This is a genomic window from Anoxybacillus ayderensis (assembly GCF_000833605.1).
GTDB classification, from domain to species: domain Bacteria; phylum Bacillota; class Bacilli; order Bacillales; family Anoxybacillaceae; genus Anoxybacillus; species Anoxybacillus ayderensis.
Window position 1 is genome coordinate 1 of sequence record NZ_JXTG01000012.1, and the last position, 57,671, is coordinate 57,671.

The following is a 57,671-nucleotide window of genomic DNA, read 5'->3' on the forward strand; positions in this document are numbered from 1 at the left end:
GCAGTTGGGCTACCAATAAAAATTTAATATAGGCTTCTGTTGTCAGCTTTTTTGTGTAATAGTCCTGTTTCAATTCTTTGACTTGTTCGCTAAGTTTTTGAATATTTATGGGTGAAACCCATTTACCAAATGATGAAATTAGTGTATTCTTGTCCATAACAGTTATCCTTTACGATTGGATTTGGACAGGAACCACCTGTACTTCCATTGTAAAGGATTTTTTTGTTTCGAAATCAATAAAAAATTGAACATTCTTAGTATTTTGAATCATCAGATTTAATTACTGCAATGCTAGTGATGTGAACAATAAAAAATAGAACTGAACATATGTTATGCCCAGTTTCTTCCCCCTCGTTCAACACATATTTAACAATTTTTTCTTTGGCTCTGATATATTTTAAACTTCACTACGACAAGATGCGGATGTTTTGCGGATGACTTGCTTCATTTTCTCATTGTCAAGAGAAACATTTTCATACGAACAAAAAAATTAAAGAAATCATGGTGTATACTTATATATACTGAATGCTCAAATGAAACACCCATATTGGAGGAGAAGAAAATGGGAAAACGATATGAAAATTTAGATGGGGTATGCACAACAAAAACATTTGCTGATTTACGGCGTTGGTATGCGGAAAGAAGACAAAAAAAGAAAGACTGGTCATACACTTTGCCTCGTGAACATATTGATTCTTTTTTGCTACATACAAATAAAAACCAAACGTTGCTCACATGGATAGGACATGCGACATTTATTATTCAAATAAATGGCTTAACCATTGTTACAGATCCGGTTTGGGCAAAACGATTAGGAACGATTCGCAGACTAACTGATCCGTCCATTCCGATTCATGATGTACCTCCCGCTGATGTCATATTAATTTCTCATAGCCACTATGACCATTTACATTTCTCAAGCATAAAACAGCTAAAAGGAAATCCTCTCATCCTCGTTCCAAGCGGGTTACGTTCTTCCTTTCTAAAAAGAGGGTTTGAACGTGTCGTGGAATGCTGTTGGTGGGACACCGTTGTTGAACAAAATGTTTCGTTTACGTTCGTTCCTGCACAACACTGGTCAAAGCGGACACTATTTGATACGAATACATCCCATTGGGGCGGATGGGTCATTGAAGGAAAAGAAAAACCAACGTTTTATTTTGCTGGAGATAGTGGATATTTTCGCGGATTTCGCGCGATCGGGGAGCGTTTCCATATCGATTATGCGTTGCTGCCTATTGGGGCATATGAACCAGAATGGTTTATGGGGCCTCAACATGTGACACCAGAAGAAGCTGTACAAGCATTTGTCGATTGCCGTGCAAAAACATTTATTCCGATGCATTACGGTACATTTCCACTCGCTGACGATACACCAAAAGAAGCGCTAGATCGCCTATATGCCGAATGGGAACGGCGCAACTTTCCAAGCGAGCAGCTATGTGTACCAAAACTTGGGGAAATCGTATATTGCGAAACCGCCACTTAATATGGCGGTTTCGACAAATGTGTTTGACAAAACTAAAACAAGCTTTAAAAACTTTTATATACATACATCTTCGGTTAACCCATTTTGCAAGACGTACATCCGATAATATAACCCTCGTTTTGCGAGCAGCTGTTGATGCGTGCCGCGCTCAACAATTTCACCTTGATGCAAAACGAGAATTTGATCGGCATCTTGAATCGTTGATAAGCGATGGGCAATCGCAATCGTCGTTCGCCCTTTTCTCATCTTTTCGAGCGCTTGTTGAATGGCTTCCTCTGTTTCTGTATCGATATTTGCCGTTGCTTCATCAAGCACTAATATTTTCGGATTGATTGCAATCGTACGAGCAAATGCAATGAGTTGACGTTGGCCACTCGAAAACGTCGTCCCCCTCTCTGTCACGGGATGATCGTACCGTTTTGGCAATTTTTCAATAAACGAATGGGCTTGAACAAATGCCGCAGCTTGTTCTATATCTTCATCTGTCAAACGTTTATGATGAAGTCGAATGTTATCTCGCACCGTCCCATAAAACAAAAACGGATCTTGAAGGACAAGGCCGATATTTTTTCGCAATTCTCTTTTCGGATATGCTTTAATGGAATGTCCATCAATCAAAATGTCACCGCGTTCAAACTCGTAAAAGCGCATGAGCAGTTGAATGATCGAACTTTTTCCGCTTCCTGTATGACCGACGAGCGCAACTGTTTCTCCAGGTCGAGCGATAAACGAAATATTTTTTAACACGTCGCGTTTTCCATCGTAACTAAACGATACATTGCGAAATTCCACCGTTCCTTTTTCAATAACAAGTGGTCGCTCATATTGTTTCGGTTCTTCTTCTCGTTCATCTAACAATTGAAACACGCGCGACGAAGCAACGAGCGCTTGCTGAAACATCGATAAACGCATCATCATTTGGTTAATCGGTTCAAAAAAACGCTCTAAATAATTGACGAAGGCGTACAACACACCGATTTCAACCGGACTTTGAAAAGAAGAGATGCCAAAATAACTTAAAACGACAATAAGCGAAAACACATAAACGACGTCTGTCGCTGGACGAAGCAATAAACTATCAAGTTTAATATTTTTCATTGCCGCTATATAATGTTTTTCGTTAATGTCTCCAAATTGCTCTCTCATTCGCTTTTGTTGGCGGAACGCTTGGATAATCGCCATACCTTGAAGCGACTCATTTAACTTTGCATTTAGCTGGCTTAACCGCTCACGCAAATCGCTATAAAACACCGAGCTATACTTTCTATACGTACGAATAATGATATAAATAACCGGTAAAATCACTAAACAAAAAGTAGCTAAACGAACATCGAGCAAAAACATCGCAACGAATACACCGACTAAGAAAAAAGCACTTTGGATAAATGTGACGAGCACTTCAACAAACATTTCTTTAATCGCTTCCGTATCATTTGTCACTCGCGATACGATACTTCCCGCTGGCGTCCGATCAAAATAGCGCATTCCTAACGATTGTACTTTAGAAAAAACATCGATACGAAGTTGTTGAATAATTTTTAGTGCAATTTCTTGAAACTTTAACAATTGAAAATAAGATAGAACGACTTTCCCAATGTGGATCGCGACGTAAGCGGCTGCTAATCCGATCATTGCCTGAAGCGGAAATGTCATATGTGTTAAGTAGTCATCAATAAACACTTTTACAATAATCGGACCGAGCACTTCGCCCGCAGTCGTTAAGGCTAAAAGAAAAAAAGCAAAAAACAGTGACTTTCGATGCGGTATCGCATAGCTCATGAGCCGCATAAACACTTGCCGTTGATTCATATTCGATCTCATTGTACACCTCCACGTTCCACAAACTGTTCAAGCTGTTGGCGAACGTACATATCTCGATACCAACCGTCTTTGGAAACAAGCTCTTCGTGCGTACCTCGCTGAACAATGTTTCCATCTTCAAGCACTAAAATTAAATGCGCGTGTTGAATAGCACTTAACCGATGCGTCGCAATAATCGTCGTTTTGCCTGCCCGATTTTCTTTCAACGCCCGTAAAATGCGCTCTTCCGTTTGAGCATCAACAGCGGATAGTGAATCGTCTAAAATAAGCACTTCCGGATCAAGGAGCAATGCACGCGCAATCGATAGCCGTTGCTTTTGTCCTCCAGATAAAGACACACCTCTTTCACCAACAACTGTTTCGTACCCTTCTGGAAACTGTACAATATCATCGTGCACTTGAGCGAGTTTGGCAACATGCTCTATTTCTTCTTGACTCGCATCTGGTCGAGCAAAAGCAATATTGTCACGAATGGAGGCAGAAAAAAGAAAATGATCTTGTGGTACATAACCAATGGCTTCGCGCAATCGTTCTAACCGATATTGTGTAATGGAATGTCCGCCAAAATAAACGTCCCCATCCATTCCAACAAACTCGCGCAATAATACTTTTAAAAGCGTTGTCTTTCCGGCTCCTGTTTTCCCAACAATCCCTAACGTTTCTCCTTTTTTTAACGTAAACTGAATATGCTGTAATGTTGGCTTCGTTTCATTCGGATACGTAAAGGAACGAATGTCGTACGTGATGTCGCCTGTCGGTACTTCATCAATTAATCCTTCATTTTCTTGTATATCTGGTTTTTCACGCAATAACGAGGAAACACGGTCATACGAAGCGCGACCGCGTTCGACAATATTAAATAGCCATCCGAACGCTAACATTGGCCAAATGAGAAGTCCTAAGTACATCGTAAAAGAAACGAGTTGCCCAATTGTCAACTCTCCTTGAACGACAAAACGAGCACCAAAAACAATCGCTAAAAAAAACGACACGCCGACAATGAGCGAAATCGTTGGATCAAACAATGAATCAATGCGAGCAACCGCCATATTTTTTTGAACGACGTCATCCGCTTGTACTCGAAACGATTCGATTTCTTCTTTTTCTTGTCCGAACGTTTTTATTACTTTCATGCCCGCAATGCTTTCTTGCACTTTATCGTTTAAAGCAGAAAATGCCTCTTGCGCATGATGAAAACGTTGATGAAGCAACGACCCGTAATAGCTTGTTAAATAAGCCATAAGCGGCATTGGCAATAAACAAATGAGCGTCAGTTTCCAGCTAATCGTAAATGCCATCGTCGCAATGACAAAACCCCCGATGCATAGTGAATCGACAAGCGTTAAGACGCCAACACCCGCTGTTTGCTGAATCGCTTGTAAATCATTTGTCGCATGTGCCATTAAATCACCGATGCGGCGGTTTTGGTAAAATGACGGAGACATCGTTGTAAAGTGACCGTACAGCCGATCGCGCAAAAGCCGAGCAAGCTTCGCTGCTGATCCGAAAATCATCGTCCGCCAAACGTAACGACAACCGTACATACAAATCGCTACACCTGCGAGCAAGCTTAACCACGTAGCGAGCTTTTCTTTCGTCAGTTCCCCCGCTTTTACAGCATCAACAACGTGCCCAATCACTTTCGGTGGGACAAGCTCAAGCAACGATACAATCGCAAGCAATATAATTCCGATCATATACGCTTTTTTTTCTTGCTTAAAAAACCACATTAAGTCCAAAAATACTTTCACATTCCATCCCTACTTTCTCACATGCCCATTGTCGTTTCGTCCTATTTTATCAAATATTCCAAAAATAAGAAAGCTTTTTGCTATGTCAATATATAAATCCCATTGTTGTTGTCGCATACTTTTACATATGCAGGTCAATCTAAAAAAGACCAGAACAAAAAAGAAAGGTGGCTATCGCAATGGATTTACAAACAGGAAAGTTATATTGGCCAACGACATTTCTCGATGTTCCATCGTATCCCCCTCTTGAGAACGACATACAATGCGACGTGTTGATTGTCGGAGCGGGCGGTTCAGGAGCGTTATGCGCCTATTATTTAAGTGAAACAAATTTAGACGTTGTTGTGGTCGATAAACGAAAAGCAGGATACGGAAGTACGATGACAAATACAGCACTGATTCAATGTCTCGGTGATAAAATGTTTTTTGAACTCGTTAACAGCTTTGGCGAAACGTATGCCGCACGTCATTTAACGCTTTGTCAACAAGCCGTCGATGAACTTGAACGGGCAGCAAATTGCTTACATATCGATGTGGAATTTCAAAGAAGGGATAGTTTGTATTATGCAAGCGTGGCCGAAGATGTCCAAAAGCTTGAAAAAGAATATACAGCGTTAAAAAAACAAGGCTATCCTGTTGTCTGGTTGAATGAACAACAAATTCGTAGCCATTACCCATTTGCAAAACATGCTGCTTTATATACAACGGGGGATGGAGAATTAAACCCATATAAATTGACAATTGGTTTATTGGAATATGCAAAACAACGTGGCGTGCGTATTTTCGAAGAAACAGAAATCAACGGAAAAAAACTCGAACAACATATGGCAACATGTTATACGAAAAATGGGCATTCCATTCAAGCTCGGAAAGTCATTTTTGCCGCAGGCTACGAAACGTTAGAAGTGAAACAAGAAAAAAAAGCGTTACTCGTTAGTTCGTATGCGGTTATTACAAATCGAGTTGAAGATTTTTCAAGTTGGTATAAACGAACGCTCATTTGGGAGACAGCCCGTCCGTATGTATATATGCGAACAACGGCTGACGATCGCATTATTATCGGAGGGCTTGATGAGAATACAGCGTATGCGGATGATCGCGACGCTAAGCTTATGCATAAAAAAGAACGACTGATCGAGGAATTTCATCGACTTTTCCTCGATATTCGCGTCGTTCCTGAATTTTATTTAGCTGCCTTTTACGGTGGGACGCATGATGGTCTTCCGATGATTGGTGTGTACGATTCCTTTCCAAACTGTTATTTCGTCTATGCTTACGGAGATAACGGAACCGTGTATAGCACAGTCCTTGCTCAAATTTTACGCGACGTCATTACAGAAAAACAAAACGATGACTTTTATTTATATATGCAAACAAGACCGAAACTCCCACAAACATAAGTGGGAGTTTTATGTCGTAATCGCCCATACAAATGCTTTTTTTCTTTTTTTGTTTAACACTATTTCTTCTTCAATTGGCTGTAAAGATGGTAAAACTGGCTCGGTCGGCTGTTTTTCAACGACTTGCTCAACGATTTCTTCAACAGAAACAGTTGCTTGTATTGGCGAAAGCTCAGTTTGTTCGACATGTTGCCATACACGGAGTAGGTCTGATGCCACGCGCTCCCAACGATAAAGTGATGTTGCTAATTTACGCCCGTTTTCTCCCATTTTTTTCATTAGAGTACGATTGGACAACACATATGCCATTTTTTCCACAAAGTCTTGCGGATCTTCTGGTCTTTCGACAACAACACCATTTTCATTTGGAACGATGACCTCTGGATTGCCACCACGAGCAGTTGTAACAATCGGAAGCCCGGCTGCCATCGCTTCATAATGAACGCGAGCAAGCGGCTCTTGCCATTGCGACGTACAAACAAATAAATCAGCTGCGGCAAACCAATGTTGAATTTCATTTGGCGGCACAAATCCTGTCGCCACAACAGGAATAGGTAATCTTTTAGCTAACGAACGAACGTAAGCAATATAGTCCGTCGTCCCTTCTTCACTAAACCATTTGCTTCCGACGATGACGAGCGCTAAGTCGTTAAATCGCTTCGCAAGTTCCGGCAACGCTTGAATCAGTTTGTCAACCCCTTTATTTGGCGACAAACGCCCAGCAAATAAAATGACTGTTTTTTGATCGATCCCATGCGCCTGACGTAGTTTCTTACGAATCGGTGCCATATTCGGATGATTCCCTGGTAAAAATCGATCGGAATCGACACCTGAGTAAATCGTTCTCAATTTTCCCTCTGCTTCTGGATATAGGTCGCGAATGACTTGACCGATATAGTCGCTAATAGTGACAATCGCACATACTTGCTTCACGACTTCCTCTGCTTCTTCACGATTGATTTTCGTAGGTTGAAACATATCGTTATGCATGCTCAGCGTAATTTTTGTATGAGGAGCAACTTGACGAATTGGTAAAACGAGACGTGGGCGGTTAAAAATGTGGATAAGATCGAACGAATGAGCTTGCACGTATTGAACGACGTGTTCGAGATATATGTCAAATATCCCACCCGGAACGCGTACATAATGAATGCCGTCGATCGTTTCTTCATTTGGCAGTGTTTCATGTTGTACACCTAATACCGTAATACGATGTGCGCGGTGAAGATGGGGGAGGATGCCAGCAATATACGTTTGAATCGCACCACCGAGCACGGGAGGAACAGGTAGCTTTTCTGTACAAATCATTAAAATGTTCATCTGTTTCTGTTCTCCTTCCAATCGTTTTCAATTTCCGCAAGAACCGGCCATTTCGTTTCATCCGTTGCAACAATGATCTCAATGAGTTGCATCGTTTGTTCCGTTAAAAATAACTCTGGCTCATATACGACTTCTTTTAAGTTTTTGTAAAATTCATTCGGAAGTGACAAATCAATCATCAATATGTCATATAATGAAGCGTCAATTGGATTGGCTTCATGATACGCTCGAATCATCTCTCGCACCCATTGAGCGTCCCAACGGTATAAATCAGCCATCGTACCAGAAATCAGTTTTCGTAAATCTCGAATGGGCAAATCGTACGCGACACCATCTAAATCGATAATCCACATGCCATTCGCACCCATTTGTCCGTTCGACCACCCATAATCTTGATGCACTAATCCCCATTCACTATGTCCAAGTTCAACTAATTGGTCATACGGAGATTGTTGTAGTCTAGTGAAACTTTCGCGCGCCTGCGCCTGAAAGCGGTCGACAACTTCCAATAACATCGCGCTTGCAGGCATCTCTTTATACGCCTTCGCTAATTGGCGAAACCAGTCCATTTTGTTTATCGTTTTTTCGTACGTTTTCGGCCATTTATACAGCCGGGACGCGATTTCTGCTCCTTTTGGAGGAACGTATCCTTTACTTAAACGATGAAATTCACCAAGTGCATAACAAAGCTGTTTTGCCCCTTCTAAATCTTTCGTTACAGGAAATAACGGCTCGATCCATTCCGCAACAAACCATAGCTTCCCTCCAGCCTCCACATAATCCGTTCCTTCTTTCGTTTGAACAATCGGTGGGACATTTGCTTTTTGCACATCGACTAAATATCGCTGAGCGCCAAGGCTAAACAAACTGCGTGTTGGACGACGATGAAGCAATTTTAAACTTTTTGGCCCTTTGTTCGTTTCTAACTTCCAAATGGCTCCTCCTTTATCCGGTTTCGTCGTGACGACTTGCCTACTTTGAACAGATAAATCATAATGACGCAAAACATCTTCTGCCATTTGTTCAATATAATCCGGTACGAAAAACTCATGCATCGTTTCATCTACGATCCAAGGTTCAATGAACATATAACCCCTCCTATTTGGCGTCAATCTCTACTATCTCAGCATATGCACTATACAAAAATCGGTATAGACAAATCGATTACGCCCAACAAAAAACCGTCTCTTTTTCATTCAGAGACGGGTTCATGAAGCAACGATTCAATATGTTGTTCAAGCTCGAACGGCTTTGTCGTTGGGGCAAACCGCGCAATCACTTGACCTTTGCGATCAACTAAAAACTTTGTAAAGTTCCATTTCACCGCTTTCGTTCCTAACACACCTGGCGCTTGTTCCGTTAAGTAAATGAAGAGCGGATGAGCGTTTGGACCGTTTACGTCTACTTTCGCAAACATCGGAAACGTCACACCGTAATTGAGTTGACAAAACTGTGAGATGTCATCCTCTGATCCCGGTTCTTGATTTCCGAATTGATTGCACGGAAAACCGAGCACAACAAAGCCTCGTTCTTTATACTTGTCGTACAATTGTTGCAATTGTTCGTATTGTGGCGTCAACCCACATTTGCTTGCTGTATTGACAATTAATAATACTTTTCCTTTATACTGCGCTAACGATTGCTCTTCCCCTTGAATTGTACGTACATGAAAATCGTAAATGCTCATTTTTCATTCCTCCCTTAACGCTATTGTAACACATCGATCATTTTTTCTACACAAACGATGCTTCGATTCAGACAAAATAAAAAATGTTCGTTATAATAATGGTGAAAAAATACAAAAAAGAAGGTGCGTTTCATTGAAAATGCGCGTCAGTGCGGTTCAATATTATTTACATACGATTCCATCATTTGAACAGTTTGCAAAACAAGTCGAACATTATGTAAAAACAGCGCAAGAATTCGGTGCTGAGTTCGTGCTCTTCCCTGAGTTTATTACAACACAACTTATGTCCATTGGGGATGGAATAACGATTGAAGAGCTTCCAACGTTTACGGACGCCTATCGCTCATTATTTTCAACACTTGCGAAACAGACGAATATGCATATTATTGGCGGGACACATGTCATAAAAAAAGAGGATCGACTATATAATGTCGCTCATTTATTTTATCCCGATGGAACGATTGCTGAACAGGCGAAATTACATATTACGCCAACGGAAGTGAACGAATGGAATATGCATGGCGGCGATTCATTACATGTGTTTCAAACAACAAAAGGAACGATTGCGATTTTAACATGTTATGACATTGAATTTCCTGAAATTGTACGCATGGCACGTGCAAAAGGAGCGGACGTCATTTTTTGTCCATCGTGTACCGATGATCGCCACGGATTTCATCGCGTACGCTACACATGCCATGCTCGTGCGATCGAAAATCAAGTATACGTCGTCACGACAGGGACAGTCGGGTCGTTGCCAACCGTTGATTTTATGCGCGCAAACTTCGGACAAGCAGCGATCATTACACCGAACGATATTCCGTTCCCACCACGCGGTGTTTTAGCCGAAGGAGAAATAAACGACGATATGATCATTACAGCTGATCTTGATTTACAGCTTCTTTACGACGTTCGCGAGCGCGGATCGGTAACCACTTGGCGCGACCGTCGCACAGATTTATATGTAGATTGGACATAAGGAGGAAGACAATGTATAAAAAGCAACTTTACGTATTTCATGATGATCGTCCTATCCCTGCACTCATTCGCAACTATGAAGAAAAAGATATCGATGCGTTAATTCGGATTCAACAGGAAAGCTTTCCACCCCCTTTCCCATCTGAACTATGGTGGAATAAAGAGCAGCTCATGAATCATATGACACTTTTTCCAGAAGGAGCGTTATGTGTCGAAATTGACGGGGAAGTCGTCGGATCGATGACCGGTTTAATTGTGAACTACCATCCGAACGACGCCGATCATACGTGGGAGGAAATAACGGACAACGGATATATTCGCAATCATAATCGAAACGGCAATACGTTATACGTCGTTGACATTGGTGTGCGCCCAGCATATCGCAAACTCGGGTTAGGAAAATGGCTCATGCAGTCGATGTACGAAGTTGTCGTCCATCAAAAGCTTGAACGGCTATTAGGTGGGAGTCGAATGCCAGGGTATCATCGATATGCCAATGAAATGACTGCCGAACAATATGTAGATGCAGTTATAAACGGAAAACTCACAGACCCTGTTATTACTTTTTTACTTCGCTGCGGTCGCACGCCAGTGAAGGTCGTCGCTAATTATTTAGAAGATGCCCAGTCGTGCAACTACGCTTTGCTTATGGAATGGCGCAACCCGTTTTTATAAAAACTTATTAAATAAAGCGACAGGGTGCCTTAAGATACGATAACAAGCACCCTGTTCAATAGCATTGAGAATAAGTCTCTTTTTAATGAATATACGTTTTCTGTACAGGTTTCTCATCTGTCGCAAGCAGTCGTTCAAGAAAATCTGTCCGTTCGCGCAGTTGCGCCACTTCTTTTTCTATTTCTTCCATTTGCCGTTCCACTTTTGTGACGCGCGCTTCAAGATGCCACGTTTGTTTTTCGAGGGTAATCATGTAGTTCCACATACGCATAAATTGCTCATTAGAGAGTTCATGGGGTGCCTCTAACTTGACAACCACCCGTTTTCCGCAAACCTTTTCGATCGCTTGTTCAATGTAAGGCATATACAACGTTTCAATCCAACTTTTTTGCATTGGGTTTGTGCAATGAATAGTGACCGTATGTTCTTCCATCGTTGCTGTCGTTCCTTCAATCCATGTTTCAAAAGCAAGTGAGGACATCATGCGAGATAACACTTGTTTGACTTCTGACCACATCATTTTCCCCCCTTTCACACATGAAATTAAACAAAAATAAAAAAATTCCTGCTTATTTTTCCCGAAACGTCCACCATTGTTTTGTCATTTCATAAGAAATACGATCATACAATTCGTCCGTCGTCGTCGCTTTTACAGCTTCTCCATCGATTAAAACGAACGGACAATGTTTGCACATTTTGCATTTGCCGATGCAATCTTTTCGCTTCACTTTCACATGTTTGAACGTTTGTTTTAAAAATTGATACAACGTTTTCGTTGCAAATTTATTCTTTTTACAAAAATATACTTTTTTCATTCAGCAACACTCCAAGTATGATAACTATAATCATTTTCACTTCTATCATACTTGGAATATCACATTCCTTCAATTATTTTTGTTCAGCATACAAAAGCAACTGTTCAAGCGAACGAATGATATATGGAATCATCTGTAATAAATCGTCAACATGGCTTTCGTTAATCGTACGTTCGAAATCAATCGTCACTTGATGAGTATATCGTTCATGTTTTGGGTATGTATACGTTAACGTTTGGATAACTGTGCGCTGTTCCCCCCAAATGCGCTTTAGCGCCTGTTCTACGGCTTGGCAATCGACATGTGTAGCTGAAAAAGAAAACGAAACCGTCACGGTGCAACCTGTGTTCGTGACATCTTCGTGTAACAACTCGTTTGCAATATGTTGGAGCGTCATTTCAAGCGAAATAGTACACGTCAATTGATGAGCATGACGCAATTGAAAAGAGAGAGCGTACGCGCGCGTAAATTTCGCTAAGTCAACGATGTCTGAGCGATCAATGATCGCAATGAGTTCATCATTTGTATCTAAATCGTAAACGGCTCCTTCAACAACTGTTTTTAAATTATCAAAAATCGTTGGATCAAACATATCCTCATCCTTTCACACGGTTATATACTTTTGAACGAACGACACGCCTTTCGACTTCTTTCATATTCACTTCATAGCCTATACCGAGCTGTTTCGAAACGAAAATGCGTCCATGATGAACGGTAACTTCCGGATCAATGAAATCACGATCCCAATAATTTGCCGACGCAGCAGTATCGCTTGGCAAAGAAAAATGCGGAAGTGTTGCTAGAGCGATGCTATGCGCTCGTCCGACTCCACCTTCTAACATTCCGCCACACCATACAGGAATATGATGTTTTTGGCATAAATCATGAATGCGTTTCGCTTCCGTTAATCCACCTACTCGGCCAATTTTTATATTGATGATTCGGCAACTTTGCAATTCAATTGCTCTTTTGGCATCTTCGTATGAACATATGCTTTCATCTAAACAAATCGGTGTGTTTAGCTTTGCTTGTAATTTCGCATGATCAACGATGTCATCTACAGCAAGCGGCTGTTCAATCATCAGCAACTCATAGTCATCGAGCGCTTGTAAGCGATCGATGTCGTGTAACGAGTAAGCGGAGTTTGCATCGACCATAAGCGGAACATTAGGGAAATGTTGACGAACGACACGAACGACATCCACATCCCATCCTGGCTTAATTTTTATTTTTACACGCCGGTATCCTTCCGCAAGCGCTTGTTCCATTCGTTTTAGCAAATTCGTTATTGGCTGAATACCGATGCTTATTCCAACTTCCACTTCTTGTTTTTCACCGCCGAGCGCCGCGCTTAATGACATCCTACGTCGTTTGGCGAACAAATCCCATACCGCCCCTTCAAGCGCTGCTTTGGCCATGTAATTGCGGCGAATCATCGAAAATCGGGCGTGCAGTTCATCCGGATGATAAACGGGTTCTTGAAAAAGAAGCGGAATTAAAAAATGTTCGAGCATATGCCACGTCGTTTCCAACGTTTCCTCCGTATACCAAGGGGCAGAAAAAGCAACACCTTCCCCCCATCCTCGCTCGCCATTTTCATCGATCGCTTCCACTAATAAAACGGGTCGCGTTTTCATCGTTCCAAAGCTTGTTGTAAACGGTGATTTTAATTCCATTTCTAAATGTCGCAATATCACTGTATCAATGTGCACATCCATCCCTCCGAAACAATTATACAAAAAGGCGCTAGCTTTTGTCGCCAGACGCCTTATGTTTCACCCTAAATATGCTTCTCGTACTTGTTCGTTTCCAAGCAGTTCTTTTCCTGTACCTGACATTGTAATTTCTCCTGTTTGAATGACGTAGCCACGATGCGCGATTTGCAACGCTTGAAACGCGTTTTGTTCGACAAGCAAAATTGTCATTCCCTCATCGTTTAACTCTCGAATAATGTGGAAAATTTGCTCAACGATAATTGGAGCTAATCCCATCGACGGTTCATCTAACATGAGCAACTTCGGTTTCATCATTAAAGCACGACCGATCGCTAACATTTGTTGCTCTCCTCCACTCATCGTCCCCCCTTTTTGTTGTAGACGCTCTTTTAGCCGGGGGAAATAATGAAAGACTCGCTCCATTCGTTCAGCTATTTCTTTTTTATCGTTCACCGAAAAGGCACCCATTTCTAAATTTTCTTTTACCGTCAATCGTGGAAAAATTCTCCGTCCTTCAGGAACATGAGCGATGCCTGCCAGCGCGGTTACATGTGGTGGTGTGTTTGTCATGTTTTTTCCTTCGTATACAATGCTTCCGCTTTTCGCCTTCACTTGTCCGCTAATTGTTTTTAATGTCGTCGATTTTCCCGCACCGTTACTGCCGATTAACGTAACAATTTCCCCTTCACATACTTCTAAATCAATTCCTTTTAGCGCATGCACTCCACCATAAAACGTATGAACGCGATCTAAACGCAACAAACTCACTCGCCATCCCCTCCTACGATGCTGTTGTCGCTCCTTTTCCTAAGTAAGCTTCAATGACTTTTTCATTATTTCGAATGTCATCCGGCGTACCTTCAGCAATTTTTTCCCCATGATCTAACACAATAATATGTTCAGAAATTTCCATAACGAGCTTCATATCATGTTCAATTAAAATAATCGTTAGTTGCAATTGTTCACGCATATCATAAATAAGCTTAGTCAATTCCGCTGTCTCTTTCGGATTCATTCCAGCGGCAGGCTCATCTAATAGCAACACTTTTGGTTTCGTCGCTAGTGCGCGGGCAATTTCAAGTTTTCGCTGCGCCCCATAAGGTAAATTTTTTGCCTCTTCGTTATAAAGTGACTCCAAACCGACATATTGCAAAAGACGATACGCCTCTTGTTTCGCTTCTTTTTCCTCTTTGCGCATCAATGGAGTAGAAAGTATCATATGAAATAACCCGCTACGTAAATGCGTATGCATGCCAACCATGACGTTTTCTAATACGGTCATCGCTCTGAATAAACGGATATTTTGGAACGTACGCGAAATGCCTTTTTGTGCAACTTGATGGGGCTTTAATCCAACGAGCGACTCGCCATTTAATAAAATATCACCGCTCGTCGGTTGATACACCCCTGTGACCATGTTAAACAATGTTGTTTTCCCTGCACCGTTCGGTCCGATAACAGCTGTAATTGACCCTTTTTGTACATCCATATCAATATTGTTGTTTGCAATAAGCCCACCAAATTGCTTTGTTAATTGTTTAACCGTTAAAATAGACACCTTTTGCTCCCTCCTTTCCATCTGCTACGTTTGTTACACCACTTTTCAACTCTTTTTCATCAAAACGAGGATTTTTTGCCGGCAACAATCCTTGCGGACGATACAAGGCAAAGACAATTAAAATCAAGCCAAAAATAAACCGTTGCATTTTGGCTGGAGATAGCGCATCAGGAATGTGAACGACTCCGCTTAAACTAAGCTGGTTCAACCAGTTTGTTAATTCTGTAAGCACTTGAAGATTTAAAATCGTTACGAGCGCTGCACCGAGTATAACCCCCGGAACGCTACCCATGCCTCCTAAAATGACCATGACGAGAATTGTAATAGACTCGAGCAGTGTAAAGCTTGTTGGATCAACAAACGTCTGTTTTGCTGCAAATACAACCCCCATCATTCCTGAAAATGAAGCGCCAACGGCAAACGCCATCAACTTTGTACGGACGAGCGGAATGCCCATCGCTTGTGCGGCAATTTCATTTTCCCGCACCGCTTTCCATGCTCGACCAATTTTCGAATATTCTAAACGACGGACAATAAAAATCGTAAGCAACAAAATCACTAATACAACATAATAAAATTGACTCGGGTACATAAATTCAATCCCGAACAGTTTGGGCGGTTGAACAGAAGCGAGCCCCATCGCACCGTTTGTAATGTTAACTGGTTTATCCAAATTATTAAAAATAATACGAATAATTTCTCCAAATCCGAGCGTTACGATCGCTAAATAATCGCCTTTTACTCGTAAAACCGGAATGCCGAGTAACACGCCAAATATCGCAGCAACAATACAACCGATGATTAAAAATATCCAAAAACTTTCCCCAGATAACGGATAGTGTCCAAATGGCATAAAGTTGTTTGCTTGTGCTGTCGCGAAAATACCGTACGTATAGGCACCAATGGCAAAAAACGCTACGAACCCTAAGTCTAAAAGACCAGCAAGCCCTACGACAATGTTTAATCCAAGCGCCATCGCAATGTAAATTCCGACTAACGTGGCCACTTCCATATATGATTGATAAGCTTCTCCTTGGCTTGCGGCTAGAGGCAATAGCACACTTAATACGAGAATGCCGATGACCCACTTCACACGATTCGAAAATGACGTAAAATATAAAAACAAAAGCGAGGAAAGCAAAAGCAAAAAAGCAACAACTGATTTTTGTGCTAAATATAAACTGATAAACGTGGTAGCAATATACATACCAATCACGGTCGCCTGAAGACGTTTATTTTTCTCCAATACGTTCAACCATTTTTTCATCTCGACCACCTACACTTTCTCAACCGACACTTTTCCGAATAGTCCTTCTGGCTTGAAAATAAGAACAATAATTAAAATAGAAAAAGCAAACACGTCTTTGTACTCCGCTCCTAATATTCCATCAGAGACAATCGGTAAGTTGGCCGCTGCAAACATTTCAAGTAGACCGAGAACAATGCCACCGAACATCGCACCGCGAATGTTTCCAATCCCACCTAATACCGCTGCGGTAAAAGCTTTCAATCCTAAAATGAAACCGATGTATGGATCAATCGTTCCATATTGAATCGCAAAAAGAACACCTGTTGCCCCGCCTAATGCAGATCCAATAAAAAACGTTAAAGCGATAACTTTATTGACATTTACACTCATAAGCGCAGCCGTTTCACGATCTTGGGCGACAGCACGCATCGCCATCCCCCACTTCGTTTTATTCACAAAAAAGTCAAGCGTCACCATCATGACAACAGCTGTAACTAAAACGATAAAGAAAGAGGACTTAACTGAGGCGTCATGAAATCCTGACCAAATAGAGGAAGCTGAAATGTTTACTTGTCCAGTAAACAAACTTGGACCAGTTAAAATGTAGTTTCCTTTCTTTAATTCTGTAATAAAACGAACAAAATCTTGTAATAAAAACGAAATTCCAATTGCTGTAATGAGTGTAATTAGTTTTGGGGCATTTCGCAACGGACGATAAGCAATTCGCTCAATGCCCATGCCGAGCAATCCCGTTACAATCGATGTCGCTACAAGGACGAGAAGCAACGCCAACAGCATCGGCATAGAAGATAGCCAGCCAAAAGCAGAAAATGATAATAAAAGCGCTGTCCCAACAAATGCACCTGTCATAAAAATTTCTCCATGAGCGAAGTTAATAAGTTCTAAAATTCCGTAAACCATTGTATATCCGAGAGCGACAATGGCGTATACAGCGCCCAATGCCAATCCGTCGATGATGACTTGGGGTAATGTTTGTAGCACATGTTCGATCATATGTAGTTCCTCCATTTCCTTGTCTTTTTCTAAAAACATGTAGCTTGTCCCTTTGCTCGTGAAAAAATTTACAAGAAAAGGGTACGGCAAACTGTCATACCCTTTTCAAACGTATTCATCATTATTTACTTACTTCATCTTCTAATCGAGCTGGATATGTTGCTTCTTCGAATTTGTAAATGTAAATTTTCGCGTATTTGTTGTCCCCTTTTTCATCAAAGCTTACTTTTGTCACAACTCCTTCATAATCTTGAACGTTACGAACCGCTTCCGCTACTTGTTCACGGGAAGGAAGTTTGTTTCCGTTTGCTTTAATTGCTTCTTCAATCGCTTTTAATAAAACACCCATCGCATCGTATCCGTAAGCGGAATACGATTCAATATTTTTGCCGAATTTTTGTTTATACTTTTCAGCAAACTGCTTTCCGGCCTCCGTCGCCGTTGCAATACCTGCTGCGGATGTAATGAATGTATTTTTCACTGCATCGCCCGCAATTTCAACAAGCGTTGACGAGTCCATCCCATCTCCGCCCATAAATGGTACATTAATACCTTTATCACGCGCTTGCTTAATTAACATGCCACCTTCTGTATACATACCACCGAAATAAACGAGATCCGGTTTTTTCGCGAGCACTTGGTTTAATACGCCATTAAAGTCTTTCTCGCCAATTGTAATTCCTTCAAATCCAACAATTTCAGCACCTGCTTCTTCCGCTCCTTTTTTAAACGCTTCTGCTAAGCCTGTGCCGTATGCTGTTTTATCTTGAATGATAAAAATTTTCTTTGCTCCTAATTTTTCAACAGCGAATTTTGCACCTGCAGGACCTTGGAAATCGTCACGTGCACAAATGCGGTTCACCGTTTTTAAGCCTCGGTCAGTGACATCTGTTGCTGTATTTGCTGGAGAGACCATTGGGATGCTATATTTTTCGTAAATTTCTGAGGATGGAATGGCAACACCTGAGTTCAAATGTCCAACTACACCTAAAACTTGCTGATCGGCCCCAATTAATTGAGCATTTGCTACTCCTTTTTTCGGATCAGCTTGATCGTCATATGGAACGAGTTCTAATTTGAAACCTAACTTCTCGAATTTTTCTTTTTGCTCTTCTAACGCGAGTTGAGCCCCGAGTTTGATCGATTCTCCTAACGTTGCTGCTCCACCAGAAAGCGGACTTTGTGTGGCAATTTTAATGACTGTCCCCCCTCCAGATTCTCCACCGTTTTTTGCCGTTTCCGACGTTTTCTCTGCTGAACAGCCAGCTAACAAACCAATAGCTAAAGCAGCAGATGTGAAAATAGAAAGCGTCTTTTTCCCTTTCATGTCAATCCCCCTTTTTATTTTCTGAAAATTTAATATTTTCACAAGAATAATATAATATGAATTAACAGAATAGACAAGACGTATTTTTGAAATTTAAAAGAAAAGACATATTTCAACAAAAAACTGATCGTATTAACGATCAGCTTCCCCACATCCCATTGAACAATGAAATGGGACATATGAAAATATTCCCCCCCTAACAGTATATTTCTAAAACATTTCCATTTTCATACAAAAGAAGCGCTAGAAAGGCAGCATTTTCTGCCTTGCTAGACGCCCTTTGTTAATTCGCTTTTCGTTTTCGGCTAGCAATATCGATCCAAACGGCTAAAATTAAAATACTTCCTTTTACAATGTATTGCCAAAATGTTTCCATACCTAGCAGTGACATCCCGTTATCGAGCGACGTCATGACCATGGCTCCGATCATTGCACCGATAATTGTACCAGATCCACCCATTAACGACGTTCCACCGATGACGCAAGCAGCAATCGCATCTAGTTCGTACATTTGTCCCGCTGAAATAGTAGCTGATGATAAGCGTGCCGTTAACACGAGAGCCGCAATGGCAGAGAGCAATCCTGTAAAAACAAACAACATCATCGTATGACGTTGAATGTTAATACCAGATAAACGAGCGGCTTCCACGTTGCCTCCAATTGCATATACATGACGACCAAATGTCGTTTTTGTCGCAATGAATGAAAAGATCAACGCGAGTGCAATAACAAAAATAATAGGAAAAGGGATCCCTTTATAACTGTTCATCGTCAAAACGAATAACAAAATAAGTACGCTAATGACAAGTAGTTTAGCAATCTCAATCGGTAATGGTGAGACAGTAAAGCCGTATTGTTGCCGCGATTTTCGCTTACGGAACGTAGAAACAAATAAAGAAACAATAGCGATCACCGCAAGCACGATCCCAAAGGCGTTTGTAAAATATGCGCTTCCTAAAGCGATAAATTGAGCATCAAAAATTGGGATAGTTGTTGATTTTGTAATCCCCATTAACGCCCCACGAAAAATCATCATCCCACCTAACGTCACGATAAACGCTGGAATCGCTCGATAAGCAACTAGCCATCCTTGAACAAAGCCGACAAGCGCTCCCGCAAGCAACGTGCATACGATGACAACAGATGTCGGCATTCCCATCCAGTTGCTTAAAATGGCTGCAATGCCGCCAGTTAATCCGACGATCGAACCGACGGAAAGGTCAATATGCCCGGCAACGATGACGAGCACCATGCCAATTGCCAAAATAGCGGTAACCGACATTTGTGTAAATAAGTTGGATAAATTTCGTGCGCTTAAAAATGTCTCATTTAGCATCCCAAAGAAAATCCAAATCGCAATGAGTGCACCGATCATCGTATAAGCACGAATATCTACTTTTCCAAATATATTTTTCTTCTTTTGTTGCTGTTCGATGACTGCTTTTACTTCCATGACTCATTCCCCTCCTGTCGCTGCCATCATAATATTTTCTTGTGTTGCTTCATCGTGTGATAACTCTTTCACAATTCGTCCTTCACGCATAACATAAATACGATCGCTCATTCCTAAAATTTCTGGAAGCTCAGAAGAAATCATCATGATGGCAACGCCTTCTTCTGCTAATTTATTCATTAAATGATAAATCTCATATTTTGCACCAACATCAATACCGCGTGTTGGCTCGTCTAATATTAAAAGCTTTGGCTTCGCCATTAACCATTTCGCTAATACGACTTTTTGTTGATTTCCTCCAGATAACGTACCAACAGCTGTTTCTAAAGACGCTGTTTTCGTTTTTAGTTCATCGACATACTTTTGACTCCACTTTAATTCTTCATTTTGATTAATGACTTGCCAACGGCTAATGTTTTTTAAACTTGCTAGTGTCGTGTTTGTTTTAACATCCATTCCGAGTACAAGCCCTAACCTTTTTCGATCTTCTGTGACAAGTGCAATACCTGAACGAATAGCATCTTGTACCGAACGAATGTGCACTTGCTCTCCCTCCATCCATACTTCTCCTTCAGCTTTTCCTCCGTATGCACCGAACAAGCTCATCGCTAGTTCCGTTCGCCCGGCTCCCATCAAACCAGCAATTCCGACAATTTCCCCAGCACGAACAGTCATATGAATACCGTCATTGACTTTCATCGGTTTTTCTTTATGCCAAACGGAATAGTTTTTCACTTCTAATACGACATGCCTTGGCGTTTTTTTGACGTACGGATAACGCTCTGTCAACTCGCGTCCAACCATGAGCGCAACAACTTCATCTTCATTCGTTTCTGCGCGTGAAAGTGTCGCAATAGATTTTCCGTCGCGCAATACGGTGATCGAATCTGCTAATCGAAATACTTCTGGCATTTTATGAGAAATATAAATACACGCAACTCCTTGTGCCCGTAGCTGTTCTAAAATACCCATTAAAATTTCAACTTCGCTTTCGGTTAAAGCTGCCGTAGGTTCATCTAAAATTAAAATGTTTGCTTGTTTTGCGAGCGCCTTTGCGATTTCAACTAATTGCTGTTGACCTATGCCAAGTGAATGGATTTTTGTTTGTGGAGAAATTGTTAATCCGACTTTCTTTAACCATGTTTCTGCTTCATAATACAATTGATCCCATTGAATGATACCGAATTTACGTGGTTCGCGTCCTAAAAAAATGTTTTCGCCAACCGTCATTTCTTTTACGAGTGCGAGCTCCTGGTGGATGATCGCAATGCCTGCCTGTTCCGCATCAACAATATTTCGAAACGAGACCGGTTTACCATCAATACGAATTTCACCATCATACGTGCCAGCTGGATATAGTCCGCTTAACACTTTCATCAACGTCGATTTTCCAGCACCATTTTCGCCACAAAGCGCATGAATTTCTCCCTTTTTCACTTTGAAACTAACGCGGTCAAGCGCTTTCACACCGGGAAACTCTTTTGTAATATTCATCATTTCTAACGCATACATTCGTTTCACTCCCGTTGTATCATGTTGAAAATAAGGGTCTGGCAAAGCCAGCCCCTTGTTTTCATTGTTTTGGCCATTGATCTTTCGGTACGTTTTTGAATACGTCCTCTAATTTGTGATATCCATCTTTAATGACTGTATCTAATACGTTGTCTTTTGTTACCGCAATCGGATCAAGCAAAACAGATGGAACGTCAATTTTACCGTTTGACACAGTTTGATTCGTTTCGATTTTCTCACCTTTCGCTAAAGCAACAGCCATCTCCGCTGCTTTTGTTGCAATGGCTTTAATTGGTTTATATACTGTCATCGTTTGAGTGCCTTCAACGATACGTTGGAGTGCTGCCAAGTCAGCATCTTGTCCAGAAACAGGTACTTTTCCTGCCAATCCTTGCGCGGCTAGTGCTTGGATGACGCCACCTGCTGTTCCGTCATTCGCTGCAACAACGGCTTGAATGTTATTATTGTTTGCTGTTAATGCGTTTTCCATATTTTTTAACGCTTCTTCTGGTTTCCAATCTTTTGAGAACTGATCGTAAACAATTTTAATGTCGCCTTTTTCCTCAAGCGGCTTTAATACGTTCATCGCTCCTTGGCGGAATAAATGGGCGTTGTTATCTGTATCTGCTCCACCGATGTAAACGTAATTTCCTTTTGGTGCTCTCTCTACAATCGCCTGTGCTTGCATTTCACCGACGCGCACATTGTCAAATGAAACATAATAATCAACATCTGCGTTTTTTATTAATCGATCATACGCTATTACAGGAATTCCTTCTTTATGTGCTTTATCTACAATTGGAGCAGAGGCTTCGGCGTTGTGGGGTATCACAACAAGAACATCTACTCCTTCGGAAATGAGCTGTTCAGCTTGGCTCAATTGCACAGCATCATCCCCATTTGCCGCTAACGTTTTTACTTCTCCTCCAAGCTCTTTCACTTTTGCCTCAAACAATTCTTTATCCCTCTGCCAACGTTCTTCCTTCAGTGTGTCCATAGAAAGTCCTATGACAATTTTGTCATCGTCTTTTTTCGACGATTCGCTTCCCCCTTCGTTTCCTGAAGATACAACTCCACACGCTGTTAATGCGGAGGCTAGAACAAATGTTGCCGCCCCTTTCGCGACATGTTTCCACCATTTCACATGTATTCCCCCTTGTTTTTCATATCGTTTACATGTTAAGCGTACCACAAAGAAAAGAAAGCGTTTTCTTTGTTTTCTTCACTTATTTGCGATATATTCGCACAATTTAAGCGTTTTCATGAGTGCGAAAAAGAACAAATTAGCATTTTTTTGTGATAAGACAAAAAAATGCGAGCGCTTTATAGACGCTCGCACACTTCTTGTCGATATTCTGTCGGTGTCATATTTGTCACTTTTTTAAACACACGGCTAAAATAGTTCGGATCTTTATATCCAACGCGATAACATGCTTCTTTCACCGTTAATCCTTCATCACGCATCAACTGTTTCGCTTTTTCAATGCGCAAATGTGTTAAGTAGTCGATGAACGTTTGACCTGTTTCTTTTTTAAATAGTTTACTAAAGTAATACGGTGTTAAATGGACATATTTTGCTACTTCTTCAAGCGTGACATCATAGCAATAGTTTTCGTGCAAAAACATTTCGACTTGCTCAATGACATTGCCATTTGTCTTTATATGAATTTGTTCCACTTCGTCCGTTATCGGAACATCATCAATATGTATCGCTCGACTAAATGATGATACATAACGTACCGCGGTCCACGCCTCTTTATATGAACGCTTCAAACCATCCACTCCCGAGCGAATCGTACCAATCCCTATCTTTACACGCTGTTGCAATGCTTTCTCAAGCTGTTTTAACAACGATTGAGCGAAAGAAATGATCCGTTCATGTTGTTCAGCCTCAATAAAAATAGCCATTTGCCTTTGGCTAAGCGGGCTACATAAACAACGTCGCTGTTGTTTTATACATTGTTTCACTATTTCTTCCCACTTTTCACGCTCAGACGCATCACTTTTTTCTAATTCAATAACCATTGCATATCCCTTTTCAAATTCCATGCCGGTAAATGTATGTGCAGAACATTCATCCATTTTCCCCATTAACAACCATGTCCAAGCTGTCTCACTTAGCGCTTGCAGCTGAACGAGTTTTTCACGAGCTGTTAATTGCTGTTCACGCATCGCTTGTTCTTTCGTAATTTGATGTAACAATTTTTGCAACAGCTCGACGATTTGTTGCTTTTTAGCCGGTTTTAACACGTATTCGATAACACCTAAAGAAATCGCTTCTTTCGCATATGTAAAGTAATCATATGCTGTTAAAATGACAATTTTTGATTGCGCATCTATTTTACGTATTTCTGCAATTGCTTCTAGTCCTTGAATGCCCGGCATTTTAATATCCATAAAAATGATATGTGGACGATGTTGTTCCACTTGCTGAATCGCACTTCGACCATGTTCAGCATGAAAAATAGTAAACGTCTGTGGAAATGCGCGCTCAATCATCAATTGCAACCCTTCACGCTCTAGCGGCTCATCATCAGCAATAAGTAGCTTGTACATCGCTCTCCCTCCTCGGCAGTCGTAAAATAATGGCTGTGCCTTCGTTTGGTGCGCTTTTTATATCAAGTATTTTCTCTACCCCATAAAAAAGTTGCAGACGTCGTAGCACGTTTTCTAATCCAAGTCCAGTGGAATGACCTGTTTTTGTTAATGAATATGATGCGTTCATAATCGCTCGTTGTACGTCGTACGGCATCCCTACACCGTTATCTGCGATAGTTACTTGAATGCAATTTCTTTTTTCTTCAATGATTAATTGAATGTTCGCTCCTTCTTCCATTCCTTCGATACCATGAATAAAAGCGTTCTCAATCAGTGGCTGCAACGTTAAACAAGGGATCGGCTGGTCTAAACATGATTCATCTATTTCGAGTTGAAACGTCACACGATCGCGAAAACGGGCTTTTTGAATAGCAAAATACTCCTTTGCATGCTCTACTTCTTCACGTAACGTAACAGGCTGATCGAGCTTTCGTAAGTTGTATCGCAACAAGTTCGACGTGGATACGGTGAGTTCACTTGTCTTTTCTGCCCCTTCGATATAAGCAAGTTTTGAAATGACGTTTAGCGTATTAAATAAAAAGTGAGGATTAATTTGACTTTGGAGCGCTTTTAGCTCTAACTCTCGAACAAGTTTTTCTTTTTCTAATATTTCCATATTTTTAGAGATTAATATACGCAAATTTTCAATCATATGTTGAAATGTTTTACCGAGTAAACCGATTTCATCATATCCATCAAAGCGGGGGATTCGCGTGTCCAGTTGACCCGCTGAGATGTTTTTCGCCGCATGAACAAGATGATGAATCGGAATGACGATCGTTCGTGATAACCATATTGCAAATACGATGCTTAAAATCGTTGTTAAAATAAACAGCATCCCACCTAATTCATTCATTCGTGCTGTATGTTGTAACATTTGCTTATACACCGGTTGATATAAGCTTAGTTCAACATCAACAAGCGCTTGGCTATCTTCTCGAATAAATGAAGCAATTTTTTCAATTTCGTTATATTGGTCAGCATATCCTGTGAGGTGTTTGTTTACAAGTTGATTTATGATTGACTGTTCCCTTTGCAAAAACACACTTAGCATATTTTTATAGTTTTCGAGTATAAAAGCGTCATCTCCTTCTAGTTTTCTTTCAGTTAGCAAACTTTGTAGCATCTCCAATTTTTTTTTATGCTCAATTAACTCTTTATAGCTATTTTCATCTTGATGAATTAAATAACTGCTTAAAAAACGCACATTTTCTTGTGTTTCAAGCGAAATTTGTTTATATAAAAAAATGCGCTGCATCATGACATCGTAACTTTCTTGTACCTTTTTTCCACTTTGAAAAATAAAAAACGCGATACAATTCAATAAAAGAACGAGAAGTGGAATAAAAACAAACAATTTCGTTCGGATTTTCATTTGTTTCTCCCCTGCTGAACGTTTTGACGGTCGATGACTTCAATCGCTGTAAAATGTTCTTTATCAATTTGTTTGCCAGAAAGATGGTCAACCATTAATTTGACTGCTGAATATCCCATATCGTAAGGTTTTTGGACGACCGTAGCCACAATGTCCCCTTCTTTGATCGCTTCCATTGTTTCTTCCACATCGTCAAAACCGAAAATTTGAATGTTTTCACGATGTAAGTTTTTTACCGCCATTCGAATACCGATCGCATCGAGCGCACTCGTGCCGACCATAACAGAAATATTCGGATGTTTGCGCAACATTTGTTCCGCTTGAATCGAGGCTTGAATGCGAGAAATGTTCGATGATGTAACGGAAACAACTTGTAAGCGCGGATGCTCAGCAATAACAGATAAAAACCCTTGCAAACGTAGACGTTGGTTTTCTGATGTATCGGTTCCAATGATTACTCCAATCGCTCGCTCTCCTTCTACGCGAGAAACAACTGCCCTTCCAAGCAGCTGACCTGCTTCAAAATTATTTGTTCCAACATAAGCGATGCGTCGGCTTTTTGGGGCGTCAGCATCAATTGTAATCACAGGGATATTTCGCGAAATAGCTTTGTCGATCAGCGGTGTAAACGCTTCGTCTTTTAAATTTTGAACAATGATGCCATCCACCCGGGAAGCAATCGCTTTTTCTAGCAATTTTACTTGTTCATCAATGCTTGTTTGAAGTGGACCAGTATATTCAATATTGATATTATACTGTTTTGCCGCCTCTTTTGCTCCATTCTCAATTTTTCTCCAATATGGATTATCAAATACTTGGGATATTAAAACAATATGTGGATATTGCGACATGTGTTTCGGCTGATATTGCAAACGAGCAACAGTCCTTTCTAGTTGCTGTGTCACAATAATGAAGTAGAAAAATACGTACAGAAATAAAACAAACAAACCAATTAAAATAATTGTCCATTTTTTTTGCGCCATTGTCTTCACCTAATTTTACTATAATTCGTTTTGATAACGTTTACAATATTTTTTAAAGCGACAGATTTTCTGTCGCTTTACACGGTAAATCGATTGGTCGTTTCTTTCATCTTTTCTGCAATGTCATACAACCGTTGAGCCGTTGCGGCTACTTCTTGGGCTGATGCGGTTAATTCCTCTGATGAGGCAGTTACTTCTTCTGTCGCTGCTGAGTTTTCTTCAGCCACTGCACTAATTTGTTCAATACGAGCAATCACTTTATCTTTTTCTTTCACGATTTCATCCATCGCTTGTTCAGTCGAAACAAGTAAAGGTGCGATATGACTAATGGATGTTAAAATATCAGCAAACGAACGGACCGTTTTTTCGACGGCATTTGCTTGATCTTTAATAAAGTGTTCCACTTCTTCCGATGTATGAATGACGTCTTCCGTATTTTTACTAATGGATGTAATGAGATGAACAATGTCCTCTGTAAATGATTTAGACTGTTCAGCTAATTTGCGCACCTCATCAGCAACAACAGCAAACCCTTTTCCAGCCTCCCCAGCGCGTGCCGCTTCAATGGCAGCGTTTAAGGCTAACAAGTTTGTCTGATCTGAAATTGTTGAAATCATTTCCGTAATCCCACTAATTTTTTGTACAGATGTCGTTAATGTCCGAACATGGTTTGTCACCGTTTCAAACGCTCGTTTAATTTGTTCGATCGAAGCAATTAATACATCCATTTCTTTTTTACCAATATCTGCCCGTTCAGACGTGCGAACCGCCTCTTGTTTGACATTTTCAAGTTCTACATATACACGTTCGACTTTCTCTGTTAAATAAGAAAGCGAATGGGTCATGTCGGCTAAATCGTTCGCTTGCGCGGCCGCTCCTTGCGATACTTGTTCCATCGTTGCGGCCACTTCTTCAGTAGATGCAGACATTTGTTGTGAAGTAGCTGAGAGTGCGCTTGATTGTTGATCGATGGCATCCGCTTGCGTCTGAATGTGAATAGCTATATGTCGCAGCGCTTGTTTTGTCTCCGCGAGTGCGCGCGCCATTTCGCCAAATTCGTCTTTGGACTCGAGAAGTTTTTCAGGTACCTGTTTGCTAAAGTCGCCGCTAGCCATTTGTTCGAGATGTTGTTTGGCGATATGTAACGGTTTCATAATTCGAATAGAAATAAAGAAATGATATGCGATGACTCCAACAATAACAAACAATGCAGAAATAGCAATCACTTTTATAATAACGTTATTAATCTCTTGATTGACGATTTGTTTTGGCATACCGACAAAAAACATACCGATGACTTCATTACGGTCGTTTGTAATTGGTAAATAACTCGTTACATACGGTTCCCCAAGTACGTTCGCTTCACCGATGTAACGCTTTCCACCATGAATGACTTCCCGTACAACTTTCGGATCTGCTTTCGTTCCTATTTGTCTTTCGCCATCTTTCATAATTGTGGTGGTAACACGTTCATCGTTAAGAAAAATGGTACTGTCTGCCCCAACAACTTCTTTTACATAATCAACGACCTTCTCGTTGTTGTTAATTTCTACTTCTCCTTTGTAAAGTTTGCCGTCTTTCATTTGCCACTCCCCAGCAAACTTCGCATCAATCAATTGCAAAGCAAGCTGTGCATTTGTCGTTATCACTTTATTTGCGATTAATGATTGAAATTGAACATAAATCATACCGTTAATAAGCCCCACTAATAAAAAAACGGTCAGAATATATACAGCTACAATTTTTCCACGCGTCTTCATAATTGTCCCCTCCACTTTTGCGAATCAATGAGCAACACTATTTTATCAAATGTAACAAAATTTATAAATACAAATATTGCCTCATGAAAAAACAGACTTGCATTCCTTTTTGTCATTTGCCAAAATCAAAATATGTGTAAAACGAAAACATGTGAGGGAGTAAAGCTGTGAAATCTCGAAAATTATCGCGCCTATCTACCGTTCAGCTTATCGTCTTATTTTACTTTGTAGCTGTTTGCATATCGACATTTTTACTATGGCTTCCTATTTTTCATCAGCCTGGGGTAAAGATTAGCTTTGTTGATGCGTTATTTACCGCAGTCAGCGCCATTAGTGTAACAGGGCTCACCGTCGTATCCACAGCTCATACTTTTAATACGCCTGGTATATTTGTATTAGCTTTTATTCTTCAATTTGGCGGAATTGGCATTATGGCACTTGGAACATTTATTTGGCTGATGTTCGGGAAAAAAATTGGCTTTCGCGAACGACAACTGATTATGACAGATCAAAACCGTTCAACATTTGCTGGATTAGTAAAGCTAATGAAAGAAATTTTAACGCTCATTATTACTATTGAAATCATTGGTGCGTTGATTTTAGGTGCATATTTTCTCCGTTACTTTCCGTCATGGAAAGAAGCGTTTTTCCAAGGCTTCTTTGCATCGGTGAGCGCAACAACGAACGCTGGATTTGATATTACAGGACAGTCGCTTATTCCATTTGCTGACGATTATTTTGTCCAAACAATACATATGATTTTGCTCGTTTTAGGTGCAATTGGTTTTCCTGTACTTATTGAAGTGAAAGAATTTTTCTTCCATCGTCAAAAGCAACAATATCGTTTTTCGCTTTTCACAAAATTAACGACCGTCACATTTTTTCTTCTCGTTTTATTTGGGACATGGGCTATTTTATTCATCGAATGGAATCGTTTTTTTGCGAATAAAACATGGCATGAGTCGCTTTTTTATGCGTTGTTTCAATCGATTTCTTCTCGCAACGGTGGGCTAGCAACGATGGATGTCGCCGACTTTTCTGAACCTACACTACTTGTTTTAAGTGTCCTCATGTTTATCGGTGCCTCCCCAAGCAGTGTAGGGGGAGGGATTCGAACGACGACGTTTGCTATTGTGATGTTAACGATTTTCTTTTATGCGAAAGGAAAAAACTCGATTAAAGTGTTTCAACGAGAGATTCACCATGAAGATATATTAAAGTCGTTTATTGTGTTTGGAACAGCTCTTATTCTTTGCTTTTTAGCTGTTGTGTTTCTTTCTTTTTCAGAGCCTTTTACAATGATCGAAATCGTTTTTGAAGTATGCTCGGCCTTTGGAACGACCGGTTTATCTATGGGTATTACATCCCAACTAAGCACATTTGGAAAACTAGTGATTACGGCTTTAATGTTTATTGGACGAATTGGCATTTTATCGTTTTTGTTCCTTATTCGCGGCAACAATCAAAAAGAGACGTACCATTATCCAAAAGAGCGCATTATTATTGGTTAAAAGCGAAGGTATTTATGCTCCTTCGCTTTTTAACTCTTCTTTTTTACGAAACATCGTGTACATCATTAACAAAAGTGATAAAGATCCAAACAAAACGACCATATTCTCTAATCCAATTGTATCTAACAAAAATCCCGAAGCTAACAATACAATTTGGAACGTCACGCGATCAAACATATTTTTAAATGAAAAAAATCGACCGTGGTATCGCTTTGGAACATTTGTTTGAAAAATGGTCGCAATCATTGGAAAAAAACAACCGACGGATATGCCGAACAATCCAAATGAAGCGAGTGAAACCCATGTTATATGAGCAAAATGTAGAGATAGTTGCGCAGAAGCAATGAAACATGTTAATGCGTACATCCATTTTATATACGTTTTTTCATGAGCAGCATATTTAATGAAAAATGCCCCGAACAAAAATCCGATTCCTTCAATGGTGTATAGCCATCCTTTAATTGACGGGTCATGTTGCAATTCACTAATATTGATGACCATTAAATTAAACCCGCCAATAAATAGCTGCGGCACAATCGTTAAAACAACCGCCACATAAACGATAGGGAGTTCACGAATGATTGGAAATATGTCTGTAAATCGCTCTTTTTCTTTTGTATTGTGTTTTGTTTCACGCCTTTCTTCTTTTATATCAATAAAAAACGTAAGCGAAAATAGTAAAATATATGCAATCATCGCCCCAATATATAACGTTTGTAAACTCGTAATCATCAGTAGCGCACCACCGAAGGCAGTACCAGCAATACGTGATAATGCAGAAATGTTCATATGCATTCCATTGACGGTCATCAATTGCTTCTCATCCGTTACAGCAAGTGGAATAATGGCTTGCAGCGTTGGAAAATAAAAAGCTGCCGCCATTTGAATCGAGATCATAAAACAAATCATAAGAAAAATAGATTCATATTTTAAAGCGAACAACATAAAAAGGACGCTCCCTACACGACCGATTCCAGCGTATAGAAGAATATGTTTTTTGTTATATGTATCAATCCATTTCCCTGCTATTGGACTAACAATTACACCAGCAAGCAAACCAGAAAATAAAATAAGCGACTTTACAAAGTCAGAAGGAATATGTTTCTGCATAAATTCTAAATTCCCAATGATTCCAAGCCATAAGCCAATTCCCGCAATAAACTCCCCTATGAAAATAAGCATAATATTTTTATTTTTCCACATACGTATTCCCCTTCATTTATATCTTACTTCCAATACATGTCTTTCATTTTACAATAAAACGATTAAAAATGCATAAAAAATAAGACTGGCACATCGCCAGTCTTACTCCACTTCTCCTTCCCAACTCATCATGCCACCGACCATGTTTTTTACATGGAAGCCGCGTTCCGCTAGCCATTCGCACGCTAATGCACTTCGGCCACCGGAATGGCAAACGACGATGTACGTTTTATCCGGATCAAGTTCGTTTAAGCGAGCAAACAGCTGGCCGAGCGGAATATGGCGTGCGTTTGGAATTTTTCCTGCCGCTACTTCGTGTGCTTCACGAACGTCTAGCACTTCAACATTTGTTTCATGGCGCAATACGTCCGCTTGTGTTGGTAAAATATTCTCAAACATGTCAATCCCCCTTATTTTACACTTGAATACAGTTTATAACCGCCGTCTAAATTTTTTGCTTGAAAACCATGTTCTTGTAAAATGCGCGTGGCTAAATATCCACGTAGACCGACTTGACATGTGACATAAATCGTTTGATCTTTCGGCAATTCATGAAGACGGTCACGCAAATCATCAAGTGGAATGTTGATGCTTCCTGGAATCATCCCTCTTGTCTCTAATTCTTTCGGTGTGCGAACGTCAATGAGCACCCCGCCGTTAGCGACAATGTCATCAATTTCATGCCATTGTACCGTTTCAACCATACCATCTAGCACGTTTGACGCTACATATCCAGCCATATTGACTGGATCTTTCGCTGATGAAAATGGAGGCGCATAGGCTAACTCTAAATCAGGCAAATCGTATACAGTTAATCCACCTTTTATCGCCGTTGCAATGACATCAATGCGCTTGTCGACTCCATCTTGTCCAACCGCTTGTGCTCCATAAATTCGACCTTGACGATCGAAAATTAACTTTAATGTCATTTGCGTTGCACCTGGATAATAGCTTGCATGGCTCATTGGATGAACGTGAACGACTTCATAATCAACACCGTGATGTTTTAGTATTTTTTCGTTCAATCCTGTTGCTGCTACTGTCATATGAAAAATTTTAGCGATCGACGTACCGAGCGTTCCGCTGTACTTTACATCGCGGCCGTTAATGTAGTCAGCGACTAGTCGACCTTGACGGTTTGCTGGCCAAGCAAGCGGAATGAACGTTTCAAATCCGTGAATAAAGCTTTTTACTTCAATCGCATCACCGATTGCAAAAATATTTGGATCAGACGTTTGTAAATGTTCATTTACTTTAATGGCACCACGAAAACCAAGTTCCAATCCTGCTTCTTTCGCTAACTGGCTTTCCGGCTGAACACCAATGGCTAAAATGATCATATCTGTTTCAATCGTGCGACCACTTTTTAATACGACGCGTCGACCTTCGTCTTCAAACGATTGCACACCGTCTTCTAAAATTAAATCGACACCGTGTTCTTTCATATGTGTGTGCACAATTGCTGCCATCTCGTAATCAATCGGTGCCATCACTTGATTCGCCATTTCTACAAGCGTCACATGTACCCCGCGCTCTGTCAAGTTTTCAGCCATTTCTACACCAATAAATCCCCCACCGATGACGACGGCACGTTTCGGTTTTTCGTTATCAACAAACGAACGAATACGATCTGTATCCGGTACATTACGCAACGTAAAAAGCGCTTTTGCCTCATCAATCCCCGGAATTGGCGGTACGATCGGCTTAGCACCTGGCGACAAAATAAGAACATCATACGGTTGTTCATACTGTTCATTTGTTCGTAAATTTGTTACAGTGACCGTTTTTCGTTCACGGTTAATGCTTGTGACTTCGCTTAAATTGCGCACATCAATGCGAAATCGTTTGGACATGCCATCAACCGTCTGTACAAGTAGCTTGCTTCGCTCTTGAATCACATCCCCAATGTAGTACGGAAGCCCACAGTTTGCAAATGAAATATATTCACCTCGTTCAAACATAATAATTTCATCTTTTTCGCTTAACCGACGCAAACGTGCCGCAGCAGAAGCCCCTCCAGCTACACCGCCAACAATAACAATTTTTCTCATCATCTATCCCCTCCATATACAAGTACGTGTAACCGTATTATACCAAACAATCATTTCATAAAGTTTGAACAGTTAGTGACACTTTACCATCTTTAACGCATTTGCATGCTCATGTTCCTTTATATAGTATCCTTGTACAGAAAAATGATAACGTCTAAGCAATCGAATGGCGACATTTTTCTCTAAATGGCTTTTTGCAATGACGATCACTTGACGGTTTGGAATGGCTTGATAATGACGTTTTAAGTACGCAACCGGAATCCGAAGCGCTCCATTCATCTCGTCTTTCTCATTGTAGTCACGCACATCAAGCAACGTCACATGTTCATATGATGATAAAGATGTCAACTCTTTGACACCACGAACAGGTACATAACGATAATACAAGGCATATAGTACGAACAAAGCAATGACTGTATAAATCATATTGTCTTACCTCCCTTACACATCATACCCTAATAGGTATATAAAATCAATAAAAAAGAGCTGATTTTATTCAGCCCTTTTTAACGTAAGTAGTCGTTGTTTTAATTGTTCTTCCATTTCGATCAGCTCTTGCTCTACTCGCTGACGCTTCATGCGACCTTCTTGTTGAATTTTTAACGTTTCTTCCAATGTTTCTAACAAATTTTCTTGCGTCTTCTTTAACGTTTCGATGCTGACAAGCCCTTCTTCATTTTCTTTTGCCGCTTCAATTGTATTTATTTTTAACATCTCTGAGTTGCGCAACAACAGCTCATTCGTCGTTTTTGTTACCGCTTTTTGCGCTTCTACCGCTTTCTTCTGTCGAAGGAGCGTTAGTGCGATGACAAGTTGATTTTTCCAAAGCGGAATGGCTGTCAAAATGGACGATTGAATGCGCTCGACTAACGTTTGATTGACATGTTGAATGAGCCGAATTTGTGGTGCCGTTTGAATCGTAATTTGCCGACTTAATTTTAAATCATGAATGCGTTTTTCAAGTCGGTCAGCAAATTGAATCATATCATTTACTTCTTGCACATCCATTTGATTTTGTGACTGTAACGCTTTTTTCTCTAGCTCTGGAATCGTTTTTGTTCGCAGTTGTTCGAGCTTCAACTCAGCTGCAGCGATGTAAATGTTTAAGGCATCAAAGTATTCTTTATTTTTTTCATACAATGTTTCTAACATCATGATGTCACGAAATAACATTTGGCGATGTTTTTCAAGTTGATCAGCAATCCGATCAATGTCGACACCTAATTTTTGATATTTAGATAAAATATGTTGCACAGACTGTGTGACAGATTGAAACATGCGCGCGAAAAAGCTTTTTTTGTTCATTGCAAAATCTTCAACGTTTACTTCTTTCATTTTTGTCATTAGCTCTTGAATCACTTCTCCAACAGGTCCGGCATCTTTTTTCTGCACATGGTTTAAAATCGAATGTGAAAAGCGTGACAACTCCGCTTGTGCTGCTACTCCATATTGTAAAATAGCTTGATGATTGCGCGGATCAATTTGTTCTGCAAGTGCGAACGCTTTTTGGCGATGTTCTTCTTTTAATTGGTCAATGAAACGCGAAGATGATGGCTTGTCCCTTACTTCTGTCACTTCGCCAAATGGATTGGCAAGCAACGAATCGATCGAACTTGTCCAAAGCATTTCATCGTTTTTGCTCATGCTTTTTCTCCTCCGTTATTGTTACTGTATGTTTTATTGGTAAAGAAATGGGATCCTCTGATGCAATCGTATGTTTCACAAGTTTTACTTCCGTCTTTAAATCAAACAAATCTTCTTCAAGCATGTCCAACAGTTCGTTTTCTGCTTTCGTTAGCGCAAGACTAAGCGCTTCCTCTGCTTCATGAATCGCCTGACGAATCTCCTCACTTTTTACTGGTTGTTTCGTTAAATAAATGTATTTATCAATAATTGTAACAATAGAGTCTAACGTTGTGTTAAAAAACGGTTGTGCGACAGCAAGACGATCCGGTTGTTTTTCGACAATTTCAATTATTTTTTGACAGATGGAGTACAAACGGGAAAGTTTAGAAAACATCGCAACTGAACGAATTCTCCACAAACTTTGTCCTATTTTCCGAACCTTTTTTTTCGCATCTTTCAATCGCTCGTCCTTAAAATCGTATAATTGATCTTTCTTTTCTTTTTTCTTCATATAAAGTGAATACATCACCCCTATGCTTATACCAATCAAAAATGAAATAAAAAACGGCAAACGAAATGCAAGCAACGAAATGAGGGCACTAAATAATCCAACGTTCCATGACACAAACCATCGCCATATCGTTCGAATGAATCGTTTCATCGTTTTCCTCCAATCGTCTATGATCCTTTATTTTACTATGATTTTTTACTAAATGGAAACGCTGACTGTATTACGTACGAGCGAAAAAATATGTTTCAATTGTTCATAAAAAAAGACGCAACGTATCGCTGCATCCTTTTAATTGAAATCAAGGCGGATCATTCGAATGCGTTCACCGCCGAAAAGCGATATTGTTTCCGTTCGTTCGTGTTCATCAGTAACGATCTTCACTTCGTATAAGCCTGGAACATATGTCCCGACTTTCGTTAACGGCACATTCGTTTCTCCAACATAATCGTTGTTAATAAAAATACGCGCCCCTTTCTCATTCGTTTGTACATAGACGTGATATAACGCGGGCTCAAATTTGTATGTTCCTTGCGACAATTTCATTAAAAAAATCGGCGGAGTTGACGTTAATCCTTTTATGTAAACTCGATCATCTTTTTGCCGCTCTAACTCTTTCCTTATTCGGTCATAGCCTTCTGGGTGTTGGCGCAAATACGCAAAAAGCGGTGAGAGCGACTTATGATTTAATGGTACATCAATAAATTGACGCAACGTATGTACATCTTCTTGACGCAATGCGATGATGAATTGCTCGATTACTTTTTGCTCATTCGTCTCTCGTTTCACCATTCCCCATGCCCCGACGACACACGCGCTTACAACGAATAATAAACATGCAAAAACAAATGGTCGTTTTCGTTTTCGTCGTTCGCTTCGTGTCATCTCTTCTTTTTGTAATCCCCCTTGTTCATTCACACGTATTTCCCCTCTTTTTCTCATATTTACATCATTATATGTATGAGAAGAAAAGGGAAAATATGAGAAAAAGAAGGGGCTACACACCATATATGTACATCACGGTGTGCGCCTTGTCAACGACAACGTCACAGCTTCCCAATACGCCCATTTTTTCTTTTTTGCAAACCATCCAGAATAATCATGCTTGTTTTTCCTCCATCGCTCGAAACATGATCGCATACAGCCATGCACTACATACAGCAAGTAACATTAAGATAAAAAACGTCCAATGATACGCAAACGGCAACGTCAAAGCGAGCGGTGCCATCATGCGCCCAAGCGTAAAACGTAAGCTCGCTGCAGCAAAATATTGTCCGCGCATATGTTCAGGTGCTAATTTAGCAACAAACGTTTGTTGTAAGCCGACTGTCATCAGTTCTGCGAGCGTAAATAAAGCAATTAAAAAGATCATCATCCATAGCGATGTTGTTTGGCCAAAAAGAAAAATGGCGATTCCGTAAAAGAGTGAAGAAAAGACAAACACCCATTTTTCTTTATAGTTTTCCATCCACTTCGTCACAGCTACCGTAAATAAAGCGACAAGCAATCCATTTTCAGCAATAAGAACACTAAACGCTTTCTCTCCGCTCAACGAAAAGGACCATTGTCCGATGGAAAATAACGTTTGCTGTGACACAACGTCTTTCACATATACAGGAATTAAAATATCAAGTTGCATAAACGTTTGTGCTACGAGAATACCGGCAACAATAAACAAAAGAAATGTACGGTCTTTTGCAATGAGACGGTAATTGTTTAATTGCTCCACAAAAAACATATACCACGTTCCTGTTGTTTTTCCCCATATCGGTGCGGTTTCCTCTAAATAAATAGAAAGAACAATAGCGACGATAGCACAAAACGTTCCCGCGATTAAAAATAGGAAAAAACGATGCTCAGGATAAAATATGCCACCAAGCAATGGACCGATCACAACCATTACGTTATTGACCGTATAAAATACAGCAAATACACTACTTTGGTCTTTTTCCGAAACAACATCAGCCACCATCGCTTGGCTAGCAGGCCAATAAAGTGAACCGCATACCCCTACGAGAGCAAAACAAATAAAACCCATCAATGGTGATGAAAATAGCGGAGAATTGACCAATGCAAATAACAAAAAAGCAAGCGCTTGTCCACAAGCAGCAAACACCATCATTTTTTTTCTTCCGAATCGATCAGCCAAATACCCGCCAAGCAAATTAGCAATCACGGAAAATAATTGCGAAATAACAAGTAATATACCTGTTTTTTCTTTACCAAACATCTCTGAAAAATAAATAGCGATAAAAGGAAATATCATCCAAAATGTAACCCCGACCAATGACTCTCCAATTAAACGAATGCGTAAATTCCGATCCCAATCTCGTATTCGCACCGTATCCCCCCTTTCAAACAACTATTTTTTTATTATACCATTTTCTTATAAACATTTTGCTTATAAAAAGAAGTTGACAAAATGACAGAAAAATAAGAAAATAAATTCAAAAGGAAGTGAGCACAGTGAAAATAGTGAAAAATATTATTGTCTCTTATGCGACGGTTGTGACAATTATTGCATTACTTCCTGCTTTTCTTATTACAAATGATGTGAGCATTGTGGATACGTTTCTTTCATCAATAAAAGATTAATCTCCTGCCTAGGCAGGAGATTTTTTTAACCACTTTCGTAATAGTCCGTATTTGGGCGCAATCCATAAAGAGATAAAAAAGATGACACCTGTTGATACAGCAATCGCTCCGGAAATAGATACATTGAATACCGTTGCAATCGTGTAACCGATCATTGACGCTAACACACCGATGAAAGCACTGCATATAAGCATCACACTTAGCCGATCCGTCCATAAGTATGCCGTGGCACTTGGTACAATAAGCATCGCTACTACTAAAATGGCACCAACACTATCAAATGATGCAACGGTCGTTAATGACAACATTCCCATCAATACATAATGAATCAATACAACCGGAATGCCGAGCGTGACTGCCATTTCATGATCAAATGAGCTAATTTTCAATTCTTTGTAAGCAAAAACGATGCAAAATATATTGATAGCTAAAACAAATCCAAGCAACCAAATCGCTTTCGGACCGATGCTTTTGCCCCCGACTTCAAGCACATCCCAAGGCACAAATGCAATCTCTCCCATTAATGCATGTTCAACATCTAAATGGACACGATCTGCAAAGAGAGAAATGAGGACAACACCGATAGCAAACAAACATGTAAACACAACTCCGATTGCAGCATCATTTTGAACCCCTTTTTGATGCAGCCATTGAACGAGAAATGTCGTGAGCAATCCAACAATTAATGCACCAACGAGCATAGACACACCTTGGAGATGATGACTGATCATATACGCTCCAACAATGCCGAGCAACACACTATGGCTAATGGCATCGGACAGCATTGACATTTTTCGCAACACTAGAAATGTACCGACTAACCCGCAGTTGATGCCGACAAGAGATGCAGTGAGTAAAATCCACATCGTATAACTCATAGTTGCTCTCCTCGCTTATACATGAGCTGTTGAGATTGCAATTTTTTTCTTTCTATATGGCGCCGAATCATTTTGCTACATAAACCACGTTTCGGAGCAAATAAAAATGAAAAAATAAACAGCATCGTCGCAAAAATAATAACAAGCGGACCAGTCGGTGCATAGGCGATTAAACTGATATATGCCCCGGCCACACCTGATAAAGCACCAAATCCTCCGGCTAATAATGTCATCCATTCAAGTTTTTCTGTCCAATATCTCGCAGCTAATGCAGGGGTAATAAGTAGTGCGGACATTAACACAACGCCTACTGCTTGTAAACCAATCACAACAACGGAAACGATTAAAAACATGAGCACACCGTTTAATAGCGATACGGATATACCAATTCCTTGCGCAAACGCTCGGTCAAATGTAATGATTTTAAACTCTTTAAAGAAAATGAGAATCATAATAATGACCGTTACAGCTGTTACAGTTAACACATTTACATCGCTTCCAGTCAATGACGCTGCCTTTCCAAACAAAAAGTCGTGAATTCCACTTTGATTTCCGCCTTCATGTTGATTAATCCATGTCAATAGCACAATGCCTAAACCAAAAAATACAGACAACACAATACCGATCGCGGCATCTTCTTTTACACGCGTATGTTTCACAATAAACTGAATGCATATCGTCGCAATATATCCCGAACAAGCAGCACCAATAAGAAAAAGAAGTAGCGATTTTTGTCCATATAAAAGAAACGCGATACAAATACCAGGAAGAGCAGCGTGCGCCATCGCATCTCCTATTAAACTTTGTTTTTTTAGCAAGGCAAACGTTCCGATCATCCCGCTTGCTAATCCAAGCAAAGCCATGCTTGTAAATACCCATTGAACATTAATATCCATCCTATTCACCCCACAATATGTGTGGAAGAAAGAAAAGTCACTTTTCCACCATACGTTTTTTGAATATGATCATACGTAAATACGCTTTCCGTCTCTCCAAATGCAATGACACGCTTATTTAGCAGCAAAACGTAATCAAAATAATCCCGTACCGTTTGCAAATCATGATGAACGACTAATACTGTTTTTCCACGCGTTTTTAATTCATTTAACAGCTGGACAATCGCTTTTTCTGTTGCTGCATCTACCCCAACAAACGGTTCATCCATGAAATAAATGGAAGCGTCTTGTGCTAGCGCTCGCGCCAAAAATACACGTTGTTGCTGCCCACCAGATAATTGGCTAATTTGCCGCTTTGCATACGGCAACATGCCGACTTTATCTAAACATTGCATAGCCATATCTACGTCTTCTTTTTTCGGTCGTTTCCATAATCCGATATGACCGTATCTCCCCATTAATACGACGTCAAGCGCATTCGTCGGAAAATCCCAATCGACCGAATTTCGTTGTGGAACATATCCAACAAGATGGCGTTGCTTTTCATATGGTTGACCGTATACAAAAACATGTCCGTGCATACGCGGAATAAAATTTAACATCGCTTTCATTAACGTTGATTTTCCCGCCCCGTTTGGGCCGATTACCCCAACTAACTTTCCTTTGGGAATAAAAAACGACACATCCTCTAATACAAGTTGCCGGTCATATGCAACTGTCATTTGTTCTACAACTAACGGATTCATCTTCATTCCCCTTTCAACGCTTGTGTAATCGTTTTGACGTTGTAACGATACATACCAATGAATGTCCCTTCTTCTGTCCCTTTTCGGCCGAGCGCATCTGAAAAGAGCTCCCCACCAATCGAGACATGATGTCCACGCTGTTTCGCTCCCTCGACAACTGCTTCGATCGCTTTTTTCGATACACTACTTTCCACAAACACCGCTTGAATATTTCGAGAAACGATGAGGTCAACGAGTTCTTGTATATCTTTCAATCCGTATTCTGCATCCGTGCTTAATCCTTGCAACCCAACTACCTCAATATCATACGCGCGCCCAAAATAATGAAAGGCATCGTGCGCTGTAATTAAAACGCGCTGCTGCTTTGGAATGGAACTAATTTCTCGTTTTGCTTCTTCTTTTAATTTCATCAGTTCGGATATATATTCTTCTCCTCGCTCTTCGTAAGTTTGCTTATATTTCGGATCGATCGCACTTAACTCATCTTTTACCGTTCGAACAGCATAACTCCATAAATCAAGATCAAACCATATATGCGGATCATATACTCCATCTACGTCAATTAATTTTTCTTTTGGAATTGCTTCACTGATTGGAACAACCTTTTTTGTTTTTGACATTTTAGAGAATATTTCCCCTAGTTTTCCTTCTAAATGAAGACCGTTATAAAAAATGACGTCTGCTTGACTTAGCTTTTGAATATCTCCTTGTGTCGCTTTATACAAATGCGGATCTACCCCTGGCCCCATCAATGCTTCTACATGAACATGCTCTCCTCCAACACGTTCAACTAGATCAGCAATTTGCCCTGTCGTAGCGACAATATAGATGACGTCTTTTTTATGTTCTTTCGTTTCACACCCAAACAACAATAATAAAGCAGTCCATACAACTATCCACTTTTTCATATGCATCCTCCTCGAAAGTTGTATAAAGGTATAAAAGTTTCCTTAATGCAAAATAAAGTCAAAAAAATTTGTTTGCCGCCCATCATATGCATAAGCAAAAAATGTTGTGACATGTGGAACAAGCAAACAATGATGATTAAGGTTAAAAAAGTTTCTTTAAACCAACTTTAATTTTATCTTATTCATTTCCTTCTATCGTGTCAATGTTTTAATTTTCAAAAAAACAATTTTTTCTTCATCTCATGCTATAATAGCGATTGTTCGACACAAAAAAACATTTGTCCTCGAGAGGTGAACAACATGATGAACACAGAATTAAAACGAAGCATCGGCTTTATTACAGCCACAGCCATCGTCATCGGCACAGTCATTGGTTCAGGCATTTTTATGAAACCAGCGATCGTCATCGACTCAACTGGAAATTCTACACTTGCTCTTCTCGCATGGATCATCGGCGGCATCATTACTTTAGCAAGTGGGTTAACGATTGCAGAAGTAAGTTCAAAAATTCCTGAAACAGGTGGATTGTATGTGTATATCGAAAAAGTGTATGGACGGTTTTGGGGATTTTTATGTGGATGGATGCAAACAATCATTTACGGTCCTGCCGTCATCGGTGCACTAGGGTTGTATTTTGGTGCATTGTTTGCAGGTGTTTTTGCTCTACCAAAAGAAAGTGAGCTTTGGATTGGAATCATTGCGGTCTTGTTTTTATCCGTTGTGAATATGCTTGGTTCGCAGTTTGGTGGAATGGTTCAAAGTGTGTTAACTGCGGCGAAACTATTGCCTATTTTTCTTATTATTATCTTTGGAGTAGTAAAGGGGAATGTACCTATTTTCAACATGGATAGTGGAAACAGCCAAACGATCAGTATGGGAGCTGCTGTTTTGGCAACATTGTGGGCGTATGACGGATGGATGAACGTTGGATTTGTTGCTGGTGAAATGAAAAATCCAGCAAAAACGTTACCAAAAGCGATTATCACGGGTATTCTTATCGTCATGTTTGCCTACGTGGCTGTGAATGTAGCATTGCTTCATGTGCTTCGTGCCGATGAAATTGTTGCACTTGGACCGAATGCAGCAAGCGAAGCTGCGACCATTTTATTTGGGGCATTCGGTGGGAAATTTATTGCTATTGGTATTTTAATTTCTATTTTCGGCTGTTTAAATGGAAAAATACTTACATTTCCACGTATGCCATTTGCTATGGCAACAGATGGTTTGTTTCCTTTTTCTAAATATTTGGCTCATATTCATCCAACATGGCGTACCCCTGTCTTTGCGACAATGATGCAAATTGCCATTGCCATTGTCATGATGTTGCTTGGAAATGCAGATCGCTTAACGGATATTGCTATTTTTAGCGTCTTTTTATTTTACGGCTTTGCCTTTTATGCGGTATTTTTATTACGAAAATCATCCTTATCTAGCGAACCATTATATCGGGTGCCACTTTATCCATTTACCCCAATCGTTGCGATTGTCGGCACAGCATATATTATTATGAGTACAGTACTTCATGTACCGTTAGATACGTTTTTATCGATTGTTGTGACGCTATCTGGTATCCCAGTGTATTATGCTATGACGAAAAAGCGACAAGGATAATCCTTTGTCGCTTTTTTCAATAGTCTCTCCCTTTTCCAGAGTCCGTCACATCAAGCAATGGTTCTGGATAAGGCTGAAAATATCGTTGTTTCAGTAAATATTTATTTTGATAACGAATCGCCCATGAACGAATGACTGTTGCCACACTACTTAGCGGTAACTTTTCTGCACGATATTTTTCAAGCAACTCATGGACATAACGTTTTTCATCACCGCTTAATTCATGTTTAAAATAACCGATCATATGTTCACAAACATTTATGTTTGAATTCCGGCGTGAGCGACGGGCAAACAGTTCATATAATGTTTGTTCATAATGTAAAAATACTTCTTCTATCGGTAAACGATCTCGATTCGCGACAATGTTGCCTAATTGTTTCAATTTTTGTTGGTGATAAGCCATAAATAAATATTTATGCTCCGCATGAAATTCAACGAGACGGTGGTGTGATTTTGACTCTTTGACCTCTCGAAACAAAGCAAGCGTAAATAACTTCGTCAAAAAATGTTCTCGAATAACAAAGTTCGTCAATCTACCTTCTTCTTCCACAGCTTTATGTGCAAACATTTGTAACACATGTTTCGCGAACATCCCGCTCCCCTTTCCTGATGCAGGTCCTTTTTGTTCGCTACGATATATTTTGACGTCTTTTATTCCACATGATGGCGACCGACTTTTTAAAATAAATCCGTCTACATTCGACAATTGCGTCAAAAATGAAACAGAAAACTCTTTCATTCGTTCGGTTATATCCATTCCGGTCGATGGTTGAACGAGCCGAACACGGTCCCCATCTTGAACGAGCCGAATCGTCTCGCGCGGCGTACCAAGCCCGATGCGCACTTCTGGACAAACAGGAATAAATTGCACAAATGGTGCGAGCTTATGTACCACTTCATCGTTTAGTTGATCACCGTTATACCGACAAGGGGAAAAACCGAGACATTCACTAACAACGACGGCTGGTTTTGCATAATGCCACATCTGTTATTCCTCCTTTGCTTGTTTTTGCTTATCATATCGCACAAACAAAAAAAATACACGCATCGATGTGCTTATAAAAACAAAAAATTTCGAATTTGAACGTTTATACAAAAAAATGATTGATTATATGTCCATTTTGTTTTATTATGCTTTATGTTGCTTATTTTGCAATATTAAAATCGTTATTAATTCATAATTTTGCATGTATATAAGTGCACACTTTTATATTTATACAGCCATACAAAATAATTTATATTTCTGAATCATTTTGTTATATTGACTATTTTTATTTTTATATTACGATAGTAGTAATGTTATGTATCCGCTCTCAAAATATGTAGTGGAAAGGTGGTTTTTTAAATGAATCATACTCAGTCACACAAGCTTACTGACATACTAAAATTTCTCGTTCCATCACTTATCGGTGTATTCCTTTTTATGATTCCTGTCCCTTATAAAAATGAAATGACTATTCCTGTAGCCATTTTAGCAAAGTGGGTCGAAGGGAATTTTGTTTCTGTCATCCCAGCCATTTCTGTTTTAGTTATGTTTATCGCAATGATTGGCACAATTATCGCCAAAGTAGCACAACCTTCTTTTATAATGAATAGCTCGTTTCTTCGTCGATTATTCGATGTGAATGGCTTGTTTGTCGTTGCCCGTATCGTTGGTACAATTTTAGGGGCGATGACATTATGGAAGATTGGCCCGGAATGGGTATGGTCAGAAAACACAGGTGCTTTGTTGTTATATAGTTTAATTCCAATTTTGTTTTCTGTCTTTTTATTTGCAGGATTATTTTTGCCGTTACTTTTAGATTTCGGCTTACTCGAATTGTGTGGTGCACTTTTAACAAAAATTATGCGTCCGGTATTTAAATTACCTGGTCGTTCATCTATCGACTGTATCGCTTCTTGGTTAGGGGATGGAACAATTGGCGTGTTGTTAACGAATAAGCAATATGAAGACGGCTTTTATACGAAGCGAGAAGCAGCGGTGATCGGAACAACCTTCTCTGTCGTTTCGATTACATTTAGCATTGTCGTCATTACGTATATGAAGCTTGAACATATGTTTGGAGCGTACTATTTTACTATCGTCGTTGCCGGTCTCGTAGCAGCGATTATTATGCCGCGTATCCCGCCATTATCTAAAAAACCAGATACGTATTATCATGAACATCACGTACCAGTGGATGAAACAGTACCAGCTGGGTACACACCTTTTCAGTGGGGACTCAAACAAGCAACAGACGCTGCTAAACGCAATAGCGATATGGGGAAACTATTAAAAAACGGCATACAAACAGTCATTGATATGTGGTTAGGTGTATTACCTGTCGTCATGGCAATTGGAACGGTTGCATTAATTATTGCCGAAACAACGCCGGTGTTTGAATGGCTCGGTAAACCGTTTGTACCACTTTTGACACTCCTACAAGTACCAGAAGCATCAGCTGCTGCACAAACGATGGTTGTTGGCTTTGCAGACATGTTTTTACCTGCCATTATCGGTAGCGGCATTGAAAGTGAATTTACTCGCTTCGTCATTGCTTGCGTTTCCGTAACACAGCTTATTTATATGTCTGAAGTAGGTGGATTGCTGCTCGCATCTAAACTACCAATTACGTTTAAAGATTTAGTTGTTATTTTCTTGCTTCGCACACTCATTACATTACCAATTATCGTTTTTATAGCGCATTTCATCTTTTAACGTAAAAGGGCGATCGTCTCGCCCTTTTTTATTTTTCCTCCATTTGTCCAACCTAACAGCACGATTGTTTCATAATATGGAGAGAGGTGACGATGTATGTTTAAGAAACATATAGGAAAAACAATCGGTTTATTCATTAGTCAACTTGTATTATTTTCGGAAGCGATCGCTATGAGCGATACGATTGATGTAACACAATTACACGGAACGGAATTATATGTTGTCGTTGGTTTTTATGTGTTCCAAACCATTGTAGGTATTTATTTTGGTAATCGTTATGATCGAAAAACGTGCGTCAAAGATTTAATATATCAGTTAAAAAGCAAAGACTTTGCTACAAGTACATTTGAAAAAATCGCAGCGCTCGTTGATCGTGATCCGGATAGTCGTCTAACCATTTATTTACTCCGCACGAAACAAAATAGCCAACCACAACAAAAAGCAGCATTTGAACAACTTTTAGTCGAAGAAACACGAAAAAGCGACATCATCGCTAAATGGTCAAATGATGAATACTTGATTATTGCTGTCGAAAATGCTGTAAAACCGTCTACAATGATTGAACGAATCAGACGAAATAGCCCCGTATCTTTTCTTGTCGGTTATGCGACATATCCAGTCGAAGGAGAGCAATTGCAACAGCTTTTACAAGTTGCAAAAGAGCGCATGTATGCTACACGTACGACAAAATAAGCGATTCAACACATATATAAAAAATAGTTTGTCCATTTCGACAAATTATGATAAGATGACGGCGAAGGCATTTCACCAAATTCCTCTTCATACTCCTCACTAGAAATGCCGTATACCTCTAGGATGAAAGGTAGGTGAATCAGGCGTGCAAGAACAACTTCTCCTTCAACTTGTTAACCTCGTTCAAAACTTAGCAGAAGACATGCAATGGATGAAACAAGAGATTCAGACAATGAAACAAGAGATTCAGACAATGAAACAAGAGATTGGTGAATTAAAAGCAATCGTTCATAGACATGAAGAAGATATTCGTTGGTTGAAAGAGCAAATGAAGGAAAATACAGCAATGATTAAAGCCATTCGAGACAACCAGCTAGAGCAACGTAGCATTCAAGATGCAATGCGGCATGAAATTGCTCACATCCGAGGAGAAATGGCCACAAAACAGGATATCGCTTACATTCACGAACGACTCGACTATCAGCTTGGTCGTATTGCACGAACAGAAGAAGAATTGCACATGTTAAAAAAGGCAAATTAACAAAAAAACGTCGTTCCTATCACGCGGAACGACGTTTTTTTTGGCTAACTTCTCAACATATGAAACACTTGCTCGACATCTTTATCACCACGCCCCGACAAGTTGACGATAATCATTTGATCAGAATTGAGCGTCGGGGCCAATTTCATTGCATATGCAACGGCATGAGCACTCTCTAAAGCCGGTATAATTCCTTCTGTTTTTGAAAGCGTTTGAAATGCTTCTAACACTTCCTCGTTCGTGACCGTATAATATTCTGCTCGACCTGATGTTTTTAAAAAACTATGTTCTGGCCCAATTCCCGGATAATCAAGTCCCGCGGCAATAGAATATGTTGGTTGTGGATTTCCTTCTTCATCAAGCAAAACGAGACACTTAAAACCATGAATGACCGCGGGAACACCTTTTGTGAGCGTAGCGACCCGCTCCGGTTCGACACCGATTAAGCGCACACTCGGTTCATCGATATAATGAGCAAAAGCACCAATCGCATTACTGCCACCACCTACACAAGCGATCACAGCATCAGGCAAACGTCCTTCTTTCTCGATAATTTGCCGCTTACTTTCTTCACTAATAATAGATTGGAAATGCTTGTTGTTCGGCTCTAACCTAACTTTGATCGACCGAATCATCCTCAAGCCACTCCTTTATCATCTTCTTGGCTCGATTGGCTCTTTTCCCTTGAAGTTTGCAGCTAAAAACGGTGAGAAGCTGGACTAAATCTTCGACAAGTTCTTGTTCTTCTGTTTTTTCTGTATGGTCAATGATTTCAATGTCTACCCCATAACGTTTACAAATTTGTTCAATCAGTTCAAATCCGAAGCGAACCAACCGGTCTTTGTACAAAACGACAACCTTTTCTACTTCACCATTACAAATCATGTCGATTAATCGACTTAATCCTTTTTTCGTGTAATTGATTCCACTTCCAATATCCTCGATGATTTCAAACGAATAGCCTTTCGCAATCATATATGTGCGTACCGCTTCGACTTGATGTTCTAAATCATCTTTTTGTTTTCTGCTTGATACTCGACAATAGCCAATAACTTTTTTAGGGACAATCGCTTTTTTGACCCCAAGCACTTGATGAAGCTGTTGCTCGGAATAATACCTAAATCCTGATGGCGCAACATAAGCAGGCTTTAAAACATCTTTTTATCCCAATTTCTTAACGTTTGTTGGCTTTTTCCGATAAACTCGGCAAATTCGCCAATACTGTAATACTTCATCGCAATCACCTCTCTATACATAAATAACACCATGAAAATTATTGTTTATGTATAGAGTTTTATAAAAAATTATAGAAATTGTTTTACTGTTCCTGTTCCCCTCTCTATTTTCAAATTTACTACAAGCATACCTATCTTTTTATCAGAAGTCAATGAATATTCAGAATTTTATTTTTTCAATTTTTCTAAAAATGCTAACATACGCTGAATATACTCCTCTTTATACATCGCAAAACTTTTCACATGTTTCGCTTTGTCGGTGAGCCAAAGTTCAAATACGTCTGGATGTTTGTTATACATTTTTACACTTTCTTCATATGGGATGGACGGGTCAGCTTTGCTATGAATGAATAAAATGGGACGCGGCGTAATCGTATCAACTGCTTTGATCGGAACAGATTCCGCTGGATCTAAATCAGTAATCATCGGAATAAGGGTAATAATTAAGTACGTAAACGGAACATTCGGTAAGTTCGTCCATACAGGCATATATGTCCGCAAATACCCTTCTAAATCGCTAAACGCACTGTCAGCAATAACCGCTTTAACATCTTCATCCATACTTGCTGCTAAAATCGACGTTGCCGCTCCCATCGACACCCCGTAAAGAGCGATCGGTTCGGAATAGTGTTGTTTCGCGTAATCGATGACACCGAGCAAATCGTATTTTTCTTTCGCACCAATCGTTGTCATCTCCCCTTCCGATTCACCGCTGGCACGAAAATCAAACATGATGACGCGATACCCTTCGTCTGTTAGCGCTTTGGCAATTGGTAAAAACGGCACGTTTGGTTCGTAGCGGTTGCCGCCATAACCGTGTGAAAAAATAACGGTCATTTTCGCTTGTTTCGTCGGTTCGATGACCCAACCTTTCAGCTTCAATCCCCCATCTTTGCTTGTAAATGTCACATTTTGATAAACCATTCCGTAATCTTGTGGTGTTTCAACGACCGCTTTTCGCTCTTTATGCGTCAAATTCCAGCCGACGTAAATCGAAATGGCAACACATGCGATCACCGCAAGGAACAATACTCCGATGAGTGATGGTACGAGCCATTTTTTTGTCTTTCGTTGCCTTTCCAACTGTATTTGCATCGTTCTCACCCCTTTCTTTTCCCATTATATCGCGAACAAAAACAATAATGAATAAAAATGTACGATATGTATGTATATGTGGTAGAATAAACAAAATGTCTTTCACGAAAGGAATGAAACCATTGGCTTTTACACATACATTTACGAAAGAAGAAGAAATCGTTCATGCGATTACACATGGAATTGGTGCGGTGTTTAGCATCGCAGCGCTTATTATTTTGACGGTCATGGCTGCGATGCACGGAAACGCTTGGCACATTGTTAGTTTTACATTGTTTGGGAGCACCATGTTGATTTTGTATTTATCATCGACAATCGTACACGCCTTGCCAGAAGGACGATGGAAACGGGTATTCGAAATTTTCGACCACTCGTCCATTTACTTTTTTATCGCAGGCACGTATACACCGTTTTTATTTTTAGCAGTGAAGGGGGCAATCGGTTGGACGTTGTTTGGCATCGTCTGGGGGCTGGCCCTCATCGGAACAGTATTTAAATGCTTTTTCGTCAATCGCTTTTTATACACATCGACAATGATTTATGTTGTGATGGGCTGGTTAATTGTATTTGCATGGAAACCGCTCGTTTCTGCTTTATCACAAGAAGGAGTCGTGTATTTAGTGAGCGGTGGCATTTTATACACGGTCGGTGCGATTTTTTACGTATGGAGAGGGTTTAAATTTCACCATGCGGTTTGGCATATGTTTGTGTTAGGTGGGTCTGTCGCGCACTTTTTCGCAGTGTTTGTATTGCTCAATTGAATGTTCAGTAATGAAAGAAGGATGAAGGAAATTTGTCCTTCTATTTTTATTTACCTGTTACTCCTGCCCGTCTGTAACAATAACAGCTATGAACAGAAAACATGTTAATTAAATACCTCCCATAGGATATCCCCCATCTCTGTTAGATTATCGTCAATGTATGCTTTAATGTGTTTTCGAGGATATCAAACCATTTTTACAAATTTAAACAAACACACAATCAACCTGTTCTTCACTTCAATATACATAGTATTGTGCTAAGTCATAAAACAAAGGAGCGATCAATAACATGGATAATGGTTTCTTAAGGGATTTTGTACAAATAATAGGAATTGCATCTCCCTCTACATTTCCTGTGATAGGAAATTTAAATCCACATACTCAGTTTGTTGTTCAAGAACAATTAACAATTCCAGATGCGAAACCAGATGTTGAACAAGTGAATACATTATTAACCGAGGCGGTAGTTACGGAGACGAAAAATATTTTCACACCTGTAGGAGTAAAAGTAGTTATTGATGGTGTATTGCGACAAAAAGTCATTTATACAGCTGATGTCCCAGAACAATCGGTTCATTCTGCGCATTTTGAACATCCTTTTTGTGCATTCATTAACATCCCGTTAGACGTTCCACAAGGTCTTACTGTACAACAATATTTGTCATCCCTCGGTCTCTCTTTAAATGATATTTTAGACGGTCCTGTACAAGTTTTAATTGAAGATGTGGAAATACAAATGTTGGATCCCAGAACAATTAGTAAATGTGTCGTCTTGTTTGCCTACACAACAATAAAACCACTTCTTTCTTCATGTGACTGTTCGTTTGTTGACACGTTAACAGCTAATGGTGTGGGGATTACATTAAACGGTGCAGGGGTCACAGCGGACGTTTCTTTAAATATTAGTTTGTGTGACGAATGCAACCCGACAAACAACGGAATTTCCTTAAACGTCACTGTTCCGCTTCTAGGCACAATCAGTTTAAATGTAAATAGCTCTCAAATTACTCAAATATTATGTGAAAACAATGTTCTTACCGTATCCGGTACCGGCAGCGTACTCGGTTTATTATCAGGTCTATTAAACTTTACATTAACAATTAACGCTGCTCTAGGAACTGTTACACTCCAACTTCGCGATCCAATTACAAATCTTGTCGTACTCTCTATCCCGTTAACAGGTTTAACATTAACAATTGGACAATGCTAAATAAAAGAAAGGATGAATGTTTTATGAATGATGGTGTACTAAACAACTTTGTTCAAATTATTGGTATTACACCTCCATCAGAATTTCCTTTTGTCGGTTCACTAAATCCGAACAATCAAATTGCAGTTCAAGAAAAATTAACTATTCCTTCCGTAAAACCAGATGTAGAACAAATTAATACGTTGTTAATTGAAGCGGTCATTACGGGTACACGTAATATTTTCACCCCCATCGGTGTAAAAGTTGTTGTCGAAGGCGTATTACGTCAAAAAATTATTTATACAGCTAACGTCCCACAACAATCCGTTCATTCCGCTCACTTTGAACAACCGTTTTGTTCTTTTATCAACATTCCGCTTAATATTCCATCTGGGGTTACAGTTAACCAACTTCTCGCTTCTGTTGGCTTGTCTATTAACAATATTCTTGCTGGGCCTGTGCAAGTTTTTATTGAAGACGTTGAAATAAACTTAACTGATCCTCGCACAGTCCATAAGTGTGTCATTTTGTTCTTGTATACGTCGCTTAATCCATTATTACAGCCTATATTACGTTAAGACAAAAGGATGGCCCGAATACTTGGGCATCCTTTCTACATAAGGGTTACATTTGTTTATAAATGTCTTTACTTTATTTTTATCAAAGGACATGCGCAAATTAATACCCTTGCACATACGAAAAAATAACGGGAGGAGGAAAGTATATGAAATTTGATCATGAGCGCCTAACTATGTATGTCGGAATCGCAGGAAGGGATGAATTTCCATCTTGTCCACTTGCATATAAACAATTTACTGTAACTGAAAAGCTAATAGTCCCAAAAATAAAGCCAGATATCGAAAAGGTTATAAAAGTCATGGCTGCCGTTCATATTCATGACGCAAAAATCATCTCATCTCCATACGATAGTAAAATTCTGGTAAATGGCCATATCAAACAAATAATTATGTATACAGCAAAAAAACTCGATCAACCTGTGCATACATTTCACTCATCTGCTTCATTTTGTGAAATGATCATATTGCCTTCAGATATATGCTTATCGCATATAAAAGTCGAAAGTTTTCTTGAAGATATGCATATTTTCCACGAAACAGCTCGAAAAGTGCATATTTGTAAAGTTGTATGTCTAGTTGTTACAGAAGAAGAAAAATGCTGCTCCTAATTAACTTCTATCACTTACCATATTTTAGTTTTTTTGTATAAATAACAAGAGAGGGAGGTGAAAAAATGGGGAAAAAGCATATTCATATATATGTTGGTAGCCAATATTGTTCACAACAACATTTTCCTTATCACAATCACTGCCTAAACCATTGTTACCGTTACAGAAGTAACTGTCATTGTCATTTCCATTATATACCCCACAAAAAACATTGTAAAAAACGTCATAATACATGCTATAAAAATCATCAATATAAAAATAAAGGCTATCCATGCACTTACTGTGTCGAAGATGATGACGAATAAAAGACTACAGGAGGATGAAAATAATGAAAAAGATAGGAATTACACCTGATCACTTATATCCAATCGGTTGCACACCATTTTTCCATTATGAAACTGATTCTATCGTTCTTCATCCTCCTCAATCCCCTCATTTGCATACAATTGAAGTGCTTGTTTCTATATCCATGGATCGAAAAAAGACATTGCAAACCCCCTCAGGAAAAAAATTAATTTTTTTAGGGAAAAAACATATTCGTATCAACTATGAAACAACCAATCATACGATCTCAGTAGTCGAATGTTCAACTCCACTTAGTATTACAGTTTTTCAATGCGAACACATCCATGATATTTTTGTTGCCATTGAGGATATAGATGTAATTAAACGTCACAAACGCCTATTATTTGTATACACCTTTTTATGTGTTATTCCAATTAACTTAAGAGGCAACTGTATTTGCTCAAATCCACCAAAACCACAAATAACTTCTATACCAAATACAAAAAATAACCTGTATTTGTCCCCTAACATTCAACGCATATCGAAAAATCAATAAGCCTGCTGATTACCGGTTTATTGATTTTTCGTCTTCCCTCGTTTCATTCATCACTAAATCAAAATGACGAACCGATAACATCTCGTCATCGAATAAATCGCATCCCCAAATATGCTGTAAAAAGAGGCGAGCGATGATTTGTTTGCGTTCGCTTTCTTCCGCTTCTTTTAACGCAACGACACTTACATACAAGTCGCAAAGGCGGTTGGCGATTTTTTTGGCGTGATACGTTTGCACGTCTTCATGTTGTCCGTGCAGTTTTTGAAGCGACTGCACCAATTCATGCAGCCCGCTTTCGACCGGTTTAGCAAATACACGTATTTCGCTAGGAAGTGCAGCTAGTTGTTCGCTTATTGTTTGAATAAATGTTTCATGAATGCAATATTTGCGGATAAGACGCAACACTTCGAGTCCTAAAATGTTTGCTGTTCCTTCCCACACTGTCAACACTTGTGCATCGCGAAGCAAACGCGGCGTGACAAAATCTTCGATATAGCCGTTGCCACCGTGCATTTCAATTGCTTCATGGGCAAATGTAATGGCTTCTTCGGCTGTACGCATTTTTAAAAGCGCAATTAATAAGCGATTCCATGCTTTTTCTTGCTCAGACGCGCGATCTGGCGCGCGCATGACACGGTCAAAAAAGGAGATTAGCTCAAAACAAGCGCTCGTTTGCACTTCTTGACGCGCCGTTAAGTTCGCTAGCGTTTCTTTCACCATCGGATACGATGTAAGTGTATGCCCAAATGCTTGTCGATTTTCCGCATATTGCTTCGCTTCTTCTAGCGCTCGCTTCATGATGCCAATCGAGGCGACGGCATTGCAGACACGCGATAAGTTGAGCGCTTCCATCATATAATAAAACCCTTTTTTCGCATCACCAATTAAATAAGCTTTTGCCCCTTCAAATACGACTTCCGCTGACGGCACAGCGCGAACGCCGAGTTTATCTTTGAGGCGGCGAATGTGAATGCCGTTTAATGTGCCGTCATCATTACGCCACGGCACTAAAAATAAACTAAGCCCTTTCGTCCCCGGCTCGCTTCCGTCGATACGGGCAAGCACTAAGGCAACACCACACATGCCAGCGTTGCTCGCAAAATATTTTTCTCCATAAATTTCATAATGATTGCCGCATAAAACGGCGCGCACTTCATTGGCGCCAACGTCAGAACCGCCTTGCCGTTCCGTTAAAAACGTCGCCCCTTCATACAACTCGACTTCTCCTGTCGAAATGACGTGCGGCAAATATTTTGCTTTGATTCGTTCGTCCGCAAAATGCTCTAACACGTACGCCGTTGCCATCGTAAGTGTCACCGGGCAATAAAACCCCGGCTCGACTTGTGATAACAAATAGCCTTGGGCATACGAGTAAATGTAATTACCAACACGGCCAAGCGCAGGAATCGGTTTATGAACATAGCCGACAATGCCTGTTTCATACGTTTCTTTCACCGTTTGCTTATATCCTTCGTTCACCCATATTTCAGAAATATCGTTACCAAAACGGTCATATTTGATGAGCCGCGGCTGGCCTTCACGGTCGGTATGTACCGCGCGGCGGTCGATATCGGTCATGCAACGTTGCCAAAACTTCTCTAACTCTTCTTCCGCATACGCAAAAAATTCTTCGTCTAAATATTTTTTTAAATTAGCAAGTAAGTTCGGATCAACTTCTTGTAGCCGTTTCATGATCCATCCCCCTTAACACTTGTTTTAATATTTTCCCTGTCGCATTGCGCGGCAGTTCATGAATGGCTTCGTAAAGTTTTGGAATTTTATAGTCTGCGAGTTTATCCGAAAGAAAACGTTTACATTCTTCCTCAAGCTGCTCGATTGGCTCTTTTGTTACAACAAACGCTTTCACCGTTTCGCCCCATTCACGATGCGGCACACCAACAACAGCCACATCGACAATCGCCGGATGCAGCTTTAGTGCATCTTCCACTTCTTTCGGGTAAATGTTCACCCCGCCGGAAATAATCATATCTTTTTTTCGATCGACGATCCAAATGTACCCATCTTCGTCACAGCGCGCTAAATCGCCTGTGTATAGCCAGCCGTTTTTCACCGTTTCCGCTGTTTTTTCTTCATCTTTGTAATAGCCTTTCATAATACCTTCTCCAGCTAAGACGACTTCACCAACCTCGCCAGGCGGAACTTCTTTGCCGTGTTCATCGACAATTTTCACTTCACAATGAAGAGCAGCATCTTTGCCCACGCTCCCTGCTTTTGTCGCGTGTTCTTCTGGCGATAAATACGTCCCGTTCGGACCGGCTTCCGTTAGTCCGTATAAACACATGAGTCGATCGGTGCGAAACTGTTTGGCGACAAATTGCACTTCCTTTGCCGATAGCGGTGCGCCGCCATACGTCCAATATTGGACGGACGATAAATCGTATTCGTGAAGACGCGGATGCTGTGCCGTGAGTAAATAAGCAACTGGTGCTCCGAAAAAGTGGGTAATTTCGTGTTTCGTGATCAGTTGTAGCAATGCTTCTGGGGAAAACGTTGCTGATAACACATGGGTGGCCCCGACGTACATGCCGCCGACAAAAAATAAATGAAGCGGTGCGGAATGGCTAAGCGGCATCATATGCAATAGGCGGCTATGTTTATCCATTTTCGTTTCGAGCGCCATCATCGTTGCGACGGCTAAAATATTGCGGCACGTGAACAAGACACCTTTCGGTCGACCTGTCGTTCCTGACGTGTATAAAATCGTCGCTTCGTCATCTTCGTTCAGCGAGCAAACGATCGGGAACGTATAGCCGTTTGCAATGAGCTGGGTCAGCGAACGCCAACCGTCTGTTGCCTCTCCTGTTTTCACCCAAATGACGTCAACTGTATGAACAAGCGAGGCAAGTTCTTCATAAATCCAATCGTGCGCGATGACAGCTTTTGCTTCGCTATGTTCGATAATGTATTGCACTTCTTGGGCAGTTAGCCGCGCATTAACGGGCACGATGATTGCGCCAAGGCGTAAGACAGCAAAATACGCATATAAAAACTCTTTCGTGTTCGGCATATACAATACGACTTTATCGCCTTGTGTGATGCCAAGCGAAGCGAGCGAAGAGGCGAGCCGATTAACTGTATCGTCTACTTCTTGATAAGAAAGCGATACGTCGCCATCAATTAGTGCTGTTTTATTCGGAAACTTTCGCGCATTGCGCGCTAACAACTCAGAAATGTTCATTCGATTCCCTCCAGTTTTTGTAATCGTTCACGAAAATCCGCCAAAATCGACTCCATTTCTTGTTTTAACTGCATTAAATCCTCAATCCGTTCCGTCACCTCCTTTAACTTTTGCTCGCCATATGCGATTGTTTTTTCCAGCTGTTTTCGACCGGTGCGATCGTTATCAAACAGGCTAATCATTTCATGAATTTCATCTAATGAAAAGCCGAACCGTTTCCCTCGTAAAATAAGCTTTAAAACGGCTCGGTCCTTTTTCGTATACAGCCGCTGGCCCGACTCAGTACGAATTGGTGAAATGAGCCCGCGCTCTTCATAATAGCGGATCGTTCGTGTGCTAACATCAAACTGCTCGGCAAGTTGGGAGATCGTATAATAATTCATCCTCTTCACCTTTATTTTTAAATTTTCTGAATTTTATTTTAGTTTACGTTTACGTAAAAGTCAATGAAAAATGTTTATTCATATCAAAAGTACATTTGCTATAATGGTAACAACCATATTCAGAAAGGTAGGAGGACGATATGGTCTTTCCGCAAGAGCGAAAACCGTTTACGTACGCAGAGTATGTACAGCTTAGCGATGGTGATCGTTATGAAATGATCGATGGAAAGCTTTACAACATGGCACCAGCTCCTACTCCGAAACACCAACAAGTGGTCACGCTACTTAGCGCGGAGTTTGTCACGCATTTACGTGGGAAAACAGGCCGTATATTCGTTTCTCCGATCGATGTTTGTTTTTCTAATGACGAATGGGTTCAACCTGACATTGTTATCGTCTGCGATTCGAACAAAATTAGCGATGAACGCATTATTGGGCCACCTGATATCATTGTCGAAGTGCTATCGCCGTCTACCGCAAAAAAAGATCGGTTAATTAAATATAGACGGTACGAACAGGCAGGGGTGCACGAATATTGGATTGTTGACCCCGTTCATGAGTATGTGGAAGTACATGTGCTAAAAGACGGAGCATACCAGCTTTACGGTACGTATTTTAAAGGAGACGCGATTCCTGTTCAGCTATTTGGGCATTTTTCGATTCACGCAGACAATATTTTTCTCCCACAATGAAAAAAGAAGCATGTCTAAGGCTGTTGCCAAACGGCAACAGCCTTGCTTATACGTTCGAATGTTCCCATTGTTTTGCAAGTTCAATAAAGAAAGAAAGCGATTCGGGGTTTGCCATTGAGCCGACGTTCACCGCTTTTTCGAGCGG

The 57,671-nt window shown here is 40.2% G+C and carries 56 protein-coding genes and 2 pseudogenes (1 of these 58 running past the window's edge); 16 read left to right on the forward strand and 42 right to left on the reverse strand.

Features of this window, described 5'->3' with window-relative positions; translation table 11 throughout:
• Positions 1-157: DUF4372 domain-containing protein (locus JV16_RS10375; RefSeq protein ID WP_042535703.1), on the reverse strand; the 157-nt coding region annotated here is incomplete at its 3' end.
• Positions 158-562: 405 nt separating this feature from the next.
• Here JV16_RS10375 and JV16_RS10380 point away from each other — a divergent pair.
• Positions 563-1,489 (forward strand): MBL fold metallo-hydrolase, encoded by a 927-nt coding sequence (locus tag JV16_RS10380; protein ID WP_042535705.1) that lies wholly within the window; start codon positions 563-565, stop codon positions 1,487-1,489.
• 54 nt (positions 1,490-1,543) lie between these two features.
• On the opposite strand, the gene JV16_RS10385 is transcribed toward JV16_RS10380, so the two are convergent.
• A complete protein-coding gene (locus tag JV16_RS10385; protein WP_042535707.1) occupies positions 1,544-3,310 on the reverse strand; it encodes an ABC transporter ATP-binding protein in 1,767 nt (588 codons plus the stop codon).
• Positions 3,307-5,061 carry an ABC transporter transmembrane domain-containing protein gene (locus JV16_RS10390; RefSeq protein ID WP_042535709.1) on the reverse strand — a complete coding sequence of 585 codons (1,755 nt, stop codon included), beginning with the start codon at positions 5,059-5,061 and terminating at the stop codon, positions 3,307-3,309. Before JV16_RS10390 ends, JV16_RS10385 begins: the two co-directional genes overlap by 4 nt.
• A 179-nt stretch (positions 5,062-5,240) precedes the next feature.
• On the opposite strand from JV16_RS10390, the gene JV16_RS10395 reads away from it, so the two are divergent.
• Entirely contained in the window at positions 5,241-6,461 is a 1,221-nt protein-coding gene (locus JV16_RS10395) for an NAD(P)/FAD-dependent oxidoreductase (RefSeq protein WP_042535710.1), read from the forward strand.
• Positions 6,462-6,470: 9 nt separating this feature from the next.
• On the opposite strand, the gene JV16_RS10400 is transcribed toward JV16_RS10395, so the two are convergent.
• The 3 genes from JV16_RS10400 to JV16_RS10410 form a co-directional block, all read right to left on the reverse strand.
• Positions 6,471-7,781 carry a glycosyltransferase family 4 protein gene (locus JV16_RS10400; protein ID WP_021094120.1) on the reverse strand — a complete coding sequence of 437 codons (1,311 nt, stop codon included), beginning with the start codon at positions 7,779-7,781 and terminating at the stop codon, positions 6,471-6,473.
• The gene (locus JV16_RS10405) at positions 7,778-8,869 is read right to left on the reverse strand and encodes a CotS family spore coat protein (protein WP_021094121.1); all 1,092 of its coding nucleotides are present in this window, start codon (positions 8,867-8,869) and stop codon (positions 7,778-7,780) included. The genes JV16_RS10400 and JV16_RS10405 overlap by 4 nt, the downstream gene beginning before the upstream one ends.
• 104 nt (positions 8,870-8,973) lie before the next feature.
• Positions 8,974-9,468, reverse strand: a complete 495-nt coding sequence (locus JV16_RS10410; RefSeq protein WP_021094122.1) for a glutathione peroxidase — start codon at positions 9,466-9,468, stop codon at positions 8,974-8,976.
• 133 nt (positions 9,469-9,601) lie between these two features.
• Between JV16_RS10410 and JV16_RS10415 the strand changes: the two genes are divergently transcribed.
• Complete coding sequence (locus JV16_RS10415; RefSeq protein ID WP_042535713.1) at positions 9,602-10,447, forward strand: carbon-nitrogen hydrolase family protein; 846 nt, start codon at positions 9,602-9,604, stop codon at positions 10,445-10,447.
• 11 nt (positions 10,448-10,458) lie between these two features.
• Positions 10,459-11,121: a GNAT family N-acetyltransferase gene (locus tag JV16_RS10420; RefSeq protein ID WP_021094124.1), complete on the forward strand. Its 663-nt coding sequence runs from the start codon at positions 10,459-10,461 to the stop codon at positions 11,119-11,121.
• Positions 11,122-11,203: 82 nt separating this feature from the next.
• Here JV16_RS10420 and JV16_RS10425 read toward each other — a convergent pair whose 3' ends face one another.
• The 16 genes from JV16_RS10425 to JV16_RS10500 all read right to left on the reverse strand — a co-directional run bounded on the left by JV16_RS10425 (position 11,204) and on the right by JV16_RS10500 (position 28,480).
• The gene (locus JV16_RS10425) at positions 11,204-11,641 is read right to left on the reverse strand and encodes a DnaA N-terminal domain-containing protein (RefSeq protein ID WP_244463826.1); all 438 of its coding nucleotides are present in this window, start codon (positions 11,639-11,641) and stop codon (positions 11,204-11,206) included.
• 49 nt (positions 11,642-11,690) lie between these two features.
• Positions 11,691-11,936, reverse strand: a complete 246-nt coding sequence (locus JV16_RS10430) for a YuzB family protein (protein ID WP_021094126.1) — start codon at positions 11,934-11,936, stop codon at positions 11,691-11,693.
• A gap of 73 nt (positions 11,937-12,009) precedes the next feature.
• Entirely contained in the window at positions 12,010-12,528 is a 519-nt protein-coding gene (locus JV16_RS10435; protein ID WP_042535717.1) for a hypothetical protein, read from the reverse strand.
• Positions 12,529-12,532: 4 nt separating this feature from the next.
• Positions 12,533-13,654 (reverse strand): o-succinylbenzoate synthase, encoded by a 1,122-nt coding sequence (gene menC, locus JV16_RS10440; protein ID WP_042535719.1) that lies wholly within the window; start codon positions 13,652-13,654, stop codon positions 12,533-12,535.
• A 57-nt stretch (positions 13,655-13,711) separates the two neighbouring features.
• Positions 13,712-14,419 (reverse strand): ABC transporter ATP-binding protein, encoded by a 708-nt coding sequence (locus JV16_RS10445; RefSeq protein WP_042535720.1) that lies wholly within the window; start codon positions 14,417-14,419, stop codon positions 13,712-13,714.
• A gap of 13 nt (positions 14,420-14,432) precedes the next feature.
• Positions 14,433-15,209, reverse strand: coding sequence for an ABC transporter ATP-binding protein (locus JV16_RS10450; protein WP_042535722.1), 777 nt, complete (start codon positions 15,207-15,209; stop codon positions 14,433-14,435).
• On the reverse strand, positions 15,190-16,476 hold the full coding sequence (locus JV16_RS10455; protein ID WP_042535778.1) for a branched-chain amino acid ABC transporter permease: 1,287 nt from the start codon (positions 16,474-16,476) through the stop codon (positions 15,190-15,192). The genes JV16_RS10450 and JV16_RS10455 overlap by 20 nt, the downstream gene beginning before the upstream one ends.
• 9 nt (positions 16,477-16,485) lie before the next feature.
• A complete protein-coding gene (locus JV16_RS10460) occupies positions 16,486-17,472 on the reverse strand; it encodes a branched-chain amino acid ABC transporter permease (protein ID WP_021094132.1) in 987 nt (328 codons plus the stop codon).
• A gap of 121 nt (positions 17,473-17,593) precedes the next feature.
• On the reverse strand, positions 17,594-18,799 hold the full coding sequence (locus tag JV16_RS10465) for a branched-chain amino acid ABC transporter substrate-binding protein (protein WP_042535724.1): 1,206 nt from the start codon (positions 18,797-18,799) through the stop codon (positions 17,594-17,596).
• A gap of 283 nt (positions 18,800-19,082) precedes the next feature.
• Positions 19,083-20,252 (reverse strand): sugar ABC transporter permease, encoded by a 1,170-nt coding sequence (locus tag JV16_RS10470; protein ID WP_021094134.1) that lies wholly within the window; start codon positions 20,250-20,252, stop codon positions 19,083-19,085.
• A gap of 3 nt (positions 20,253-20,255) precedes the next feature.
• On the reverse strand, positions 20,256-21,809 hold the full coding sequence (locus JV16_RS10475) for a xylose ABC transporter ATP-binding protein (RefSeq protein WP_084220346.1): 1,554 nt from the start codon (positions 21,807-21,809) through the stop codon (positions 20,256-20,258).
• Between the two features lie 16 nt (positions 21,810-21,825).
• Positions 21,826-22,908 carry a D-xylose ABC transporter substrate-binding protein gene (gene xylF / locus JV16_RS10480; protein WP_042535726.1) on the reverse strand — a complete coding sequence of 361 codons (1,083 nt, stop codon included), beginning with the start codon at positions 22,906-22,908 and terminating at the stop codon, positions 21,826-21,828.
• Between the two features lie 179 nt (positions 22,909-23,087).
• Complete coding sequence (locus JV16_RS10485) at positions 23,088-24,320, reverse strand: helix-turn-helix domain-containing protein (RefSeq protein ID WP_042535729.1); 1,233 nt, start codon at positions 24,318-24,320, stop codon at positions 23,088-23,090.
• On the reverse strand, positions 24,298-25,737 hold the full coding sequence (locus tag JV16_RS10490; protein WP_042535731.1) for a sensor histidine kinase: 1,440 nt from the start codon (positions 25,735-25,737) through the stop codon (positions 24,298-24,300). The genes JV16_RS10485 and JV16_RS10490 overlap by 23 nt, the downstream gene beginning before the upstream one ends.
• On the reverse strand, positions 25,734-26,720 hold the full coding sequence (locus JV16_RS10495; protein ID WP_042535733.1) for a sugar-binding protein: 987 nt from the start codon (positions 26,718-26,720) through the stop codon (positions 25,734-25,736). The genes JV16_RS10490 and JV16_RS10495 overlap by 4 nt, the downstream gene beginning before the upstream one ends.
• Before the next feature lie 77 nt (positions 26,721-26,797).
• Entirely contained in the window at positions 26,798-28,480 is a 1,683-nt protein-coding gene (locus JV16_RS10500; RefSeq protein WP_042535735.1) for a methyl-accepting chemotaxis protein, read from the reverse strand.
• A 167-nt stretch (positions 28,481-28,647) separates the two neighbouring features.
• Here JV16_RS10500 and JV16_RS10505 point away from each other — a divergent pair, with 167 nt between their 5' ends.
• Positions 28,648-29,991 carry a TrkH family potassium uptake protein gene (locus JV16_RS10505; protein WP_042535737.1) on the forward strand — a complete coding sequence of 448 codons (1,344 nt, stop codon included), beginning with the start codon at positions 28,648-28,650 and terminating at the stop codon, positions 29,989-29,991.
• Positions 29,992-30,003: 12 nt separating this feature from the next.
• Here JV16_RS10505 and JV16_RS10510 read toward each other — a convergent pair whose 3' ends face one another.
• The 8 genes from JV16_RS10510 to JV16_RS10545 all read right to left on the reverse strand — a co-directional run bounded on the left by JV16_RS10510 (position 30,004) and on the right by JV16_RS10545 (position 37,720).
• Positions 30,004-31,194 carry an MFS transporter gene (locus JV16_RS10510; protein WP_021094140.1) on the reverse strand — a complete coding sequence of 397 codons (1,191 nt, stop codon included), beginning with the start codon at positions 31,192-31,194 and terminating at the stop codon, positions 30,004-30,006.
• A gap of 102 nt (positions 31,195-31,296) precedes the next feature.
• On the reverse strand, positions 31,297-31,593 hold the full coding sequence (locus JV16_RS10515; RefSeq protein ID WP_021094141.1) for a rhodanese-like domain-containing protein: 297 nt from the start codon (positions 31,591-31,593) through the stop codon (positions 31,297-31,299).
• A gap of 11 nt (positions 31,594-31,604) precedes the next feature.
• On the reverse strand, positions 31,605-33,245 hold the full coding sequence (cdr, locus tag JV16_RS10520; protein WP_042535740.1) for a CoA-disulfide reductase: 1,641 nt from the start codon (positions 33,243-33,245) through the stop codon (positions 31,605-31,607).
• Between the two features lie 72 nt (positions 33,246-33,317).
• Positions 33,318-33,671 carry a rhodanese-like domain-containing protein gene (locus JV16_RS10525; protein ID WP_021094143.1) on the reverse strand — a complete coding sequence of 118 codons (354 nt, stop codon included), beginning with the start codon at positions 33,669-33,671 and terminating at the stop codon, positions 33,318-33,320.
• A 66-nt stretch (positions 33,672-33,737) separates the two neighbouring features.
• The gene (locus JV16_RS10530; RefSeq protein ID WP_042535741.1) at positions 33,738-34,889 is read right to left on the reverse strand and encodes a toxic anion resistance protein; all 1,152 of its coding nucleotides are present in this window, start codon (positions 34,887-34,889) and stop codon (positions 33,738-33,740) included.
• Complete coding sequence (locus JV16_RS10535; protein WP_021094145.1) at positions 34,873-35,532, reverse strand: 5-bromo-4-chloroindolyl phosphate hydrolysis family protein; 660 nt, start codon at positions 35,530-35,532, stop codon at positions 34,873-34,875. Before JV16_RS10535 ends, JV16_RS10530 begins: the two co-directional genes overlap by 17 nt.
• Before the next feature lie 138 nt (positions 35,533-35,670).
• Positions 35,671-36,297 (reverse strand): PEGA domain-containing protein, encoded by a 627-nt coding sequence (locus JV16_RS10540; protein ID WP_042535744.1) that lies wholly within the window; start codon positions 36,295-36,297, stop codon positions 35,671-35,673.
• A 181-nt stretch (positions 36,298-36,478) separates the two neighbouring features.
• Positions 36,479-37,720 (reverse strand): MDR family MFS transporter, encoded by a 1,242-nt coding sequence (locus JV16_RS10545; protein WP_042535746.1) that lies wholly within the window; start codon positions 37,718-37,720, stop codon positions 36,479-36,481.
• A gap of 125 nt (positions 37,721-37,845) precedes the next feature.
• On the opposite strand from JV16_RS10545, the gene JV16_RS16110 reads away from it, so the two are divergent.
• Positions 37,846-37,974, forward strand: coding sequence for a hypothetical protein (locus JV16_RS16110; protein ID WP_021094148.1), 129 nt, complete (start codon positions 37,846-37,848; stop codon positions 37,972-37,974).
• A gap of 8 nt (positions 37,975-37,982) precedes the next feature.
• On the opposite strand, the gene JV16_RS10550 is transcribed toward JV16_RS16110, so the two are convergent.
• Genes JV16_RS10550 through JV16_RS10565 form a run of 4 tightly spaced genes read right to left on the reverse strand, consistent with a single transcriptional unit; the run spans position 37,983 to position 41,402 of the window.
• Positions 37,983-38,852 (reverse strand): metal ABC transporter permease, encoded by an 870-nt coding sequence (locus tag JV16_RS10550; RefSeq protein WP_042535748.1) that lies wholly within the window; start codon positions 38,850-38,852, stop codon positions 37,983-37,985.
• Positions 38,849-39,748: a metal ABC transporter permease gene (locus JV16_RS10555; protein ID WP_042535750.1), complete on the reverse strand. Its 900-nt coding sequence runs from the start codon at positions 39,746-39,748 to the stop codon at positions 38,849-38,851. Before JV16_RS10555 ends, JV16_RS10550 begins: the two co-directional genes overlap by 4 nt.
• 5 nt (positions 39,749-39,753) lie before the next feature.
• Entirely contained in the window at positions 39,754-40,494 is a 741-nt protein-coding gene (locus tag JV16_RS10560; RefSeq protein WP_042535752.1) for a metal ABC transporter ATP-binding protein, read from the reverse strand.
• Positions 40,495-40,496: 2 nt separating this feature from the next.
• A complete protein-coding gene (locus JV16_RS10565) occupies positions 40,497-41,402 on the reverse strand; it encodes a metal ABC transporter solute-binding protein, Zn/Mn family (protein ID WP_042535754.1) in 906 nt (301 codons plus the stop codon).
• Positions 41,403-41,702: 300 nt separating this feature from the next.
• Here JV16_RS10565 and JV16_RS10570 point away from each other — a divergent pair, with 300 nt between their 5' ends.
• Positions 41,703-43,013 carry an APC family permease gene (locus JV16_RS10570; RefSeq protein ID WP_042535755.1) on the forward strand — a complete coding sequence of 437 codons (1,311 nt, stop codon included), beginning with the start codon at positions 41,703-41,705 and terminating at the stop codon, positions 43,011-43,013.
• Between the two features lie 16 nt (positions 43,014-43,029).
• Here the strand turns inward: JV16_RS10570 and JV16_RS10575 are convergent, their stop codons facing one another.
• The gene (locus JV16_RS10575; protein WP_042535757.1) at positions 43,030-43,998 is read right to left on the reverse strand and encodes a YbgA family protein; all 969 of its coding nucleotides are present in this window, start codon (positions 43,996-43,998) and stop codon (positions 43,030-43,032) included.
• Between the two features lie 360 nt (positions 43,999-44,358).
• On the opposite strand from JV16_RS10575, the gene JV16_RS10580 reads away from it, so the two are divergent.
• The 3 genes from JV16_RS10580 to JV16_RS10590 all read left to right on the forward strand — a co-directional run bounded on the left by JV16_RS10580 (position 44,359) and on the right by JV16_RS10590 (position 46,945).
• Positions 44,359-45,711, forward strand: coding sequence for a YjiH family protein (locus JV16_RS10580; protein ID WP_042535759.1), 1,353 nt, complete (start codon positions 44,359-44,361; stop codon positions 45,709-45,711).
• 96 nt (positions 45,712-45,807) lie between these two features.
• Positions 45,808-46,404: a nucleotidyl cyclase domain-containing protein gene (locus JV16_RS10585; RefSeq protein ID WP_021094156.1), complete on the forward strand. Its 597-nt coding sequence runs from the start codon at positions 45,808-45,810 to the stop codon at positions 46,402-46,404.
• A 145-nt stretch (positions 46,405-46,549) separates the two neighbouring features.
• Complete coding sequence (locus JV16_RS10590) at positions 46,550-46,945, forward strand: hypothetical protein (RefSeq protein ID WP_084220348.1); 396 nt, start codon at positions 46,550-46,552, stop codon at positions 46,943-46,945.
• Positions 46,946-46,989: 44 nt separating this feature from the next.
• Here JV16_RS10590 and JV16_RS10595 read toward each other — a convergent pair.
• From JV16_RS10595 to JV16_RS10605, 3 genes and pseudogenes are all read right to left on the reverse strand, one after another.
• Positions 46,990-47,541: pseudogene (locus JV16_RS10595) on the reverse strand (pyridoxal-phosphate dependent enzyme); the annotation flags it as partial.
• 16 nt (positions 47,542-47,557) lie between these two features.
• Positions 47,558-48,180, reverse strand: a pseudogene (locus tag JV16_RS10600) (IS607 family transposase).
• 168 nt (positions 48,181-48,348) lie between these two features.
• On the reverse strand, positions 48,349-49,275 hold the full coding sequence (locus JV16_RS10605) for an alpha/beta hydrolase (RefSeq protein WP_021094160.1): 927 nt from the start codon (positions 49,273-49,275) through the stop codon (positions 48,349-48,351).
• A 122-nt stretch (positions 49,276-49,397) separates the two neighbouring features.
• Here JV16_RS10605 and trhA point away from each other — a divergent pair, with 122 nt between their 5' ends.
• From trhA to JV16_RS10630, 5 genes are all read left to right on the forward strand, one after another.
• A complete protein-coding gene (trhA, locus tag JV16_RS10610) occupies positions 49,398-50,036 on the forward strand; it encodes a PAQR family membrane homeostasis protein TrhA (RefSeq protein ID WP_021094161.1) in 639 nt (212 codons plus the stop codon).
• Between the two features lie 289 nt (positions 50,037-50,325).
• Positions 50,326-51,246, forward strand: a complete 921-nt coding sequence (locus tag JV16_RS15290; RefSeq protein WP_021094162.1) for a DUF3794 domain-containing protein — start codon at positions 50,326-50,328, stop codon at positions 51,244-51,246.
• Positions 51,247-51,269: 23 nt separating this feature from the next.
• Positions 51,270-51,803 (forward strand): DUF3794 domain-containing protein, encoded by a 534-nt coding sequence (locus JV16_RS10620; protein WP_021094163.1) that lies wholly within the window; start codon positions 51,270-51,272, stop codon positions 51,801-51,803.
• Positions 51,804-51,949: 146 nt separating this feature from the next.
• Positions 51,950-52,411 (forward strand): DUF3794 domain-containing protein, encoded by a 462-nt coding sequence (locus JV16_RS10625; RefSeq protein ID WP_021094164.1) that lies wholly within the window; start codon positions 51,950-51,952, stop codon positions 52,409-52,411.
• A 328-nt stretch (positions 52,412-52,739) separates the two neighbouring features.
• On the forward strand, positions 52,740-53,252 hold the full coding sequence (locus tag JV16_RS10630) for a hypothetical protein (RefSeq protein WP_042535761.1): 513 nt from the start codon (positions 52,740-52,742) through the stop codon (positions 53,250-53,252).
• 9 nt (positions 53,253-53,261) lie between these two features.
• Here JV16_RS10630 and JV16_RS10635 read toward each other — a convergent pair whose 3' ends face one another.
• The 3 genes from JV16_RS10635 to JV16_RS10645 are packed head-to-tail and all read right to left on the reverse strand — an operon-like array spanning position 53,262 to position 56,834.
• Positions 53,262-54,944: an acyl-CoA dehydrogenase family protein gene (locus JV16_RS10635; protein WP_042535763.1), complete on the reverse strand. Its 1,683-nt coding sequence runs from the start codon at positions 54,942-54,944 to the stop codon at positions 53,262-53,264.
• Entirely contained in the window at positions 54,922-56,451 is a 1,530-nt protein-coding gene (locus JV16_RS10640) for a class I adenylate-forming enzyme family protein (RefSeq protein WP_042535765.1), read from the reverse strand. Before JV16_RS10640 ends, JV16_RS10635 begins: the two co-directional genes overlap by 23 nt.
• Positions 56,448-56,834, reverse strand: coding sequence for a MerR family transcriptional regulator (locus JV16_RS10645; protein WP_021096060.1), 387 nt, complete (start codon positions 56,832-56,834; stop codon positions 56,448-56,450). Before JV16_RS10645 ends, JV16_RS10640 begins: the two co-directional genes overlap by 4 nt.
• Before the next feature lie 140 nt (positions 56,835-56,974).
• On the opposite strand from JV16_RS10645, the gene JV16_RS10650 reads away from it, so the two are divergent.
• Complete coding sequence (locus JV16_RS10650) at positions 56,975-57,526, forward strand: Uma2 family endonuclease (RefSeq protein WP_042535767.1); 552 nt, start codon at positions 56,975-56,977, stop codon at positions 57,524-57,526.
• Positions 57,527-57,572: 46 nt separating this feature from the next.
• On the opposite strand, the gene JV16_RS10655 is transcribed toward JV16_RS10650, so the two are convergent.
• Positions 57,573-57,671, reverse strand: the final stretch of a protein-coding gene (locus JV16_RS10655) for an acetoacetate--CoA ligase (protein ID WP_042535768.1). The gene runs 1,878 nt beyond the window's last position; the window shows 99 of its 1,977 coding nt (coding positions 1,879-1,977); the start codon falls outside the window, past its right edge; the stop codon is at positions 57,573-57,575.

Bases quoted from the DNA above. Each gene is read 5' to 3' on its own strand.
- JV16_RS10380 (WP_042535705.1), top strand. From the start codon at position 563: ATGGGAAAACGATATGAAAATTTAGATGGGGTATGCACAACAAAAACA.
- JV16_RS10385 (WP_042535707.1), bottom strand. From the start codon at position 3,310: ATGAGATCGAATATGAATCAACGGCAAGTGTTTATGCGGCTCATGAGC.
- JV16_RS10395 (WP_042535710.1), top strand. From the start codon at position 5,241: ATGGATTTACAAACAGGAAAGTTATATTGGCCAACGACATTTCTCGAT.
- JV16_RS10400 (WP_021094120.1), bottom strand. From the start codon at position 7,781: ATGAACATTTTAATGATTTGTACAGAAAAGCTACCTGTTCCTCCCGTG.
- JV16_RS10405 (WP_021094121.1), bottom strand. From the start codon at position 8,869: ATGTTCATTGAACCTTGGATCGTAGATGAAACGATGCATGAGTTTTTC.
- JV16_RS10410 (WP_021094122.1), bottom strand. From the start codon at position 9,468: ATGAGCATTTACGATTTTCATGTACGTACAATTCAAGGGGAAGAGCAA.
- JV16_RS10420 (WP_021094124.1), top strand. From the start codon at position 10,459: ATGTATAAAAAGCAACTTTACGTATTTCATGATGATCGTCCTATCCCT.
- JV16_RS10425 (WP_244463826.1), bottom strand. From the start codon at position 11,641: ATGATGTGGTCAGAAGTCAAACAAGTGTTATCTCGCATGATGTCCTCA.
- JV16_RS10430 (WP_021094126.1), bottom strand. From the start codon at position 11,936: ATGAAAAAAGTATATTTTTGTAAAAAGAATAAATTTGCAACGAAAACG.
- JV16_RS10435 (WP_042535717.1), bottom strand. From the start codon at position 12,528: ATGTTTGATCCAACGATTTTTGATAATTTAAAAACAGTTGTTGAAGGA.
- menC (WP_042535719.1), bottom strand. From the start codon at position 13,654: ATGGATGTGCACATTGATACAGTGATATTGCGACATTTAGAAATGGAA.
- JV16_RS10455 (WP_042535778.1), bottom strand. From the start codon at position 16,476: ATGAAAAAATGGTTGAACGTATTGGAGAAAAATAAACGTCTTCAGGCG.
- JV16_RS10460 (WP_021094132.1), bottom strand. From the start codon at position 17,472: ATGATCGAACATGTGCTACAAACATTACCCCAAGTCATCATCGACGGA.
- JV16_RS10465 (WP_042535724.1), bottom strand. From the start codon at position 18,799: ATGAAAGGGAAAAAGACGCTTTCTATTTTCACATCTGCTGCTTTAGCT.
- JV16_RS10470 (WP_021094134.1), bottom strand. From the start codon at position 20,252: ATGGAAGTAAAAGCAGTCATCGAACAGCAACAAAAGAAGAAAAATATA.
- JV16_RS10485 (WP_042535729.1), bottom strand. From the start codon at position 24,320: ATGTACAAGCTACTTATTGCTGATGATGAGCCGCTAGAGCGTGAAGGG.
- JV16_RS10490 (WP_042535731.1), bottom strand. From the start codon at position 25,737: ATGAAAATCCGAACGAAATTGTTTGTTTTTATTCCACTTCTCGTTCTT.
- JV16_RS10495 (WP_042535733.1), bottom strand. From the start codon at position 26,720: ATGGCGCAAAAAAAATGGACAATTATTTTAATTGGTTTGTTTGTTTTA.
- JV16_RS10500 (WP_042535735.1), bottom strand. From the start codon at position 28,480: ATGAAGACGCGTGGAAAAATTGTAGCTGTATATATTCTGACCGTTTTT.
- JV16_RS10510 (WP_021094140.1), bottom strand. From the start codon at position 31,194: ATGTGGAAAAATAAAAATATTATGCTTATTTTCATAGGGGAGTTTATT.
- JV16_RS10515 (WP_021094141.1), bottom strand. From the start codon at position 31,593: ATGTTTGAGAATATTTTACCAACACAAGCGGACGTATTGCGCCATGAA.
- cdr (WP_042535740.1), bottom strand. From the start codon at position 33,245: ATGAGAAAAATTGTTATTGTTGGCGGTGTAGCTGGAGGGGCTTCTGCT.
- JV16_RS10525 (WP_021094143.1), bottom strand. From the start codon at position 33,671: ATGATTTATACAGTCATTGCTTTGTTCGTACTATATGCCTTGTATTAT.
- JV16_RS10530 (WP_042535741.1), bottom strand. From the start codon at position 34,889: ATGAGCAAAAACGATGAAATGCTTTGGACAAGTTCGATCGATTCGTTG.
- JV16_RS10535 (WP_021094145.1), bottom strand. From the start codon at position 35,532: ATGAAACGATTCATTCGAACGATATGGCGATGGTTTGTGTCATGGAAC.
- JV16_RS10550 (WP_042535748.1), bottom strand. From the start codon at position 38,852: ATGAGTTATACGATGTGGATTTTACTCACTGCATCTCTTGTCGGCATC.
- JV16_RS10555 (WP_042535750.1), bottom strand. From the start codon at position 39,748: ATGGATATTAATGTTCAATGGGTATTTACAAGCATGGCTTTGCTTGGA.
- JV16_RS10560 (WP_042535752.1), bottom strand. From the start codon at position 40,494: ATGAATCCGTTAGTTGTAGAACAAATGACAGTTGCATATGACCGGCAA.
- JV16_RS10565 (WP_042535754.1), bottom strand. From the start codon at position 41,402: ATGAAAAAGTGGATAGTTGTATGGACTGCTTTATTATTGTTGTTTGGG.
- JV16_RS10570 (WP_042535755.1), top strand. From the start codon at position 41,703: ATGATGAACACAGAATTAAAACGAAGCATCGGCTTTATTACAGCCACA.
- JV16_RS10575 (WP_042535757.1), bottom strand. From the start codon at position 43,998: ATGTGGCATTATGCAAAACCAGCCGTCGTTGTTAGTGAATGTCTCGGT.
- JV16_RS10580 (WP_042535759.1), top strand. From the start codon at position 44,359: ATGAATCATACTCAGTCACACAAGCTTACTGACATACTAAAATTTCTC.
- JV16_RS10585 (WP_021094156.1), top strand. From the start codon at position 45,808: ATGTTTAAGAAACATATAGGAAAAACAATCGGTTTATTCATTAGTCAA.
- JV16_RS10605 (WP_021094160.1), bottom strand. From the start codon at position 49,275: ATGCAAATACAGTTGGAAAGGCAACGAAAGACAAAAAAATGGCTCGTA.
- JV16_RS15290 (WP_021094162.1), top strand. From the start codon at position 50,326: ATGGATAATGGTTTCTTAAGGGATTTTGTACAAATAATAGGAATTGCA.
- JV16_RS10620 (WP_021094163.1), top strand. From the start codon at position 51,270: ATGAATGATGGTGTACTAAACAACTTTGTTCAAATTATTGGTATTACA.
- JV16_RS10625 (WP_021094164.1), top strand. From the start codon at position 51,950: ATGAAATTTGATCATGAGCGCCTAACTATGTATGTCGGAATCGCAGGA.
- JV16_RS10630 (WP_042535761.1), top strand. From the start codon at position 52,740: ATGAAAAAGATAGGAATTACACCTGATCACTTATATCCAATCGGTTGC.
- JV16_RS10635 (WP_042535763.1), bottom strand. From the start codon at position 54,944: ATGAAACGGCTACAAGAAGTTGATCCGAACTTACTTGCTAATTTAAAA.
- JV16_RS10640 (WP_042535765.1), bottom strand. From the start codon at position 56,451: ATGAACATTTCTGAGTTGTTAGCGCGCAATGCGCGAAAGTTTCCGAAT.
- JV16_RS10645 (WP_021096060.1), bottom strand. From the start codon at position 56,834: ATGAATTATTATACGATCTCCCAACTTGCCGAGCAGTTTGATGTTAGC.
- JV16_RS10650 (WP_042535767.1), top strand. From the start codon at position 56,975: ATGGTCTTTCCGCAAGAGCGAAAACCGTTTACGTACGCAGAGTATGTA.